The organism is Prosthecobacter sp. (genome assembly GCF_046154365.1).
Taxonomy (GTDB): domain Bacteria; phylum Verrucomicrobiota; class Verrucomicrobiia; order Verrucomicrobiales; family Verrucomicrobiaceae; genus Prosthecobacter.
In genome coordinates this window covers 1-57,671 of sequence record NZ_JBJXFV010000127.1, presented here as the reverse complement: position 1 = coordinate 57,671, position 57,671 = coordinate 1, and the positions used below count along the sequence as shown (strand labels likewise).

The following is a 57,671-nucleotide window of genomic DNA, read 5'->3' as shown; positions in this document are numbered from 1 at the left end:
GGCGTGAAGGCGTGCAGCAGCATGTTTGGGAGCTTGGTGGGCGATTGCAGGCGGGTTTGCGTGACGTTGCCACACGACACCCGACACTAGGGATCAAGATCGGTGGCATGCCATGCGCGCCGTCGATTGCTTTTGCCAATCCGGCGGCGAAACCGCTCATGATCCGTCACATGCTCCAACGCGGCTATTTGATGTCGAGCCAGCTCTATGTCACCTGGCCGCACACCGATGCGCTGGTGGCCGGGATGCTCGCCGCGCTTGATGAATCGCTTGCCATCGTCGCCCAGACGCCATTGGAGGCGGCAAAGGGACCGCAACAAGGCTTCGCACGACTCGTTTGATTTCCACCATGATCATTGATTGCCATAACCACGTCGGCTCCGACCTGCTGTTTTACCTGCACGGAGATTTTCCTTATGCCCAGCACCTCGTGGCGATGCACGATGAAGGTCGTGCGCTCGGCGTGGACCGCTGGATTGTATTTCCCTTCGTCAGCCATCTGGCGCTGGATGTCACGGCGTTCATGCAGAACGAGATCAAGGATGAAACGGGCCGACTGCATGACGTGCCGTATGCCTTTGAGAACCGGCGGCTGATGAAGGAAATCTATGAACTGTTCCCGGAGGAGGGGAAACGCATGCTGCCGTTTGTGATGGCTGATCCGATGCGCAACACGGCGGCGCAGGCGCAGGAGTTGCGCAAGCTGCGTGGCGAATACCGCTTCCACGGCATCAAGATGCAGACGACGATCCTCCAGGCGGACATCAAGCACCTGCGGGATCGCGGCAAGGTCTTCGTGGAACTCGCCGCTGAGTGGGATGTGCCGTTCTTGATTCATTCGAGCGTGGCAGAAAGCGATTTGTGGGCGCAGGCGAGTGACATCCTCGACATTGCGGAAGAAAATCCCAATGTTCGCTTCTGTCTCGCGCACTCGTGCCGCTACGACAAGGAATGCCTCGACCGCGTGCAGGCACTGCCGAACACCTGGTTTGATTGCTCCGCGCATTGTATCCACTGTGTCGGTGCGGTGAATGACATGCCTTACATCGCCCCAAAGGCGCGGCGGTTTGACTCCGATTATACGAATCCAGCCCGCGTGATCGCTGATCTGGCGGCGGCGTATCCGCAGAAGTTCATGTGGGGCAGCGATTCGCCGTTTTACAGTTATGCGGCGGAGATCAATCACGAAATCGTGCGCTTGATCAGCACTTACAAGGCTGAGGTCGATGCATTGAAGGCCAGTGGTGAGGCGGTGATGGAGCGCATCGCCGATGCGAACATTCGCGCCTACTTGGCTGGCAATCCCAGCAACTGCGGGGGGTAATAAAGAGGGTCTCAGGTTGCAAAATTCGGGCTTGGTGTGGAAATTTCCATCCGATCCTATGACGCCCTCCATCCCAACGAACACCCATGGATACTCGTGGCAGGCACCCACGCCGGAAGCGCTTGAGCCGGAGTTGCCAGGTTATGAAATCATCAGCCTGCTGGGCCGTGGCGGCATGGGGGCGGTGTACAAGGCGCGGCAAAAAAGCCTGGACCGTGAGGTGGCCATCAAGGTGCTGCCGCCGACGGTGGACGATGGCGGCATGAGCTTTGCCGCGCGGTTCGTCGCCGAAGCGCGTGCGATGGCGCGGCTGGAGCATCCCGGCATCATTCCGGTGTATGACGCGGGGCAGACCGCCAGCGGCATGCTGTATTTTGTGATGCAGTATGTACAGGGCACGGACGTGGCGCAGATGATCCGCAGCTCCGGCAGGCTGCCGCCAAAACACGCCTATGCCATCGCTGCGCATGTGTGTGAGGCGCTGGCATACGCGCATGAAAATGGGCTGATCCACCGCGACATCAAACCGGCGAACATCATGGTGGACACGCAAGGCCGGGTGAAGGTGGCGGACTTTGGGCTGGTGAAGGCCGTGACTGAAGAAGCGGGCTTTACGCAGAGCCATCTGGCCATGGGCACGCAGGACTTTGTGGCGCCGGAGGCGATGACTCCTGGCATGATGGTGGATGCCCGGGCCGATCTCTATGCCTTGGGGGTCATGCTCTATCAGATGCTCACCGGGCAGATTCCACGGGGAGTTTTCAAGCCCGCGTCGGTGGTGGTGCCGGGCATTGACACACGCTTTGACGAGATCATTTACAAGGCGATGCAGGTGGATCGCAACGAGCGCCACTGCAGCGCCATGGAAATGCGGCGGCATCTCGATGCGCTGTTGCAGCCGCAGGTGCCAGCACCGGATTTGCGTGCCGACTCGGATGCTCACCCGCCGAAGCAAGCCGCTGCGCTGGTGCCGATGCGTGCGGCACAAAGGGCGGCCAACCATGGCGCTGACCGGCGTCCGGCGGCGCACGGAGCGTTGCTCCCGGGCCTGGGCCTCGCTGCGGTGGTGGGGATGGGGGCATTCTTCCTGCTCAGTGGTCGGCAGACTGAGGAGCGAAGTGAGGCTGGTGATGTTGCAGAGCAAGCCGCCGCACCGCGTGTGGTGGCGTCGGTGAGGCGCAGCACGGAGGTCACGCCAGCAGCACCGCTGAAGGTGGCCACGGTGGTGCCGACACAGAATCAGCCGGTGATTCAGCACCCCTTGGTCGAAGCTGCCAATGTGAAGCCGCTGTTAATGATTCCGCGCACGCCGCCTGTAGAGATCAAGCCCGCCACCGCCAGCAGCATCGCTGCGCCGGTGTCTCCGCCAAGAGACGGTACCACCAGCAAGACAGCGCTGCCTGCTGAGCTTGCGGCGCTGGATGCGCAGTTCATCAAACTGAAGGTCGAGCGGGTGTCTGCGCCCTATGCGGCTGATTTGGCGATGCTGAACACGAGCTACCTCGGCGGCATCGCGAAAAAAATCACGGAGGAGAAGGCTGCTGGGCATTTGGATGGCATTCTGTCGCTGGAGGCGGAGCAACAACGCCTCGCTGCCAAGGAAGAGGTGCCGCAGGAGGATGATGGCAAGACGCCCGCAAGCCTCCAGACCCTGCGTGGCATCTACCGCACCGCCCAGGCAAAGCTGGCCGCCACACGCGAGGCGAATCTGCGGCAGCTCACGGAGTCACTCGACAAGCGTCTGGCACAAATGGAGTCTGATTTCACCAAGGGCGACCGTGTGGCCGACGCGAAGGTCGTGCGAGGCTACCGCGAAGAGCTGGCAGGCGAGGCGCTGGATAGCAAGGCCGTCAGCGCAAAGCTGGCCCCCCCTTCGGCCCCACCGCCCCAAAGCCAGCGCAAGTCTGGACCCTCGCTGCCTCCCGCGATGGTGCTGGCACTCAAGGACGGCGTCACGAACAGTCTGGGCATGAAGTTCACGCTGGTAAAGGGCATGGGCGTGCTCTTCTGCATCCATGAAGTGCGCTACCAAGACTACGCGGCTTATGCGGCGGCGGTGAAGAGCGTGGACGGTGCGTGGAAGGATCAAAGCGCCGACGGCTTCGCACCAGAGGAGAGTCAGGCAGAGCATCCCGTGACCAAAGTCGGTTGGGAGGATGCGCAGAAATTTTGTGCATGGTTGAGCAAGAAGGAGGGCAGGACCTACCGACTGCCCACGGATGAGGAGTGGAGCTTTGCCGTGGGCTTGGAGCAGGAAAAACGGCCGCCTGGAGCCACGCCAGCGATGCTCAGCCAGAAAGAGAACACCGAGTTCCCCTGGGGCGGAGATTTTCCGCCGAAGACGAAGGACCGGGCCGGGAACTACAGCGACGAAAGCCGCAAGATCAAAGCCCCGCGCACTGGCGCAGGCTATCTGGACGGCTATGAGGACGGCTTCGTCACCACGGCACCAGTGATGAGCTTCAAGCCGAACAAGGCCGGCCTGTATGACATGGGCGGCAACGTGTGGGAATGGTGCGAAGACGGCTACGATGCGGCCGGGAACGATCGTGTGCTGCGTGGTGCCTCATGGACCCCGTATGAGCGCGGCTCCCTGCTTTCCTCCTACCGCGCCCATGCCACGCCGGGCTATCGCGGCCACAATCATGGCTTCCGCTGTGTGCTGGTGCCGGATGCCGGTGCCAAGACCGCAGCCGCGCGACCCTTGTTAGACAAACCTGCCCTGGCATCACGACCTGGTCGCTAGCAAGGTGGCGGCCTCTTATGATGAAAACATTCTCTCTTGAAGGACGTGCCGCATTGGTGACGGGATCATCGCAAGGAATCGGCATGGCGATGGCGCATGGGCTGCATGAGGCTGGCGCACGCGTCGTGTGCCATGGGCTCACCGATAGGCCGCCGGCGCTTCCTGAATGGGCCTCATACGTCCCATGCGACCTGTGCGATCCATCTGCTCCCGCATCACTTGTGGAGAAGGCTTTCGAGTGTGAGCCTGCTCTCGACACGCTGATTTGCAATGCGGGCAGTTTTTTTGATCTGCCTTTGCTCGAAATGACCCGCGAGCGTTGGGACCAGACGATGCAGCTTAATCTGGCGTCCACGTTTTTCACGGCGCAGGCCTTTGCGAAGCATCTCGTGGCCGAAAAACGTGGCGGTAGCATTGTGATCACGTCTTCGACGAATGGATTTCAGGCAGAAATGGATTCATGTGCCTATGACGCGAGCAAAGGAGCGCTGGTGATGCTGACGAAGTCGCTCGCGGTGTCGTTGGCGGATCACGGCATCCGCGTGAACGGCATCGCACCCGGTTTGATCAAGACACCGCTGACGGCGACGTGGATGGAGTCGCGGGACCGCTCGGTGCTGGAGCACTACGAGAAGAAGATTCTGCTGCGCCGTGTCGGTGCGCCGGAAGATGTGGCTGGTGCAGCAGTGTTTCTTTGTTCTGACGCGGCGAGTTACATCACGGGCGAGATCATCGTCATTGATGGGGGACTGACGACGGGGCAGATCGGCCGGATGTGAGCAGGCCGACGGCCATGGTGATCAGGCAACCAAAGAGGCTGAACCAGATGAAGGAAACGACGGGCGCGGGCTTCACGGCGGTGAGGAAGCCACTTTGATACAAGTAAACACTGAGCAAGGCGATGAAGCCCGCGAGGCAACCGAGGAGCGCCCCGCGCGTGGTGGCGCGTTGCGTGAACATGCCGAGGAAGAACAAACCGAGCAGCGGCCCGCCGATCAGGCCGATGACGGTGTTCACTGACTCGACGAGATTGCCCGGCATGGCCGAGACAGCAAAGGCCAGCCCCATCACAAGCACGCCATAACCAACGGTGATCCAGCGCGCGTTGCCGACTTGCTGAGCCTGAGTGCCGACCGGAGTTTTTGAGAGGCGCTGTTTGAAATCGACGACGGTGGCCGAAGCCAGTGAGTTGAGGCCTGCGGAGATGGTGGACATGCTCGCGGCATAAATGGCCGCGATGAGCAGGCCGGGGAGTCCGGCGGGAAGCTGTGTGACGACGAAGTAAGGCAGGATTTGATCTTCTTTGGCGATCAAGCCAGCGGCGAGTGGATCACCATGAATCTTGTAGAAAGCGTAGAGCACGAGGCCGGTGCCGTAGAAGAGAACGAGCACGGGCAGCACGAACCAGAGTTTGATCCACAGCGAACGCTGAGCCTCCTTCAAACTGCCAGCGCTGAGGTAGCGCTGCACGGAGACTTGATCGGTGGCCATCTGCACGAGGTGGAGGAAGGCACCGGCAAGCAGCAGGGAGTAGATGTTTACGCGCTCGGCGATGCTGAAAGAAAAACTGATGTCCATGCGGCCATCTGTCAGTGCCGTGTCCCAGACGCCACCGAGCCCACCGGGAATTTTGCCGAGCGCCACGAGCACAATCATGAGTTGGCCGCCGAAGAGCACGATGAGTTGCATCACGTCCGTCCAGATGACGGCCCGCATGCCGCCGAGTGCCGTGTAGAGCGTGGTGAGCGTGCCGGAAGCGACGATCGTGATCCACAGCGGCAACCCTGTGACCGTTTCCAAGGCCAGTGCGGGTGCGTAGGTCGCCGCTGCCAGCCACAGGGCCACACGGAAGATGAAGAGACCGGAGGCAAGCAGCCTAACGGGGAGCGCGAAGCGTTCTTCGAGGAATTGATACGCGGTGTAGAATCGTGACTGGTAAAACTTCGGCAGCATCCAGATCGCGGTGAAGGGCGTGGCGATGAAGAAGGCCAGCACCACATAGGCAAAGCCGAAGCCGTTCTTGTACACATCTGCCGGTCCGGCGAGGTAGCTGATGCCGGAGAACAAAGCCGCCAGGATCGACATGGCGACCAGAACGCTGCTCATGCCACGACCGGCAAGGAAGTAATCACCAAGCGATTTGGAGCCGCGTGCGGAATAAAGGCCGACGCCGACCGACGCTGCCAGATAGACGCCGAAGATGGTGTAGTCGAGCCAGGAGAAGTGATGCGTCATGAGGGAGATGTTACTGGCGGCGGTGTTCCCGAAGCAATCGTTGTTTGCCGGCGTTTAGTATTGCGTGCGGTCGCGGCATCTTTCACAATCGCCCCAAGTTCTGAAATTCCGGCCCATGATCGACCCTCAACCCATGCCCCAAGCGCTGCCTTACACCGACACGAAGCCGGTTGGGCACGCGGATTTCTATTTTGCGGTCAATGCAACGTTTCGCTTCATCCTGAAACGCTTCGGCTATGAAAAGCTGCAGGCATACTGGCAGGACATCGGCACCGGCTATTACAAACCGGTCTCCGCGCAGTGGCGGGATCATGGATTCACCGGCGTGGCGACGTATTGGCGTGCCTTTTTTCAAGCAGAGCCTGGTGCGGAAGTGGCGGTGCATGAGTCGGTTGAAGAAGTTCGGCTCGAAGTGAAGCAATGTCCGGCGATCCATCATCTGCGTGAGAACCAGCGTGAGATCGTGTCGTGTTTCTGCCAGCACTGCTTTTTTGTGAGCGAAGCCATTGCCGAACCCGCCGGCATGACCGTGCGCGTCTGCGGTGGGAACGGAAGCTGCACACAGCGCTTCATGAAACGAACAGCGGGCATGTCCGCACAAAGCCTGGAGGACATCGCCACGGCATCATGATCGGCTGTTACGATTTCTGCGGGCATTACGAGTGGACTTTCGAGTGGCTGCGAAAGCAGGGCGGCCATGAACTGGTGAAGGCCTACTGGGACGAGGCGATCCATCTCGACTCACAGCTTCATGCCTCGAAGTTAATTGGCGAGCAAGGCATCGAAGGCATGGAGGAATACTGGGGACCAACGCTGGCCGATGAGGGCGCAGATTACGAGCGCACCGTGACGGCGGAGGTGTTCCGCATCGACATGCACGAGTGCCCGTCGAAGGGGTTTCTTATCAACAACGGGCTGGAGCAATACGGCGACTACTGTGACCACTGCATGGGCTGGATCGGCCCGCTGATGGAGAAGGCCGGATTCGTCGTGGATCACGAGCACAACCACTGCGGCCAATGCTGGTGGGAGATGCGGAAGAAAGATGATCCCACGCCTGCGAGCGTCCCTGGAGCACTCAGCGGCCAGCATGACGTGCGTTTGCGGGACGACTGGAAATCACCTCACACCGACCATTATGAACGAGCGACTGATCCTGATGACAAAACGGCTGTTTCGTGAACTTTTCTCGCGTCAGCGTCCTGGAGTGCGCCGGTCCTCCGGCGCTTTCGAGCGTTTCACGGCCTTCGGAAAGCTCCAGAGGGCTGGAGCACTCCAGGACGCTCTCGCGCTGATGCTCATCGCATGCGTGATGGCGGCGGTATTGCCAATGCAGGCACAGTGGGAAGCGCTGCCCGCGCTGCCAGAACCGAACGGGGGATTCATCTGCGGTGTGGCGGGTGGCAGGATCGTGGTTGCGGGTGGCACGAACTGGGAGGGCGGGAAGAAGAACTGGCTGAAAACGGTGCATCTGTTCGATGAGGAGAGGCGTCAATGGAGCACGCGAGCAGACTGGGAGGTGAAGCGCGCCTACGGTGTCTGTTTTCAGGATGATCGGGGCATGCTCATCGCAGGTGGCAGCGATGGCGCGAGTCCCGTCCGCTGTCTGGTCTCACTGGATGGAGTGAACCAGGGGATGACGAAGGACAACGATCTTCCTGCCAACTTCGTTTTGTCCGCCGGGGGCAGGGTGGGCAAAAAATTCTATGTGGTTGGCGGCACTGATGACGCCGCGAACATCGCCGGTATCACGGGGACGACGCATGTCATCTCGTCATCCGGCAAAGCTGAACGCCTCGCCGATTACCCTGGTAAACCCTTCGCCGTGGCCGCTTCGGCGGTGGTCGGCGAGGGGTTGTTCGTCTTCGGCGGCATGAACTATGATGAGGCCTCCAAGGCTCCGGTGAATGCAACTGAGGCGCATGCTTTTTCACCCGCGAAGAACTCCTGGCGCAAGCTGGAGCCACTGGCGGTCGCGAATCGGGGTTTGACCGCCGTCACGCTTGATGAGCGGCACATTTACCTGGCTGGCGGCTACACGGATGACTTCACGGCGGATGCGGTGATCTATGATGTGAAGGCGGACAGTTATCGAAAAGCCAAGCCACTGCCGTATGCGGCGATGGTGGCGCTGGTGAAGCATGAAGGCTTCATCTATTGCCTCGGCGGCGAGGACAAGAAGCAGTCGCGCACGGACAAGTTCTACCGCATTCCGGTGGCGGAGCTGTTGAAGTGACGTGGGATGGGTGTGGCGACAGCCCGCCCGTCTGTTTGTGGCATCGCTAAGGCCACAACACGCCCAAAGAGCCGGGCGGTTCGGCGAGGAGCCGCATGGAGGTGAAGTGATCGCAATGCGCCGAACACACCCAGCCTCAGACATCCTGACCCCGGCCCCATCTTTGACCGCATTCTTATCTAACGATGGGAAAACCAATGATCCCTCTGCGACCGTCCAGCCACAGCGGGTAAAACCAGGTAACCGCAGAGGCTGGACGGTCGCAGAGAAGAACTGGCTCACTGAGTTTCCTCTGAGGTAAGGATGTCTGCGCCTACGTTCACTTCGCCGTGTAGCCGCCATCGACGGGCAGATTGACGCCGGTGATGTAGCGGGAGGCGTCGCTGAGGAGGAAGATGACGGCTCCGCCGAGATCGGAGTCGTCGGCCATGCGGCCGAGCATGGTGTGTTCGCAGTAGCGTTGCAGAAATGGCTCGGGCTGGTGGTTGAAGAAGCCGCCCGGGGCGAGGTTGTTCACGCGGACGTTGTTCGGCCCGTAAAGCGCGGCGTAGAAGCGCGTGAGGTTCTCCATGCCGCCTTTGTGGAAGAAGTAATCGGGCGGCATGTCACCCATGTTGGTGCCGGTGTAGAGTTCGTAACTGGGGCCGATCATGCCCTGGATGCTGCCGATGTTTACGATGCTGCCGCGTCCAGCCTCGGCCATGGTTCTGCCGAAGTGACGGTGCATGAGCATGACGCCGGTGGCGTTCACACGCATGGATTCGGCGAACTGCTCCACCGCACCGTTCGCGCCTTTCATCGGGCGCAGGACCGCGTTGTTCACCAGGCCGTGCAGCGGGCCGAATTTCGCCGTGATGCGCTCGTGCAGAGCCACAACGGAAGCTTCATCGCCCTGATCGAGTGATTCAGCGAAGACACGGTGGCCTTTGGCGGTTTCTGCATCGGCCACGACCTGTAACTTCATCACGTCGCGGGCCGCGAGGATGAGTGTGGCACCGGTTTGGGCCAGCATCGCGGCCAAACCGCGACCGTAGAGGCCCGCACCGCCGGTGAGGAGGATGATTTTACCTTGGAGAGAGAACAGAGAGTCAGACATGGCGCTTATTTGGATTTGTAAACCGAGTCACTGCTCGTTGCTGCGGCACCACCGCCGAAGTCCTTCACCATCTTGTGGAAGGCATTGCCGAGTTCGATGACATCGGCGCCAAGGGTGAAGATGCGGGTGCCTTCTGCGATGAGTTGGTCTTTTTGGCCGAATAGCGAGGCGACGGCGACGTGCTTGCCGTGCTTGATGGCAGCGGCGTGGACGCGTTTGCGGGCGGCGACGACTTCGGGGCATGTGGCCTGGCCGAGCTTGCCGATGCGGTGACTGAAATCGCCTGCGCCGAACAGCAGCATGTCGAAACCGGGCACGGCGGCGATTTCTTCGACGACTTCGAGCGCCTCGGGGCTTTCTATCTGAAGGATGACGAACTTCTCCGTGTTGCAGTGGTGCGCGTAGTCGGCCAGCGGCACCTGGCAGAAGAGACCGTCCATGTTGCCGGCATCGAGCGCCTTGCTGCCGAGCGGGCGACAGCGGACCATATCGACGACGTTGCGTGCTTCATCGGCGCTGGTGATGTGTGGGACCATGATGCCGGTGGCGTCGCACTCGAAAGGCTTCACGTATTCGCTGTAACCGCCTTTGTTGACGCGGACGATGGTGTCCATGTCGTAGAGCTTGGCGGCGCGGATCTGATGCTCAAGATTGAGCCAGTCATTGGGCACGTGCTCGTTGCAAAGCCACACGGCGCTGGCACCAGCAAGGCCAGCCAGCTCAACGATGCGGGGATCGCCAAGGTTGAGCTTGATGACGGTGCTGTTTTGACCGGCGCGGAGTTCGCGGAGGATGCGGGAGGGGCGGAGTTTCATGGGTTGGTGGAGGTTGATCGCAACGATGGAGGATGTGACTGAGATTATGGCGCAGGGACTTCCCAAATGGCGACGCCCATGTGGTAGCGCTCGTGATTCAAGGATGATTTGGAATACCAGGCGGTGACGATCTTGCCGTCGGTGCGCTGCACGCTGCTGGGGTAGCCGCAGTCGGATTCGAGGGTGCTGGCGAGGCGCACTGGCTCGCTCCACGTCTTGCCTTCATCACTGCTGAGTTTGGCCAGCACGCCGGTCTTGCCTTTGATGCGGCTGCCATAAGCGAGCAGCAGGCGGTGGTCATGGAGGCGCAGTAGATGGCCGTTGATCTCGTTTTTCGCGGTGACGCGCTGCGGTTCACTCCAGGTCGCGCCGTCGTCTTCAGACATGAAGAGATCCATCGCGGTTTCGCGTGCGGCGGCCAGCCAGCGCTTGCCGCCGAGGTGCAGCAGCGTGGTTTCGTTGCTCTTGGGGCCGATGATGGCGGTGCGCTGCCAGGTTTTGCCATCGTCAGCGCTGCGGAAGTGCCAGGAGCGGTAGCCTTGGGTCTTGGTGCTCTTCGTCGGGTCGGTAAATTCGCCGCCGTAGCAGGAAACGTGCAGCGCGCCGTCCGCGCCCTGCTTGATGTCGCCAAACGGGATGTAGTTGGTCCAGCCTTCGTCAGGTGCGGGGAAGGACGTTGATTGTGACCACGTTTTGCCGCCATCGCTGCTGCGGCAGACCCATGATGAGAGAATGTCATCGCGGAAGACAGCTTGTTTGGGTCGCTGCGGTTGCTGCACATCGGTCCAGCCGGAGCAGAGCACCAGCAGGTCACCGTTCTTGGCGAGACCGGCGGCGACGTTCATGCGGTTGGTGTGCGGCGCGTTCGGCGCGGGGATGCCGCGTTTGGCCCATAACTCGCCATTGGGGCTGTTCCAGCACTCGGCGGCGCCCTCCATCTGCCCGTGGCTCGGTTTGCCGAAGATGGTGGTGTTGATGCTGCCATCGGGCAGCAGCGTGAGGTTTGGCCACGCGCAGACGTTGTCGATGGCGACGAAGCGCTGGATGCTCGGCGGGGTGAGTTCCTCGCCGTAAAGCGAAGTCAGGGCGAGGAGCAGCGCGAGGTGGATGGCCTTCATAAAGAGTTAATCAGCAAAGCGAATCGCATACATGTCGGCGTCCTTCGTCTTCACGCGAAAACGGATGGTCTGGCCGGAGAGTTTGGAGACATAGTGCTGCTGGCATATGAGGAATGGGATGGATGGCAAGAATGTGTCAGCCGAGATCGGTGAAAATTTCGGCGATGGCGACGGCACGGCCATTTTCCGCCCGACTGCGAATGCCTGCGATGATGACGGCCATGAGTTCGACGGTTTCGTCAAAGGGCAGGGGACGCTCGCCGGTGCGCAGCATGTCAATGAAGGCGACGAGCTGGCCGCGGAAGGCGTGGTAGGTGTCGGTGAGTTTCAGAGCAAGATCGCTCTTTGTGCCATAGAGATGCACTGCGCCGAAGCTGCCATAGGCATCGTGCAGCGCTCCGATCGTGATTTTGACGCCGCTGCGATGCGTGAGGTGCATCACGTCGCCACCAGCGTCGCTGTGCGCCTGCACGGTGAGAAATCCCGGCCCCAGGAGTGGTTCGACGGCTTCGAGGGCGTGAATGCCGTAACGTTCCCAGGTTTTGCAGGTGAAACTGGTGATCCAGCGCAGCTCGCCGAGTTGTGTGCGCTGGTCATCATTCAAGCGCAGCTCTGGCGCATAGCGCATGCCGCTGGTGGAGAGCATGACCTTGCCCTCGCGATGCCACTGCACGAACTGCCGCAGGTCGGCGATGTTCGTTGCCATCGGCTTGTCGATGAAGATGGGCAGACCTGCATCAATGAAAGGTCGCGCACGCCGGACGTGATCATTGCCATCGTCTGTCGCGATCACGACCGCATCGACGTGGCCGATCACATCTTCGGGCTGGCTGACGACGTGCTTGATCAAACTCGCCGCTGCCACTTTCGGCGCATCTGCGGGATCGTCCGTCCAGATGTGCGTCACGCGTGCGCCCGGGATGCGGATGGCTTCGAGCGGCTGTTTGCTCATGTAGGCGATGATGCCTGCATACGGGCACTTCGCCATCTCCTCCGGGTTGTAGCCATTGACGATGCCGCTCCACGAATACGGATGGCCGTTGCCCTCGATCATGCCGAGCATCGCGAGGCGCAGTTCATGGCTGCGCAGTTGAGAGTGGTGAGTTGATGGTTGCTGGCCTGACATGCGGAGGATCTGGTTTTTTTCAGGCTATCAACCATCAACTTCCGACCATCAACTCATGAAATGTCGATGGGCAGGCCGGTGGCGGCGGATTCGAGGGCGGCACAGTTGAAGCGCAGCGTTTGCACGGCCTCGTCAAAGGTGCAAAGCGCGGTGGCTTGGCCCTCCATGCCATCCAGGAAGGCGTTGGCCTGGGCGGTGAACAACTCGTCGCGTTCCAGCGGGGCGGTGGGATGCCAGGTCCAATCTTGGTCTCCCAGTTTCATGCTGCCCCAGCGCTGGGCGGGGGATTCGATGCGGATGCTGCCGTGTTCGCAGTGGATCTGCATCGTGGCCTCGTTGGGGGCCTGGAACTGCGTCATCGCATAGCTGGCGAGGACGCTGCCATGACGTGCGGTGATGTTCACGGTGTCCTCGACCGTCACGCCATCGAGCCGTTGATGCGCGGCGTCGCAAAACACCCGTGTCATCGGGCCGATGAGCCATTCCATGGCGTTCACCAGATGCGTGAGCGCGTCCTGAATCGCGCCGCCGCCGGTTGCGTGGCGGGTGTAATAGATTTCGCGATAGGCGGGCCGAAACGTGGGGAAATGCTGCCCGGCGTTGACGCTGGCATGCAGCGGCCTGCCGAACGTGCCTCGCTGTAAAAAATCGCGGGCGGCGGCGACCCACGGGAAACTGTGGAAGACGTACGCAACCGCAGTGAAGCGGGCGCTGCTGGCGATGGCACTGCGAGTTGCCGCAATCTCATCCAGGGTGACGGCGAGCGGTTTTTCGATCAGCAGTGCGGCACCGTGGGCGGCGCCCTCCCTCGCAATGGCGAGATGCGTGTGCGCGGGAGTGCAAATGACGAACGCGTCGAAGTGCCTGCCAGCAAGCGCCTCCTTGAGACTGGTGAAGCCAGGTGCGTTGTAGCGCTGGCTGACTTCGGCCAGCAGCTTCGCATTGGCATCACAGACACTGACTGCGCAGCGGCCAGTGGTTTGGAAGCAGCGCAGATGCCGCTCGCCGATGCTGCCGCAGCCGATGATGAGGATGGAATGCATGGATGGATGGAGTAAACGCGGTGCCGACACTTGGCCAAGACGATTCATTGGGTCTGGTCATAGAACCAGAGCATGAGATTACTCCGCCGCCTGCCGAGTCACGCGCATTTTTTGAAACGGCACGCTGTCGCAGACGGCGAGGATGAGGTCCTGGAAGCGGTTGCCGGCGGCATTGGCCTGGCGCAGGATTTCCTGCACGGCGGGTTTGTCAGAGTATTCGAGGCCGCGTCCGAGCGCATAGATGAGGAGGTTTTCAGCGAGGTTTTTGACGAACTGGCCGCTCATGTCGCGCACGAGGATGGCGCGCAGTTCGGCGAGGTTGGCGAAGGTCTGGCCGCGCACAAGGGTGCCGGCGGCGTCGATGGGCTGCTTCTTCTCCTGATCGCGCCAGCGACCGATGGCGTCGTAGTTTTCAAAGGCGAAGCCCATGGGGTCAAGGTAGGCATGGCAGCCAGCGCAGGAGGCGTTGCTGCGGTGCTCGGCGAACTGCTGGCGCAGCGTGAGATTGGATTTGCGGGCCTTTTGCTCATCCAGCGGCGGCACACCGCCGGGAGCGGGCGGCGGTGGGGTGCCGAGGATGTTTTCGAGCAGGTACTTGCCGCGCTTCACCGGCGAGGTGCGCGTGGGGTTGGAGGTGAGCGTGAGAATGCCGCCCTGGGTGAGGAGGCCGCCGCGTGGCGTGCCTTGCAGCGAGACTTTCTGATATTTGTCGCCCTTCACGCCAGTGATGCCGTAGTGGCGGGCCAGCTTTTCATTGAGGAAGGTGTAGTCGGCGTTGAGGAATTCGATGATGCTGCGGTTGTCGCGCAGGATGTGGTCAAAGAACATCTGCGACTCCTTTTTCATGGCGTAGCCCATGCCGCCTTTCCACTCGGGGAAGGCACGTTCGCTGGGAGAGACGAGGTCCATGTCGCGCAGTTGCAGCCACTGCCCGGCGAAGTCTTCGGTGAGGCTCCAGCCACGCCAGTCGCTGATCATGCGCTTCACCTCGGCGGCGAAGTTTTTGCGCAGCTCACCTTTGGCCGCGAGCTGCATGAGACGTTCGTCAGGTGGTGCGGACCAGAGGAAAAACGCGAGGCGTGAGGCGAGGCTGTATTCGTCAATGAGGGCGACGCCGTGGTTAACTTCACCCACCGGCTGCGGTGAGCCGCGATAGATGAAGGCGGGCGAGACCAGCATACCGCGCAGCACATAACCGAGGGCATCCAGCGGCGGCAGGCCTTCCTTGAGCGCCAGCGTGGCAAAGCCCTGCCATTTGGCCTGCTCCCCGGTGCTCATGGGACGGCGGAACAGGCGCATGCCGAGTTTTTCGACCAACGCGGGGATGTTCGTGGCAGCGCTGCCGCCAGGCTGATCGACCGGGCCTTCAATCGTGAGCTGATGCAGCCAGAAGTTGCGATCTTGTTGGTTTTTTTCGTCGTAGAAGTCATTCAGGAACCACACCTGGATTTCATGTTTGCCGGCGGGCAGATCGGCTTCGGCCTTGAACCACTGCGGGGCCTGGTCTTTGGCGGTGACGGCAAACGAGCCGACGTTTTTGCCGGCGAGACGCACATCGAACTTCGCCGGCTCGCTGCCAGCCTGCTGGGCACCGGCTTTGATAATGAAGCGATACTTGCCGGGCGTCTCGATCTCGACGGGGTGCTTCACATAACCACTGCTGGGGAGGAGGATGGCGCCGGTGTCGCGGCTGGCCTCGCCTTCACCGCGATCGAAATCCTCGCCGCTGAGTTTCATGGCCGGCGCACCGGCAGGTTTGCCATCGAGCAGCCATTGCACCAGGCGGGTGCCACGCGGCGGCAGCAGGCCGAAGGGGCCTTCGATGTCGATCTTGTCGAGGGCGAGGTTGCGGTCGCGCTTGTCGGGATCAGGGTTCTGCGAATCACTGAAATCATTGAGAAACCGCACCACGATTTTGTGATCACCGCCTTTGAGCGGGACTTCCTGGCGAATCGTCTGCCACGGGCCGTTGTCGCCGTGATAACGTGCGGTGACATCAAACGTGCCGAGTTCCTTGTCATCGACCCGCAGGGCCACTTTGGCCGCATCCGGGCCTGCCTGCGTGGCGGAGAGGCGAAACTTCAGCTCGTAGGTGCCGGTGGCGGGCGCGGTGAACTTGGTCGCGGCATCAGCGTTGCTGTGAAACCAGCGCACGCCCTCCCATTCCTTCGTTTCGCCTTTCTGATTCCAGAATTTTTTCGCGCCCAGCTCCAGATCGACACGTTCGACAGCGGAGGTGTCCAGGGCCTTGTCGGCAACGAGACTGGCCGCACGAAGGTACTTTTCCATCAGCAGGGGCGAGATGGTGAGCACATCGCCGATGTTGTCGTAGCCGTAGCCGGTGTCGTCGGGTGGAAAATCATTGGCCGGTTTCATGTCCACCAGCAGCGCGTCGCGGATGGTGTTGTTGTATTCGGTGCGGTTGAGGCGGCGGTAGGTGATGTGGCCGGGATCAATTTTCTGCGGGTCGAACCAGAACACGGTGCTGTCGATCCAGGCGACGATCTCGTCGCGCTCCGGGAGTGATGGCTTGTCCTTCTTCTCCGGCGGCATCACATGCGTGACGAGCTGCTGGCGTGCGTGATCCCACAGCGCCTTGTCCGCGATCAGCTTCGAATACTCGGGGTATTCGTCCAAGGCGAAGTCGCCCTTGTCCGTGCCGTCGCCGTGGCAGTCGTAGCAGTACTTTTGCAGCAGTGGCAGGATGCGTTTGGCGTAGGCGTCCTGGCCGCGCTCAGCGGCGGCAAGCAGGGATGGAATCGCGATGAAGGCGAGGATGAAGCGGCGGCGCATGAACGGCAGGAAATTTTGGGGTGTAGAAGTAACGCATCCAGCATGGCATGGATTGCGTGGAAAGCATGCCACCAGGATTGTGATTGCCATGGCGGCTGATGGGTTCCATGAAAGGCTCCATTCATCCGCATCATTCATGGCAGCATCAGCACTCGAACTCGGCAAAGCCTTCCTCACTGAAAACTCCGGCAAACCGGGCATCACCACGACCGCCAGCGGTCTGCAATACGAGGTCTTGCGCGATGGCACCGGCCCAAGCCCGAAGGCGAAGGACACCGTGGTGGTGAACTATCGCGGCACGCTGCTCAACGGCGTCGAATTTGACAGCTCCTACCTCGCCGGGCGCGAACCGGCGGAGTTCCCGCTGAAACGTGTGATCAAAGGCTGGACCGAGGGCCTGCAATTGATGAAGGAAGGGGCGAAATTCCGCTTCTTCATCCCGCCGGAGCTTGCGTATGGCAAACGTGGCGCGGGAATCGACATCGGCCCAAACGAGACGCTGATCTTTGAGGTGGAACTGCTGAAAGTCTGGGTGGACTAGGCGCGATTGCTCTGCCCGCATGAATCAAATCGACCTCAATGACAGAGTGGCCATCATCACCGGCGGTGCGCGTGGCATCGGCTTTGCCATCGCTGAACGGCTGCTTCAATCCGGTGCCCACGTCTGCCTGTGGGACATGGATGCTGCTGCACTGGCTGCTGCCAAAGGCGAACTCACCGCTCTCGGCAAAGTTCATACCGCCACCGTGGATGTGACGAGCCTGGCATCGGTCGAAGCCGGAGCAGCTTCCACGATTGGCGCTTTTGGCAAGATCGACATCCTCGTGAACAACGCGGGCATCGCCGGAACGAACGCGAAGACTTGGGAAACCGACCCTGTCGAATGGCAGCGTGTGATGGCGATCAATCTGAACGGTCCGTTCCATTGCTGCCATGCGGTGGTCCCGCACATGCTCAAGAACGGCTACGGACGCATCGTGAACATCGCCTCCATCGCGGGGAAGGAAGGCAATCCGAACGCCGCGCACTACAGCGCCTCGAAGGCCGGTGTGGTCGCTTTGACCAAGTCGCTGGGCAAAGAACTCGCTACCAGCAACATCATCGTCAATGCCGTGACGCCTGCGGTGATCGAGACCGACATCCTGAAGCAGCTCACGCAGCAGCACATCGACTACATGCTCTCGAAGATCCCGATGAACCGTTTTGGCAAGAAGGAGGAAGCGGCGGCGCTCGTTGCGTGGCTGAGTTCCGAGGATTGCTCGTTCACGACCGGTGCCGTGTTCGATTTGTCCGGCGGCAGAGCGACCTACTGATCGTTTTGGCCAAAACGCCGCGTAATCAGGCCATGTCCCTGATCACCGAAGAAAACGCGAAGCCCGGATCGAACGACTGGCAGCTCACGCGCATGCGCCTCGACAAGAACGAGGGCTTTCGTTCACCTTTGATCGAAGGTTACTGCTCGCGGCAGTCGGTGAGAGCAGGGGAATCGCTCGACATTTTCGTCAGCACGCAGCCTGCGGCTCGCTTCAAGATCGAGATCTTCCGCACGGGCTACTATGGCGGACGTGGCGCACGTCTGATGACGGAACTCGGGCCATTCGACGGCAAAGAACAGCCCGTGCCCGAAATTGGTGACAAGCGCTTGCGTGAATGCCGCTGGGAGAAGACGACCTCGCTCACGATTCCGGCGGATTGGGTGAGCGGAGTATATCTCGGCCGGCTGACGACCCTGCCCGCGTCGAAGGACGAGCCGTACTGGCAAAGTTACATCGTCTTCATCGTCACCGACGACCGCAAGGCGGACATCCTGTTTCAATGCAGCGACAACACCTGGCAGGCCTACAATCGCTGGCCGGACAATTACTCGCTCTATACCGACCCGAAGGGCAACCAGGGTGCTACAGCGGATGTCAGTTTCGACCGACCGTATGCGAAGTATGCGCAGATCTACGAGAATCCGCAGTCGGTGGGCAGCGGCGAGTGGCTGTGCTTCGAATTTCCCGCCGCCTACTGGCTGGAGAAGGAAGGCTACGACGTGACCTACTGCTCAAACGCCGATATGATCACGCCGGATCACGGTTTGAAGTGCAAAGTTTTCATCAGCATCGGCCACGACGAGTATTGGGACATCCGCCAGCACGACAGCGTGGCAAAGATGCGCGATGCAGGCGTGAACCTGCTCTTCCTCTCCGGCAACTCCGTCTGCTGGGTCACGCCCTTTGCACCCAACGCCGTCGGCGAGCCGAATCGACGTATCTTTCGCGGCGGTCCCTATGGCGGTGACTACAAGTATGCCGTGGATCGCGAGAAGGACTACGGCCCCTATCCGCATCGCGGCCCGGATGAAGGTTATCTCATGGGCGTGCGCAACATCGACCCTGTGAACGGCGGCGGCGACTGGATCTGCACGAAGCCCGAGCATTGGATCTTTGAAGGCACCGGTATGAAGCAAGGCGACTCCATCCCCGGTATGATCGGCTGGGAATACCACGGCGATCCTCCCAAAGACATCCCCAGCCTGGAGATCGTGGCGGGTGGCACTGCCTTCCAAGGCGGCCGCAATCCGCAGCAGTGGCAGGCGGTCATCTTCGACGGCCCCAAGAACAACTTCATCTTCAACGCCTCCACCATCTGGTGGGCGCAGGGTTTGAGCAAACCACCAGGCCACATGCCGGTGTGGAGCCATTACTCACGTCCGCATGGCACGGACCAGCGCGTGCAGCGCATCACGGCGAATCTGCTGAAGCGGGCGATTGGAGGATAGGCCTCCGGCCTGTCCACGGATCGAGGCTTCCAGCCTTCAATCAGATAACGGCTGGAAGCCTCGATCCGTGGACAGCCGAAACGGCTATCCTCCAATCACGCGAGGATGTCCTTCGCCACCACGCCATGCACGTCGGTGAGACGGAAATTCCTTCCTGCATACCGATACGTCAGCCGCTCGTGATTGATGCCAAGTAGATGCAGCACCGTGGCGTGCAGATCATGCGTCGTGATGATGCCCGTCTCAGCGGTGTCGCCCATGTCGTTCGTGCTGCCGTATTTGAAACCGCCTTTCACGCCGCCGCCGGCCATCCACATGGTGTAGCCGCCGCCGTTGTGGCCGCGGCCGTTGTAGGGCTCGTTGTCGTAGCCGCTGCCGCGTCCGAATTCGCCACCCCAGAGGATGAGGGTGTCTTTGAGCATGTCGCGCTGCTTGAGGTCGGCGATGAGGCCCGCGATGGGTTTGTCGATGGAGGTGGCCTGACGAGTGATGCCTTCGCGGAGCTGCTGATGGTGGTCCCAGCCGGTGCTGGTGAGCTGGATGAATCGCACGCCTTTCTCGGCCATGCGGCGGGCCATGAGGCACTGTGTGCCGAAGCGCTCGGTTTCGCCGTCATCAAGACCGTACATGTCGCGGATATGCTGCGGTTCCTTATCGAGATCGAGCACGTCGGGCACGCTGGTCTGCATCTTGTAGGCGAGTTCGTAGCTCTGAATGACACCTTCGAGTTCGGGATTGCCCGGATCGCCAGTCAGGAGGCGACGGTTGGCTTTTTGGATGAATTCGATCTGCTTGCGCTGCTGCGCGTCGCTGAGGCGGCCATTCGAGAGATCAGGAACGCCGCCACCACCGCTGCTGAGGCGTGTGCCTTGGAAACTGGCGGGCAGGAAGGCCGAGCCATAGTTCATCGCGCCGCCGGTGTCGGCCACGGGGTTGATCGTGACAAAGCCGGGCAGGTCTTCCGCTTCGGTGCCGAGTCCATAGACGATCCACGCGCCCATCGAAGGCCGCACAAACGTCTCGCTGCCGATGTGCAGCGCCACCGTGGCCATCTGATGCGCGTTGGTGCGTGTCTGCATGCCGTTGAGCAGGCACAGATCGTCCGCGTGCTTGGATAGCTCGGGGAAGGCATCGGAGATCATGAGTCCGCTCTTCCCACGCGGCTTGAACTCAAACGCGGAGCCCATGTACTTCTGAATCTTCTGCTCCTCGGCTTTCGCGAGCTCCGGCTTGTAATCAAACGTGTCCAGATGGCTCGGCCCGCCCTGCATGAACATGAAGATCACCCGCTTCGCCTTCGGTGCGAAGTGCGGTGGCTTCGGGGCGAGCGGATTGATCGTCTTCGGCGGCGCAGCAGCATTTGCCCACTGCTGATGCAGCGCATTGAAGGCCAGCCAGCCGAAACCAGCGCTGGTGGATTGGAGGATGTGGCGGCGTGTGGTCATGATGCTATTGGCGTGAACTTGAACGCGGCAGCGTCGTGGAGTGCGGTGACAGAGATGCGAGGGCGAAGCCTCGCATCGTCGGCACCGCTTTCGATGGTCGTACTGGCTTCCGAACACCTGTGAACGTTCGAAAGCGGCGTCGCCGATGCCGGATGGCTCCGGCATCTCTGCCGCACGCACTCCACGACGCTGCCGCGCATTCGAAAAGGCCAATTGCTGTCGATCTCGGTTTCATATCAAAACACATATCGGAACTCGGCTGTTCCCAGAAGTGCCTGCACGAGCGTTTGGAGGTCGAGTTCTGCTGCGTCGCCGCTTTCTTCGATGGATGGCTCGCGGCCCAAGACGAGACGATAGACGGCTTTCACGTCCTTTCCGGCTTTATCGGCGATCTCAGCCGCGAGTTCCTCGACGAGCGGGTTGTTCATGAAAAAGAGGGCCTGGGGGGCGACGGTGGTGACATCGCGCTGGCCTTTGATTTGGGTGGGGCCGGGGAAGTCGAAGGTGCTGAAAAGTTCGGGGATGTTGTCGCGGACGACGGGGAGGAAGATGGTGCGATACGGGTCTTCGACGCTGAGCAGACCGCGTGTGACGCCGTGACGGCCTTTGCCGCCGGTGCCAGCGACTTGGATGCCTTCGGGACGGTCGAAGGTAAGTTTTCCGGCGAGTTGCAGGAGCGTGTCGCGCAGGGGTTCGAGTTCGAGACGCTTGGGGTTTTGACGCCAGCGGAGTTTGTTGCCGGCGTCGGGATGCTCGGGGTTGCCGGTGGTGGCGAGGCGATAGGTGCGGCTGAGCATCATCACTCGGATCATTTTCTTCACGCTCCAGCCGCCTTCGACGAAGCGGATGGCGAGGTGGTCGAGCAGCTCGGGATGCGTGGGATCAGCGCCGGTGATGCCGAAGTCATCGGGCGTGCGCACGAGGCCCTCGCCGAAAAGATGCTGCCAGAGGCGGTTCACCATGACGCGTGAGGTGAGCGGATGCGTGGGCTGCGTCATCCATTGCGCGAGTTCCATGCGACCCGATGCTTTCGGCGGGATGTTCGGCAGCGGTGGCAACGCGGGCATGTTCATTTTGCCGCGATCTGGCGCGGCTTCGCGTTCAAAGGGATCGCCGCCGACGGCGAGTTCGCAGTCTTTGATCTCGCCTTCGATGACGCCCATGCAGAAGTGCGGGTCGTGGTCGTAGCGGATGGTTTCCTTCGGATTGCCGAGTTCGCGGAGGTCATCCATCGAATGCAGACCGGCGGGCAGTTTGGTGGGCGGGCCGACGGGTTCATCGAGCGCGGTGGGCAGATCCACGAGCGCCTCGGGGCTGACGTAACCGCCCGCGACACCTTCGTTGCGGTTCGGCGTGCCGCTGAGCGTGCGGCTGCTGTAAAAGATGCCCGCGAGCGCATAGTAGTCCTTTTGGCTGACAGGCTCGGTTTTGTGATCGTGACAGCGTGCGCAGGCGATGGTGATGCCGAGGAAGGCGCGGGAGACGACGTCAATCTGGTCATCGACCTGATCGAGGATGTACTGCTCGTAGCTGCCCTCCTGGACGTTCATGCTGCCGAGCGCCAACATGCCGGTGCCGACGATCTGATCGCGGCGCTGAAGCACGTTCTTCGCAGGCATCAAATCTCCGGCGATCTGTTCGGCGACGAAGCGGTTGTAGGGCTTGTCGGCGTTCAATGAATCGATGACCCAGTCGCGATAGCGCGCGGCATACAAAAACGGTGCATTCCACACGCGGCCCACGCTGTCGGCATAACGAACGACATCGAGCCAATGCCGCGCCCAGCGCTCGCCGAAGCGTTCCGATTGCAGAAACGCGTCCACGACTTTCGCAAAGGCGAGGTCATCGGGTGAAGGATCGCGCAGGAAGGTATCGATCTCCGTTTGAGAAGGCGGCAGGCCGCGTAGATCGAAGGACGCACGGCGGATGAGGATGGCGCGTGGCGCATCGCCGATGGGGCGGAGGTTTTCCTTTTCGAGACGAGCCAGGATGAAGCGATCAATGTCGTCCTTCGGCCACGCGGTGTCTTTGGTGGCGGGGATCGCCGGACGCTGGAGGCGCTGATAGGACCAGGGCGTGGGGTTTTCGTACTTCTCGGCGGCTTGGGATGAAAGGCAGGTCAGAAGAAGGAGCACCGCAGAGATTGGATAACCGCAGAGGTTTCGCAATGGCGAGCCGGAGGCTCCCGAGAGATTAGCCGGTGGTGAAGTGAGGCTTGGCGAGCGAGAACCACCGGATCGAGAACGAGAAACGATCACCGAATCAAAGTTGCGCCCTGGAAGGGCGCGAGAAGCCAACGCCAACCCAGCGCAACCGTCATGGTCGAATCGTTCCCTTCTCGCGCCCTTCCAGGGCGCGGTGAATGTGAAACCTGGGCGTGTTGGCGTGGTCCGGTAGTTCTCACTCGCTTCGCTCGTTTCACCACCGGCTAATTTCTTTCGAGCCTCCGGCTCGGCTGGTAGGCCGTAGGCCGGATGTGTTTGGCGGAGAGGGCGTGGCAACATCTCCGACATTCTTCGCCAAACTATCCGGCTTCGATGGATGTGGCTGGCTCCAACGCCCACGAACCAGTCGGATAGTTCGGCGAAGGTCACTTTGAGTGTCAGCGATGTCCAATGCGCCGAACACATCCGACCTACGATCATGCGGCTGCCACGATTCATTTCGCGCCTCCTTTCGCTTTCAGCCACGCGCTCAGCGCTTTCACATTCTGCGTGAAGTCGAGGCTGTAGATCACGCCACCGGCTGGCTTTTGCTTTTTGCCGTTCGCATCGCGCATGACGCCGCGTTCGTCGTCGGTGACGGGCCAGGAGCCGTTGGGGTTTTGTTCGGCGAGGATGGTCTGGATGTCTTTGTCGGTGGGCGGGGAGGACCAGCGCTCTTTTTCGGTGCGGGGGAAGGCGGCCTTTTCACCACGGGCGATCTGGCTGCCGGTGGCTTGCAGGGCGTCGAGTTCGCTGTCCCAGACCCAGCCGTAGTTGGAGGAGGCTTTTTTGTCGGAGTAGGTCAGCTCGAAACCTTTGCCGCCGGGGCCGCGCTCGAAATAGAGGGGCTTGTTGGTGTTGAGTTCGTAGAAGCGGGCGAGCTGGTTCCCAGGCAGGAGCACGGTGCGGAAGTAGGTGATGGCTTTGGCGACGGGCGGGAGGTATTTTTTGTCGCCCGTGGCGGCGGCGAGTTTCAACAGCGCCCACATGGCGGCCTGGCTTTCGCGACCGCTGATGGCGGTGGGCTCGAACTGGCGGCTCCACACGGGCTGCATCTCGGCGTTGTATTGCTGACCCCAGGCGGGCTGCGGATCGGGCATCTGCGCGGTGACGAGGAAATCGCCGCCGCGCTTCGCTGCATCAAGGTATTTTTGATCGCCACGAAGCTGCCAGGCGAGCAGCAGCGTGCTCATGAGCGTGGCGTGCGTGTTGTCATTGAGGACATAGCATCCAGTAAAATCCTTCGGCCACTTGCGCGGCCAGTCGGCGGGGTAGTTGCCAGGCTTGATCGGATACTTGTCCGCAGACGGTGGCGAGGTGGGCGCGTCGTCGAAATTCGCGCTCCAACCACCCGCCGGATACTGCGTCATGATGATGGTGTGCAGCGCGAAGTCGGCGGCTTCTTTGATCTCGGCGTCCTTGCCACCGAGCGCGTGATCCACGCGCACAAGCAGTCGCGTAGCGGCCTGGGAGACATCGTCGTCGTAGGTGGAGTAGTTGTTCTTCTCCTGACGCCGCCAGTTGTGCCAGCCCGCCTCGCGCGTGGCGGTTTGCGTTCGTGGAATGAGCTTTCCGTCCGCATCACGACGATAGAGCTTCGATTCGCGTCCTTTGGCATCGAAATGCCCCGAGTAGTCCCAACCGCCCGATGCGAGCTGCGTGCGCGAAACACACCGCGCGGCCTCCACGGCGGCTGCAAGGCACTTTTCATCCTTCGTGGCCTCATAAGCATCCAGCATCGCCATCCCGACCGCAGGCGTGCCCGGCGGCTGAATCCAGATCGTGTCCGGGCCGGGAATGCCTTCCGCTTCGCGCAGGGTGAAGTCGGCGCTGTAGCGGTAAACATATCCGCCGTGGGCCGCTGCTTTGGAGTGGTAGAAACTGACGGCCTTGATCGCCGCTGCGGAGACTTCGGCTGGTGTCGCGGCCGTCGCCAGCGACGGAATGACGAAGGCCGAGATCAGAATGACGATAGAATGACGAAAGCCGAATGAGGAAGATTGCATGATGAGTGTGGATCAATATCTGCTGAAGCTTCCATCTTGCTGGAAGTCGACGTGTTTGCGGCCTGGAAACGTAATGCAAATCTGCGGTCCGGGTTCTCCATTGAAACCGCGTGCTGTTGAGTTTGGTATTGTTTTCAATTCAACGCCGAGATCGAACTCCCACGTTGAGTCAGTAGCATTCTGGAAAGAAAGCCTGCTCAGGCTTCTGCCAATCAAAAGCTTTTTAGCTTTAGAGCATATATCATGCAGCTTCGAGCTGACATCATCCCAAGGCGTTGATTCAAGTGGCAGCCCGATTTCGTCACTCAGCACTAGTTGACCATGTTGATATATCTGCCAGCGGCAGGAGTGCAGCCAAACAAAGTGTTGTCGTCGCAAAACGCTGCCCCAAAAGCCTGACTTTATCAGCGTTAATTCGACCATCGTGGCTTTATCATCGCTAACGTCAGTTACTCGTAGGCCAACCAACCGATTTAGCGTGTTTGGCAGCACACTCATAAGACTTGGGACTTTATTAAACCAAGCTCACTCCGCCTTGATCCCGACGTTCTTGTTCCCGTTGTCGCGGACGGCATCGACGATTTCGTGGAGGGACTTGAGCGGGGTGTCGGGATCGCCGGAGACGATGACTTTGGCACCGGGGTGGTCGGGGAGGAAGGTGCTGAGGTGGCCGCGGAGGCCGCTGATGGGCTGCTTTTCGCCGTTGATCAGGACGGTGTCACCGTTGGCGGTGACGTGCATGGTGATGACCTCGCTGCTTTTCACGGAGGCGGTGTCGCCTTCGCCTTTGCGCGTCTTGGTGCTGCCTTCGCCGTCGCGTGAACTCGTTCGGGGCTTTTCGCCGTCACGCTCGCCGGTGCGTGGCTTCTCGCCATCACGCTCGCCGGTGCGAGGCTTCTCGCCATCGCGTTCGCCGGTCCTGGGTTTCTCGCCGTCTTTCATGCCAGTTTTTTTGGTGCCTTCGCCATCTCCGCTTCCGGTTTTTTTGGTACCGCCTTCGCCATCACCGGTGCCGGGCTTTTTGACTCCGCCTTCACCGTCTCGCATGCCGGGTTTCTTGGTTCCGCCGTCGCGTTCGGCGGAGGGTTTTCCGCCTTCACGTTCGCCGTCCTTCATGGCGGGCTTTTTGTCGGACTTTTCGGACGGGTCGGATGCGCCGGGCTTTTTGATGGTTTCGCCGCCACGGACTTTGGCGGGGACTTCTTTTTCCTGCGCACGGGCGGTGGTGAAGGAATAACAAACGAGGACGCTGAGCGTGAGGACGAGCAGCATTTGCAGCACGGGCTGGCGGGTGGTTGGGTGCGTGATCATGAGGATGCGTTGGCGCAGGGTGGGGTGGTTGCGCACACATGGAGCCAACCCTGCAATGGCCGGTGGTGCGAAAAAGGTCTCCTGAATGCGGAGGAGCGTGTGCCCGTAGTCCAGACGCTCGGCGGGCGAGAGCAGCGCGAGCGCCCCGGCATCGCAACGCAGCTCACGGTCGGCCTGGAAGCGCGACACGACGAACCATACGAGCGGATTGAACCAATGCAGCGCCTGCACGGCGATGGCGGCCCAGTTCCAGAGCAGATCACGCTGCTTCACATGCAGCAGCTCATGCAGGAGAACGTGGCGCAGGCTGCGATTGTCGAAACAGCACTCCCAATCTTCCGGCAGCAGCAGCTTTGGCCTGCGGACGCCGACCATGGCCGGCGTGGTGCCTGCGGGCATGAGGATGATCTCTGGCGAGGGGATGCGGAGAAGAGAGGTGAGAAGTGAGAGGTGAGAAGTGAGAAGCGGGTCGTTGGAGCGAGGACGACGGCGAAGGAAGGAATCGAAGCGATGCTGGCGGAAGAAGGCCATGGCGAGGACTGCGACGGCACCCGTGAGCCAGAGGGCGAGGAGGGCTTGTGCAAGGCTGAATGTTGAATGACGAACGTCTGCGGGGGCCGAAATGTCGGAGCGCGAGTGTGTTGGCAGACCACTCGCCACTTCTTCCGAGGCGGTGGGAGTGATGGCAGGCTTGGTGGACGGCGATGCGCTGGGGAGATCAGGCGAGTAGGCATTCGCCATACTCGCGCTCCGCGGGAACCAGCCGCCGAGGCCGAAGCCGGCGGGGATGAAGGCGGGCAACATGAGCTTCATGCCGACGAGCATCCAAAGGCCGATACGCCACGCGGGACTGAGGCGAGCGCCGAGCATCAGGCGCAGGCCGAGCACAGCGAGAATCAAGATGCTGGCCTCAAGGGAGGTGCGCAGGAGCCAGTGGAGAAGGGCGTCGGTGCTCATGGTGCGGTGAATGATTGAAAGTGGAACTGCGGATGGGGGCGGCTTCTAACTTCTCACGTCTGACTGCTGACGAGGGCGGATGGATCAAGGACGAGTTCGAGTAGGAGGACGAGGACGGGAGCGGTGACTACTTTTTGAGCTTCTTCTCGGCTTCGGCGAGCATCTGACGAAGGGCGGCGAGGTCATCTTTCGACACTTCTTCCCGCTCCATCATCCCGGCGACGAAGGGCGTGAGGCGGCCGTTGAAGACGCGGTCAAGGAAACTGACGCTCTCCTCATGCTGGCACTGATCCTGGGCCACGGCGGGCGAGTAACGGAACTCGCGACCGATGGCCTCCACGGCGAGCGCCCCCTTGTCCGTGAGGCGGCGGATCAAAGACTGCACGGTGCGTGGCTTCCAGTGCAGGCGACCTTCCAGATCCTTCACCACCTCCGCCAGGGTGCTGCTGCCGCGCTCCCAGAGCACCTTCATCACCGTCCATTCGGCGTCGGAGATTTTGGGAGCGGGTGGTGCTGGAGTGTGGCGTGGCATGGTGGCGGATTACAAATGTGATCCACGGATTACGCATGTAATCCATGTTGGCAAACATTTTTTTCAAACGGCCATTCTCCGTGAGGAAATCGAAGAAGCGCTTGCGAGTGCGCCATTCCGCAGCACAAAGCCTGCAACATGGAAAAACTCATCGTACACGGCGGCGCACCGCTCAAAGGTCGCATCAACATCAGCGGATCGAAAAACTCGTCGCTCCCCATCCTCGCGGCCACGCTGCTGACGAAGGAGACCTGCACCATCCGCCGCGTGCCTGACCTCAGCGACACGAATTACATGCTCCAGATTCTCGGCGAACTCGGTGCCGAGGTCGAGCGCGCATCAGGCGTGGTCGTGGTGAAGGCGGAGAAGATCAAATCCGTCGCGCCTTACGATCTCGTGCGCAAAATGCGTGCGTCCATTTGCGTGCTCGGGCCGCTCACGGGGCGTTTGAAGAAATGCACGGTCTCCTTGCCCGGCGGCTGCGTCATCGGCGATCGGCCCGTTGATTTGCATCTCAAAGGCCTCGAAGCACTCGGCGCTCAGGTCACCGTGGATGGCGGTGACATCAGCGTGAACGCCAAGAAGGGCTTCAAAGGCGGCCCGATGAACCTCCTGGGCAAAAGTGGCTCCACCGTGCTCGGCACCGACAACGTCATGATGGCCGCCGTGCTCGCCAAAGGCACCACGATCATCGAAGGCGCTGCCGCCGAGCCGGAAGTCGAAGACCTTGCCAATTTTCTCATCAAAATGGGTGCGAAGATCCAAGGCGCTGGCACCAACCGCATCGTCATCGAAGGTGTGAAAGAGCTGCATGGTGCCGAACACACCGTCATCCCCGATCGCATCGAAGCTGGCACCTTCCTTGTCGCCGGTGCGATGCTTGGTGACGGCGTCACGCTCAAGCGCGTCATGCCTGAGCACATGAAATCCGTCACCGATGCCATGATCAAATGCGGCTTCCCGCTCGAGATCACGAAGGACAGCATCACCGTGCGCCCGAATCCGAACGCGAAAGGCTTCGACCTCACCACGCTCTGCTATCCCGGCTTCCCCACCGACATGCAGGCCCAGTTCTGCGCCCTCGCCTGTGTCATCAACGACACCAGTACGATCACCGAAACCATCTTCCCGCAGCGCTTCATGCATGTGGCCGAAATGAACCGCATGGGCACCAAGATCGAGATTCAAGGAGCCACCGCACGCATTCGTGGCGGTGAGAAGATGAAGGGCGCTCCCGTCATGGCCTCCGATCTACGCGCCTCTGCGGCACTCGTGCTCGCCGGTCTCGTTGCCGAAGGCAAAACCGAGATCAATCGTCTCTACCACATTGACCGTGGCTACGAGCACCTGGATGACAAACTGGCCGCGCTCGGGGCGCAATTGGAGCGGGTGAGGGGATAAGGAAACTCAGATTTAACACCGCAGAGACAGGAACGCCGCAGAGAAAACCTTCTGGATCAATCCTCTGCGGCGTTCCGAACTCTGCGGTGCATTATAAATCAGTGGTTCCTCAAGGAATCAGTTTGAGCAGTGCTTCGGCGGCGGGCGAGAGCACGCTGCCCTTCTGCCACACGGCGGCGATCTGGCGCTGCATCTTCGGTTCACGAATCGTGATCGCTTGAATGGTCTTGGGCAGATTGCCGCCTGCCAGTTGCGGCACCACGGCCAACCCCAGCCCCGCAGCCACCAACGCCCGCACCGTTTCGAGTTCACCGCTCTCGCAGGCGATGCGCGGCTCGAATCCCGCTTTGCGGCACGCTTCCAGCGCCGTGTCACGCGCACGGCCTTTGTAGAAGATGAAGGATTCGGTGGCGAGCTGCTTCAACGCCACCTCTTTGTGCTTCGCCAGCGCATGAGATTTTGCGACGAGCAGCATAAACGGCTCGGTGATGATCGTCAGTGCTTCAAACGCCGCCTTGCTGGCCGGGAGTTGCAGAAAACCAACATCGGCCACGCCGGATTCGACGCTGGCAGCCACGCGCTCGGAGCTGTCCTCGATCAATTGCAGTTCCACCTTGCCATGCAGCCTGCTGAAACTGCGAATGACCTCCGGCAGCAAACATGCGCTCACACTTGGAATCGCTGCGATGACCAATTTGCCGCCGCGAAGTTGCGCCACATCGGAAACGATGGCTTTCGCCGCCTCGGCTTGGGTGAGGAGCGCCTCCGCACGCGGCAGGAAGGCCTTCCCAGCGGCGGTGAGCTGGATTTCTTTGCGGCCACGAATGAACAAGGCGGTGCCGAGTTCCGCTTCGAGATTTTTCATCTGCTGACTCAACGCCGGCTGCGCCATGTGCAAACGCTCCGCTGCCCGCGTAAAACTGCGCTGCCGGGCGATTTGGATGAAGTAACCGAGTTGGTAGAGTTCCATGATTGATGGGCGTCAGCTTGACCTCTCACGCTGGCTTTCCAAGCTCGAATAAACCACCACACGGGCGCGTCCGAAGGCATCTCCCGCCATGAATTCCCTCCTCATCACCTTGGTTGTGCCTGCGCTTCTGTTATCGGCTTGCGTCCCTTTGCGCGTCGAGTTTGTGCATCCTGCGTTGAAGCAGGAAGGACTGAAGGGGAAGACTGTCGCCGTGGGAGAGGTGGTGTCGGCGCATTGGGAAAGCGATCCTGCGCCTTACGACTCGGCCGTCATCATCAGGGCCTGTGAGCAACGGCTGCGCCAGAAGCGTCCGCAGACGACCATCATCAACTCCAGTGTTTTCGAGCGTGCCGTCGGGGAGCTGAGAAGCAGGCCGCCTGTGGCAGTTGATCTGCCGCGCCACGTCGTGAGTGGTGCGCAGGCCGCCAAGGCCAAGTCACAAAACATCGACTACATCCTGCTCATTGAAGTGCTGTACGACCGGCTGGAAAACAATGTGACCCAGCACGAAGAAACCGAGACTGACGAGGAACGTGACAAAGATGGTAAAGTGATCCGTGAGTGCAAACGGACGACTTACGTCACCACCGCGCATGCTACGCGTCGGGTCGGTTCACGGTTTTATCTACTCAACACGCAAAGCCGCGAGACAGTCTGGCAGGCGGTTTCAAACCATCTGCACTGCAACGAAAACTCGACGAGGTCAGGCTCCACGTTCTATGACGTGATGCCAGCCATGCCCGCGCCACCGCCGATGTCGGATGTGGTCGTGGCTTCCACGAACGCCGCCGTGCGCAAGCTGCCCAAATGACGAGCCATCGTCTTTTCCAATCGTCAGCATCGCAAAATCATCTTTTTCTTATGTCCGGGCGCTGCCATGATCGTTCGCATGAGCCGATTTTGCGTCCACACCATCACCACCAAGCCCCTGAGCATCGAGGAATGCCTGGTGCAGTTCCCCAAGCGCGGCGTGGCCGGCATCACGATCTGGCGGCAAGCGCTCGAAGGCCGTGATTTGAGCACGGTTAAGCGCCAGACGAGTGATGCGGGTCTCGAAGTCGTCAGCTTGTGCCGTGGCGGCTTTTTTCCGGCCACATCGGTTTCTGCACGCCAAACCGCCATCGACGACAATCTGAAAGCCATCGAGCAGGCGCATGCGATTGGCGCTCCGCTCATCGTCTTGGTCTGCGGGGCGGTACCAGGCCAGCCGTTGACTGAATCGCGCAAACAAATCACCGATGGCATCGCCGCCGTGCTGCCTGCGTCTGAAAAGGCGGGCGTGAAACTCGCCATCGAACCGCTGCATCCGATGTATGCCGACGATCGCAGCGCGGTGAACACGATGAGGCAGGCGCATGAGATTTGTGACGCGCTCGGGTCACCGAAGTCGGTGGGAATCGCCGTGGATGTGTATCACGTCTGGTGGGACCCGGAGTTGAAGGCGCAAATCGATCTCGCCGGTCAAACGGGCCGCCTGCACGCCTTCCACATCTGCGATTGGAAGACACCGACCACCGATCTCCTCAATGATCGCGGCCTCATGGGCGAAGGCTGCATCAACATCCGCGAAATCAGCGACTGGGTGGACGCCACCGGCTTCACCGGCCACCGCGAAGTCGAAATCTTCTCCAACCGCTGGTGGAGCGGCGATCAGGGCGAGTTCCTCGATAAGATCGCGGCCAGCTACTCCCAGCTCTACTCTTGACCCCAACTTGACCAATCTTTGACCTCTTAACACACCATGGAAACCAAACGAATCGGCATCATCATGAACGGCGTCACCGGACGCATGGGCACCAACCAGCACCTCATCCGCTCGATCAAAGCGATCCGCGATCAAGGCGGTCTCCGCGTGAACGATGATCTCACCTTGATGCCTGACCCCATCCTCACGGGCCGCAATCATGACAAACTCCAAGCGCTGGCCGCACGCACCGGCGTTACCCGCTTCACCACGGATGTCGATGCAGCGCTTGCCAACAAAGACGATACCATCTTCTTCGACGCCTCAGGCACCTTGCAGCGCGCTGGCTTCATCGAGAAGGCGGTGAAGGCCGGCAAAGCCATCTACTGCGAGAAGCCGACCGCTGTCGAGACCAGTGAGGCGCTGCGTCTTGCCAAGCTCTGCGAGGACGCGGGCGTGAAGAACGGCTGCGTGCAGGACAAACTCTGGCTGCCCGGCATTCGCAAGTTCCGCACGCTTCGTGATCAAGGATTCTTCGGCCGCATCCTCAGTGTGCGCGGCGAGTTCGGCTACTGGGTCTTCACCGGTGAAGATGGCGACCAGCCTGCGCAGCGTCCGTCGTGGAACTACCGCAAGGAAGACGGCGGCGGCATCATCGTCGATATGCTCTGCCACTGGCGATATGTGATCGACAATCTGTTTGGCAAAGTGAAGGCTGTGAGCTGCCTCGGTGCCACGCATCTGCCGAAACGTCTCGACGAACGCGGCAAAACTTATGCCTGCACCAGCGATGACGCCTGCTACGCCACCTTCGAGTGCGAGGGCGATGTCATCTGCCAGTTCAACAGCTCCTGGACTGTGCGCGTGCGTCGCGATGATCTGCTGACGATGCAAGTCGATGGCACGCACGGCAGCGCCATCGTCGGCCTGCGCAAATGCTGGGTGCAAAGCATCGGCACCACGCCGCGTCCCACCTGGAACCCCGACATCGACCAGCCCATCGACTTCTTCGGCGGCTGGCAGGAAGTGCCCGATGCCACGACCTATGACAACGCCTTCAAGATCCAGTGGGAGGAGTTCCTCAAGCACGTCGCCATCGACACGCCGTTCCCATGGACGCTGCGTGAAGGCGCGAAAGGCGTGCAACTCGCCGAACTCGGCCTGCAAAGCTGGGAACAGCGGAAATGGCTGCCGGTGGAGGCACTTGTGTGACAGAGTGCTTCCACTTCTTTTGCCATGATCCGATTCATCACTCTCACCGCCGCCCTGTTCGTTGCGCACATTGCTAGCGCCCAAACACTCCTGCCACCATCACCTGCCGAGCTGGCGGTGGATCATGTGAAGCTCATCCGGGCGCTGGATGACGCGGCGCTGAAGCGAGGCGAGACGCTTTACAACACGCTGTGCATCGCCTGCCATGGCACGCCCGAGAAAGCGGGATCACTGCCGCTGTCGCGAGCGTTTTGGAAGGAGCCGTTTAAGAACGGCGGTGATCTGCATGGCCTCTACCGCACGCTGACCACCGGTCTCGGCCTCATGCCACCGTGGCCGATGCTGACTCCGGCGCAGAAGTATGATGTGTCACACTTTGTCCGTGAGAAGTTCGTGAAGCCGACCAATGCCGCCGCTTACACGCTGGTGACAGACGCGTATCTCACCAAGCTGCCGAAGCCGCAGGGTGAGTTCGTCGAGACGGCGGCGATGAAGGAGTTTCAGCAAGGGCCGAAGTATCTGCGCATGGACTTCGGCCCGGCGCTGTTGTGGACACTCGAAGCCGCGCCGGGCAACATTGCGTACAAAGGCATCACCGTGCGGCTGGATGAAGGCGCGGGAGGCGTTAGCAAAGGTCGCGTGTGGATGCTCTACGATCACGACACACTGCGTGTGGCCGCTGCCTGGGCTGGCGACAAGTTCGTCGATTGGCGTGGCATCGCCTTCGATGGCTCGCATGGCACGCACACGAGCATCGTGGGCGAGAAGGCCTTCGTGAACGCGAACACGCCTGGCTGGGCAAATCCCGCCACGGGTCGCTATGACGAGGCCCGCCTGCTCGGTGACGACAAGTTACCCTACGGCCCGCTGCCGCGTGATTGGATGCGATTTGAAGGTCTCTCGCATCACGGTCAGCGTGTCGTGCTGCACTATCAGGTGGGTAAAGCGAAGGTGCTGGAGTCTCCCGGAGTCGAAGTGGTGGACGGGAAGCTCGTTTTCACCCGCACGCTCGAAGTCGGTGCCTGTGACACCGCTTTGGAGATGCGCATCGCCGACACAAAACAGCGTGTGAGCAGCGTTGGTGGCGAGCTGGCCGTCTCGGAGGCCTTTCAAGTGCTGCGAGTGCCTGCACGCGGCGAAATGCTGCGCGTGACGGTGCGCATCGCGTCTGATCTCAAAGCTCCTGCGGGCATGAAAGCCATCACGCCTGCCGCTGACCTCGCGGCACTCACGAAAGGCAACGCACCGCAGTGGGCGGTTAGCTTGCCTGCTGCAAAAGGCACCACGATTACGGGTGAAGGCATCGAGGCCGACACGCTCGCGTTTCCTGACGCCGCCACGAATCCCTGGCACACGCAATGGCGACCCGGTGGCCTCGACTTCTTCGCCGATGGCAAGCGCATGGCCGTCTGCACTTGGATGGGCGATGTGTGGGTCGTGGAAGGCCTCACTGGCCCACAGCAAGAATGGCGACGCATCGCCGCCGGGCTGAATCAGCCGCTCGGACTGAAAATCATCAACGACGTCATCCACATCACTTGTCGCGATCAGCTCGTGAAACTGCGCGACCTCAATGGCGACGGCGAAACCGACTTCTACGAATGCTTCAACAGCGATCACCAAGTCACTGAGCACTTCCACGAGTTCGCGATGGGCCTGCAAACCGATGCCGCAGGCGATTTCTACTACGCCAAGTCCGCCCGCCATGCGAAGCCGCCTCTCGTGCCACAGCACGGCACCTTGCTCCGAGTGAGCAAAGACGGCTCGCAGACCGACATCGTCGCCAATGGCTTCCGTGCGGCCAATGGCGTGTGTGTGAATGACGACGGCACCTTTTATGTCACCGATCAAGAAGGCCACTGGACGCCGAAGAACCGCATCAACCTCGTGCGGCCCGGCAGCTTCAATGGCAACCTCTGGTCCCACGGCGCACCGGCTGACAAAGCCGACTCCGCGATGGCGCAACCACTCGTCTGGCTCACGAACGAGATGGATCGCTCACCCGGCGAACTGGTGCGAGTGACCCCGCCGCAGTGGGCACCGTTGCAAAATCAGCTCATCGACCTCAGCTACGGCATGGGCCGCGCCTTCCTCATTTTGCAGGACGAAGGCGATGCTGCGCAGGGTGCCGCAGTCGCTCTGCCGCTCCAGGATTTCCCCACCGGCATCATGCGCGGCCGCTTTCATCCGCAAACCGGCGACCTCTACGCCTGCGGCATGGCCGTGTGGGCCAGCAACAAGATTCAAGACGGCGGCGTGTATCGCATCCGCCGCACCACCGCGCCGATGCATCTGCCCATCGCCTGGCGCACCGCTCCGCGCTCGATCACGATCACCTTCAGTGATGCGCTCGACAAAGCCACTGCCGAAGACCTCAGCCATCACACACTGAAGGTCTGGGACCTGCTGCGCAGCGCCAACTACGGCTCCAAGCATCTCCACGAACGCCCTTTGACCATCACCGCCGCCCAGCTCGCCGACGATGCCCGCACGCTCACCCTCACGATCCCCGACCTCGCGCCAACTCGCGGCCTGGAGTTGAACTGCACGCTCAAAGGCATGGGCGGGACGGCTTTCACGCGCAGCATCCATGCGACGATTCATCAACTGCCCTCGCCCTGACATGAAACTCATCATCAGCCTGCTTCTGCTACCAACTCTCATCTGCGCTGCCGAGATGCCATTCAATCACTCCATCACTCCAAAGGCCCGGGACTCCCAAATCTTGATGACGCGAGGTATAAGCTTGAGCGTGTGTGCCTCGCGTCCATCGTCCGCCAGAAAAGTGGCGAGCAGGCTCCGCCATGCTCGCGCTCCGTGATTGCTGTGCGATGGGTGGCCTCTCCATGTCCGACCACCCGCTGCTGCGCCGACTGCCGAAATCCACTGACTGCTCGAATGACGAGCTGCTGGCGGCGTTTCTCGATTATGTGGCGGAAAAGAAGCTGGAGCTGTATCCGGCGCAGGAGGAGGCGATCTTAGAGCTGTTGGATGATCGCAACGTGATCCTCAACACGCCGACGGGATCGGGGAAGTCGTTGGTTGCCACGGCGATGCATTTCCGCGCGTTGGCGAAGGGGCGGCGATCCGTGTACACCTGCCCGATCAAGGCGCTGGTGAATGAAAAATTCCTGGCGCTGTGCCGCGACTTCGGCCCGGACAACGTCGGCATGGCCACGGGTGACGCGACCGTGAACCGCAAGGCACCGATCCTGTGCTGCACGGCGGAGATTCTGGCGAACTACGCGCTGCGTGACGGCGCGCAGGCACCGTTCCGCGAGGTGATTATGGACGAGTTTCACTACTACTCGGACAAGGAGCGCGGCGTGGCCTGGCAGGTGCCGCTGCTGACGATGAGTAATGCGCGTTTCCTCCTGATGTCGGCGACGATGGGCGGGACGGAGTTTTTTAAAGACGGACTCACGCGGCTGACGAAAGCGGAGACGACGGTGATTTCGTCAGCGGTGCGGCCGGTGCCGTTGGAGTTTAGCTATGTGCAAACGTCGGTGGATGTGACGCTGCAGGAGCTGGTGGAGGCAAACAAAGCGCCGGTGTATCTCGTTCACTTCACGCAGAATGATGCTGCGCAGGCGGCGCAGGATTTGATGAGCCTGAATTTTTGCTCGGCGGCGGAAAAAGCGTCGATTAAGGAGCTGATGGCGGGCGCGAAGTTCACCAGCCCGTATGGCAAGGAGGTGAAAAAGTATCTCAGCCATGGCGTGGGCATCCATCATGCCGGTTTGCTGCCGAAGTATCGCGTGCTGGTGGAGAAGCTGGCGCAGCGCGGCCTGTTGAAGGTGATCTGTGGCACGGACACGCTGGGCGTGGGCGTGAACGTGCCGATCCGCACCGTGCTGCTCACGCGATTGAGCAAATACAGTGGCGAAAAGGTCGCCACGCTCACGGCGCGAGATTTTCACCAGATCACCGGCCGTGCAGGCCGTCGTGGCTTTGATGACGTGGGTTATGTCGTGTGTCAGGCACCGGAGCATGTCGTCGAAAACGCGAAGATGGAGGCGAAGGCGGCCGGGGACGTGAAGAAGATGCGCAAGATGGTGAAAAAGAAGCCGCCGGAGGGTTTCGTGGGCTGGAATGAGGACACCTTCAAGAAGCTGCAAGCCGCGTCGCCGGAACCGCTGGTGTCGCGCTTCCAAGCCTCGCATGGGATGCTGTTGCAGGTGCTCAGCCGCAGTGGCGATGGCTGTGCGTCGATGCGGCGGCTGATCGCGGATTCGCACGAGACGGCGAATGCGAAAACGCAGCACGAGAAGCGTGCGTGGCAGCTTTTCCGGGCGCTGGTGCAGCGGAAGATCGTTGAAATCATCCCCACGGCCCAGCGCGGAGCCGATGGGACGAAGCTGCGGCTCAATGTGGCCTTGCAGGACGATTTTTCGCTCAACTACACGCTCTCGCTCTATCTCATCGACACGCTGGCGCTGATTGACCCCGCGTCACCGACTTACGCGGCGGATGTGATGACCTTGTGCGAGTCCATTCTCGAAAACCCGGACATCATCCTGCGCCGGCAGCTCGATGCGTTAAAGACCGATGCGATGATGGTGATGAAGAGCGAAGGCGTGCCGTTTGAGGAGCGCATCGCGAAGCTGGAGGAGCTGGAATACCCGAAGCCCTGCCGCGACTTCATCTACAACACCTTCAACGCCTTCAGCGAGGCACATCCGTGGGTGGGCCAGGAAAACATCCGGCCCAAGAGCATCGCCCGCGAGATGTTCGAGAATTTCCGCAGCTTCGCCGACTACATCAACGACTACGAGCTGCATCGTGCGGAAGGTGTGCTGCTGCGGCATCTCTCCAGCGTTCACAAAGTGCTGGCGCAAACGGTGCCGGACAGCTTCAAGAACGAGGCGGTGCAGGAGATGGAGTCGTGGATTGCTGGAGTGTTGCGCGGGACTGATTCGAGCTTGCTCGATGAATGGGAGAAGCTGCGTGATCCGAACTACAAACCGGATGAAGTCGAAGAAAAGCCCGTCGAAGCCCCCGACATCACGCGGAACAAGCGCGAGTTCACCGCGCTCATTCGCACGGAGATTTTTCGCTTCATGCAGCAACTCGTCAGCGGCAAGATCAACCAACCCGAGCTGGAAGACTACTACACCGAGCATGAGCGCATTCGCCTCGACAATGAAGCCCGCAATGGTCGTCACACTTATGTGGAGCCGAGCGAGGATGGTCAGTCGTGGCGCATCTGCCAGGTGCTGATCGACCCCGAGGAACTCAACGACTGGCAGCTCGAATTCCGCGTGGATCTGGCCCAAGCACGCGAGGATGGGAAACCGACGCTGGTGTTGGTCGGATTGAACAAGATCGGGTAGCTGGCGGGTCGTCAAGGATGGGAAAATACTCGTCGACTGACATCGTGAATGAATGAATCATGGTTCTTGATGAACGACACGACCGATCATGAGCCAAAGGCAGAGGTGCTGCTCGAAATTCCGCTTCGTCGAGAAATCGTCCTGGATGCTGAGACGGATCAAAAGTTTGATAGATTGGTCTATGGTAATCAGGCGGAACGTGAAATGGCAGCATTTTGGCTGAGGAATATTCACTGCTACGCGGGATTGGCTCTTGGCATTTATGGATCGCTCATGGGTGGCTTGGCCTTTGTGGCGTGCTTGATCCTGACACTGGGTCTATCGTTGTATTCTCAGCATCGGATTCTTGCGAAGACACTTTTACAAAGCGTTGTCAAGACGAGGATTCCGACGCGGGTCAGCATCGAAGTCACTGAGGATGGCTTGGTAGAGATGGATCGTGGCGTTGAGTCACGCTTTGGTTGGAAGGCGATGAATCAGTGGTTTCTCGTGGATGGCGTCCTGTTCATTCAACTCAACAACGCCAAGTGGGCTGTGGTGCCGGAAAAAGGCATAGAACCTGCCCCCATTCGTCTACATGACCTCGGTAGCTTTTTAACATTGAAAGGCGTGCCGGGTCGCCAAATCGACTCATAGGCGTTCGCTTGTGGTGCAGGGCTTGTGCATGCAATGACGCTCTTAACTCAAACCGTGTGCAACATCCGGCTTGGTAGTCGCAGAGCGACGAGCGTGGCATTGCCCGGCCTTTCAAGGCCGGGAATCCTGGTGCCTTTTGCGCCAAGCTATTTGCTGTGTCGCAGAGCGACACGCGAACCGGTCGCTGGCAAGTGGCGGGTAGGAGCGGGTCGCGGGTTCGAGCGTCGCTCTGCGACGCGGCCTCATGGTGAATGGTTCGCTGGGGATCGTTCCCGGCCTTGAATAGGCCGGGCAACGCCACGCACGTCGCTCTGCGACTGCCAGATCAGTCTTCAAAAGCGGGCTATAATGATCCACTTCTTTGATCCGAGGCGTAAGACTTGATGCGGGACGGATTGCATGGCTTGCATCGTTGGATTTAGCGGCAAAGCTGCTGTCATGAAACCAACCGCTTCCCAACTCATTGACCGCCGCAGTTTTTTAAAGGCCACAGGCGCTGGCGCCAGTTCATTCCTCATTCTGCCAAGCGGCCTGCTGCGCGGGCAGGCTGCGGCGAAGCTGAATGTGGCCTTTATCGGCATGGGCGGACAGATTCAGGGACATGTGAGCAAGCTCATGCAACTGGGGCACAATGTGGCGGCGCTGTGTGATGTGGATGCGGGGCAAATCGCGAATTCACAGAAGCGACACGGTGCTGGCGTGGCCAAAGCGGCGGTCTATGCGGATTACCGCATGCTTTTGGAAAAGGAGAAGGCGCTGGATGCCGTCGTGATCGCCACGCCTGACCACTGGCATGCGCCGATCTGCCGCGCGGCGATGCAGGCGGGCAAGCATGTCTATTGCGAGAAGCCGCTGACGCATACCATCGCTGAAGCGCGTCAACTGCGTGAGCTTTCCAAGGCGTCGAAAGTCATCACCCAGACGGGGAACCAGGGCAGTGCGTCGCCAAACCTGCGCCGCAGCATGGAACTCATCGCGGCGAACTTTTTTGGAGCCATCACTGAGATTCACGTCTGGCACCCGGCGCATAGCTGGCCGAGCGGTGTGGAGCGGCCGGCGGGCAGTGATACGGTGCCTGCGGGCCTCGATTGGGACTTCTGGCTCGGCACCGCACCGGTGCGGCCATTCAAAGCGGGCAATTATCATCCAGCGTTGTGGCGTGGCTGGTATGATTTCGGCAACGGATCGCTCGGTGATTTCTGCTGTCATGCTTTCAACATGCCGGTGCGGGCGCTCAACCTCGACTATCCGACGCGGATCGAAGTCAGCGGCACGGATCTTGGCAAGGAAAGCTACGCGAAGGCCTGCACCGTGCGCTATCACTTCCCTGCACGCGGTGAGCGGGGTCCGGTGAAGTTGAACTTCTACACGGGCGGCGACCTACCACCCGAAGGCGTCACCGCAGCCTTGATCAAATCTTTTGGCAGCCTGCCACGCACAGGATGCCTGCTGGTCGGAGCGAATGGCCAGCTCCAGAGCGGGCTATGGAACTCCGACTGCTACATCAAGCTCAACGAGGATCCAAGATTCCTCGGCGCAGACAATCATCCGACCGCCAAACAAGTCTCGCACTCGATCCCACGCGTCAAAGGCCACATGGATGAATGGGTGGACGCCTGCCTCGGCGGCCCGAAGGTGTTTTCCGACTTCGACTTCGGCGGTCACCTCACCGAGATCGGCCTAGCGGGCAATGTGGCGCTGCGTTTGCAAAAGAACATCGACTGGGACGGTCCCAACATGAAAGTCCCCGGCATGCCGGAGGCCGATGCATTCATTCGTAAAGAGGATCGCGCGAAGTATCGCATGTAGCGTGGATTGCTCATGCTGCGTTTGTGGCGACGCGGGGCTCAGACATCCTGACCCCGGCCCCATCATTGACCGCATTCTTATCTAACGATGGGAACACCAATGATCCCTCTGCGACCGTCCATCCTCTGCGGTTAAAACCAGGTACCCGCAGAGGATGGACGGTCGCAGAGAAGAACTGGCCCACTGAGTTTCCTCTGAGGTAAGGATGTTTGGGGCTGTCGCGCGGAATTCCGATTCCGCGACGGCACCGATTTGGCATCGGAATACCGAGCTACGAAAAATGGCCGCCACTTTGCTACACTTTCTTCCGGGGGCTTTCGCATGCGCTCGGAGCCGGATAGTTTGGCGGCGATCACGTTGGGAGTTGCGTCGTGGCAGGCGCCAAACACATCCGGCCTGCGTGCTTGCGGTCAGCGCCAGCCTTCGCCAAGACGAAGCTGGCGCTTATCCACGTGCCATTCATGCCAAGCCTACACTTTCAGCAGCTCACGTGCCTGCGCGATGCCGTCGGCGGGGCGGCCGTATTCGCTGGCGGTGACGCGGGTGAGGGCGACGAGATGCCGCCAGCGGAAGGCGGCGCGGGTGCTGTTGAAGTCATCCGCCGCGGTGTGGTAGAACTTCTCCGCGTGCAGGGCACCATCTTCACTGATGGCATACTTGCGCATCAGGGCGAAGGCGGCGAGCGGATCATGCTTGAGGTCGCCGTAGCGCTGCATGTGGTTCGCGGCGCGGACTTGGAGGTTGCTGCGGATCGCGGCTTCGGCGTCACGCAGCAGGCTGGCGGCATCGGTGGCCTTGATGCCGCTGGTCTGTGAGGTCACGGGCTGCCAGTGCAGGAAATCGCCGCCGCGCTCGATGCGGTCCTTGGCGACCTGATGCGCGCCGACGATGAAGCAGGCGAAGCTGTTCCGCGTGTTGGCACTGCGGGACATGTTGCGCCACGCATTGGCCGAGTCGCAGGCATGCACGCCGATGGAAGTGAACGTCTTCAGAAAAAAGAAGCGGGGCGGCTTTGGGTGCCTTGCGGTCCTGCCGCCCCGCTGGAATCGGGATAATCGTTGTGTCGCATCAAAGGTCCGCCTGGGAGCTTGCTCTTGAGAGACGGCCAGGAAGCCGGTGGGTGTGACAAGGCGCATTGCAGCAGGTTCGTGATTGGAGAACAAGACTATTTTTTGCCAAAAATACGGCGGGCTTGGTCCCGGCCTGGTGGGCTGACTGAAATGAGATGCAAAAAAAACGCGGAGCCAGTTTCCTGGCTCCGCGTGTTGTGATCAGTGAAATGGAATTGCGTGCTTACTTCTTCTGCAAGGGCGCAACTTCTGCACCCACAGGCACTTTGTCAGCCGCGACGATCTTCCACACCGCACCGCGTGCCTCTTGATACGGATCAGTCTTGCCACCATAGCCAGCCGTGCCGTGGCAGATGTAAAGCGCGCCGTCTTCGCCTTCGCCGCCGCCGGTGGGGCGTAACGGGGTGTCGAGATCGAGCAGTTCCTGCATCTGCCAGGCACCCGCGCCATCGCGTTGCAGGCCCCAGATTTTGCCGGAACCCCAGTCGGCCACGAAGCACACGCCATCCATGCTCGGGTAGTCTTTGCCGCGATAGACACCGACGCCGATGACGCAGGTGCCCTGATCGACGTGGCTGTATTCCGCGACGGGCAGTTTGCCGATCTGCGTCCAGTTGTCGGGATTGACGCTCGTTTCGGTGCCGTCGGGATTCTTCTTCAAGATCTGCGGGAACGGATGGCTGCCGCACATGGCCTTCCAGCCGTAGTTGATGCCGCCTTTGCAGCCCGCAGGCTCGACGTTGATCTCTTCCCAGTGATTCTGGCCGATGTCATAGACGTAGAACTCGCCGGTCTTGCTGTCGAAGCTCATCGTCCATGGATTGCGGATGCCGTAGCTCCAGATTTCAGGCTTCGCCTTCGGCTGAATCTTCGAGAACGCTTCTTCGCTAATGCCAAACAACGTCATCTGCTGCAACGGTGTGATGAAGGGGTTGTCCTTCGGGATGCCGTAGCCTTTTTCGGTGGTGCGGGTGTTCACGTCGATGCGCAGCACTTTGCCGAGCGTGGTGCTGAGATCCTGGCCGGCATTGAGCACGTCGCCTTCCCAGCCGCCGTCACCGCTGCCGATGTAAAGATAACCATCGGGGCCAAAGCAGATCTCGCCGCCGTTGTGATTGCAATACGGACGCTCGAGCTGCATCACCACGCGGGCGCTGTCAGGGTCCGCTTGATCAGGATTGCTGGCCTTCACCTTGTATTCGACGATGAAGCCGTCGCCGTTGAACCACATGTCGGAGTAGTGGATGTAGAACAGGCCGTTCTCCTTGAACTTCGGATGGAATTCGAGGTCGTAGAGGCCCTGTTCGAGGAAGGAGCTGACGGTCTTGTCCTTGATGTCGAGGAAGGGCTTCCGCAGCACCTTGCCATCCTTGACGATCTTCACCACGCCGGGCCGCTCGCAGATGAACACGCGGCCCGTGCCGTCTTTCGGACAGGCCACATGCACCGGTTCGACGAGGTCATCGGCGACCTTCACGAGTTGGATGGCGACCGGCTTCGGCAGCTTGCCGCCGGGCTGGACGGGTTTCGGATCTTCCGCACGGGAGAGTGCAGGCAAGGCCAGCAGGCCGAGCGCGAGTGAGAGAGTGTGGTTCAATTTCATGTGGGTTGGGTAAATCAAGAATTGCGAGGTTATGCAACCGCCGAAACTCAGGCAAGCATGAAATCGTCGATCGCGGTGGAGTTTTTCAGCCGATGTATGGCAAAATGACTCCAGGCGGGAAATCGGTGCGTAAAGCCACTCTTCACAGGAGCGCCAACGGCGCTCAGGAATCCAGCCCAGGGCAAGCGAGGCTCGGCGAGCGCCGCCCTGGGTGCGCATAAAACGACACCTCACCCAAGGCCGCGCCCTGACGGAGCGCAGGAAAACTCGCTTCAACTCACGCGGCCATCTTGCATCACAACGACGCATTCCCGCGCTCCGTTGGAGCGCCTCCTTGAACCAATCGAATGCCAAACGTCGCAACCCCAGGGCTTGCTCGTTCCTCGCCGCCCTGGGCTGATTCCTTCGGCCCTTTGGGCCGGAATGCGGCTCAAAATCACACTAGCGGCCCGATTCCGCTTCTGCCAGCATGCCCACATGCGCTCCGCTTTCGTCCTCCTCCTCGTTCTCGTGCTCGTCCTCGATCAATCAGCGTCCTTTGCCGCCGAACCTGAGTTCCCGCTCACGGCCGACTCCCAACCGCAGCCCAACGTGCCGAAAGGCACAATGCTCAAGGACACCTACACCGCGAAGGAAGGCGGCGTCTTCCCCGGCACCGAGCGCGAATACCAGATCTACCTGCCCGCCGGTTTCGACAAAACGCAGCCCGCCGCCTTCATGGCCTTCCAGGACGGCGTCATCTATCAGGCTCCCGTCGTCTTCGACAATCTCATCGCGAAGAAAGACATCCCACCGCTCGTCGGCATCTTCATCAAGCCCGGCGTCGTCCCCGCCGCCAATGACAACGCCCTGCCGCGTTTCAACCGCAGCTACGAGTACGACAGCATCACGCCCACCTACTCGCAGTTCCTCATCGACGAGTTCCTGCCCGCCATCGAGACGAAGCACGGCCTCAAACTCAGCACCGATCCCAATCACGCCGCCATCTCCGGCAACAGCAGCGGCGGCATCTGCGCCTTCATGGCCGCGTGGCATCGCCCCGACCGCTTCCGCCGCATCTTCACTGGCGTGGGCACCTACGTCGGGATTCACGGGGCCGATCAACTGCCCGTCCTCGTCCGCAAATTCGAGCCCAAGCCCCTCCGCGTCTTCCTCCAAAGCGGCACCGGCGACAACAACCTCTACTGCGGCGACTGGTGGATGGCCAACCAGATGATGGAGCGCAGCCTCACCTGGGCCGGCTACGACGTGAACCACGCCTGGGGCGAAGGCGGCCACAATCAAAAGCACGCCTCTCAAATCTTCCCCGAAGTCCTCCGCTGGCTCTGGCGCGACTGGCAGACGAACATCGAGATCAAAGCGAACCCGAAGAGCGAGTCGAAGTGGAAGGGGTATGAAGTAGTGGGAGATGGAGAGTGGAAAAGAGTCTTGCACGAACCCACGAACTCCGATCTTGGCTCCACTCCGCTCACCGATGAGATGGCGTCCGTTGCAGATGGCTCGGTGTATATCCACAAGACCTCGCCAGAGGAGGATGTGGTTCTATTTGTTCGGCTGGACATTTCAGGAGGAAAACAGGAGATCAAAGTCCACACCAAAGGTGGGATCGCCGGCTTTAAAGCAGGTCCAAATGGCTGTTTGCGTCTCTTTTTCAATACAGCGCATCCGAGCAAGTTTGCGAGGATCGTGGATGTCACCCAAAGCGGAAGTGTGGAACGAGAAATGACCTTTGGAGACAAGGGCAACAAATACGATTCGCCCTACTCTCGCCATGGGAGCATGTGCTGCGACAGTTTAGGCCGATTCTATTTCGCTGGAGGTAATGATGCTCTGATCGGCAGGGTCGATCTCGATGGGAGTTACCACTACCTTCATGGTGAGAAGCTTCAGTCCGAAGTGCTGGGTTCATCGGGTGGGTTGATCTGCCTCTCGCCCGATCAAAGCTTGCTCTATGTCACAGGTTACAACAATCGGATCGATTGCGTTCAGCTTCGTTCCGAGCCGCCGTTGTTCCACCATGCGCAGCACTTTTACCTCACCGAAAATCCTTACGGGCTGACTTTCCCTGTGGAGACCCATGCAATGTGCGTGGACACCAACGGCTGGCTCTACGTCGCCACCTCGGTCGGCATCCAGGTCTGCGACCAAGCCGGGCGCGTGAATTTCATCATCCAGACACCGAAGCCTGCACTCGACATCTGTTTCGGCGGCAAAGACCTTAGCGAGCTATTCATCGCCTGCGGCGACACTATCTACAAACGCCCCACGAAGGCCAAAGGCGTCGTCAGCGGCCAGCAGCCCCCCATCAAGCCTGCGCCGCCGAAGCTGTAGGAGCGCGAGTTTTTAACTCGCCACTGGTGCAGTTGGAGTCGCATAGATTCCGCCAAAATCTGGGTCGATCTCCTGCGCGGCAGCGTTCTGGAGTGCTCCAGCCCTCTGGAGCTTTTCGCAGGCCGATGGACGCTCGAAAGCGCCGGAGGACCGGCGCACTCCAGGACGCTGCCGCGACTTTTTGCAGCAGCCCGGCGTCTTCATAGTGTCTCCAGACGTGCGACGCGGCACCCGCCTGCATCGCTGAGCGAAGCACTGCGGGCAGGGGAATGTCAGGCGAGTAGAATACTCGCGCTCCCGCCTTGCCACTCGACAGGAAAGCCAGGCGAGTAGAATACTCGCGCTCCCATGAACCATCTCCGCACCCTCCTGCAACGTCGTATCGATCTCATCGCCGATCATGCGTTCCGGGATCGCGATGCGGCGGCGCATCTGGAGGCGCTCAAAAACATCTCGGAGGAGATCATGGCCGAGCATCAGCGGCTGCGTGCGCAACTGCCGCCACGGCTGAATCATTTCCTCACTCAGGCCAGTTTCTCGAAGGCGCTGGAATATCTCGATAGCTCGGAAGACTCAACGCGTTGAAGTCGGACCATGAACCGACTCCTGGCCCTGCTTTGCCTCTCATTCGTCACCGTCGCCGCCACCGCAGCCGACAAACCGAACATCATCTTCATCCTGTGCGATGACCTCGGCACCGGTGATGTGAAATGCCTCAATCCCGAGGGCAAGATCGCCACGCCGCACATGGATCGCCTCGCCAAGGAAGGCATGACCTTCACCGACGCGCATTCGGGTTCCAGCGTCTGCACGCCGACGCGTTACGGCGTGATGACCGGCCGCTACGCCTGGCGCACGAAGCTGCAAAGCGGTGTGCTTGGTGGCCTGAGTCCGCGTTTGATCGAGCAGGGCCGCCTGACCGTGGCGAACATGCTCAAGGCGCAGGGTTACTCGACGCATTGCATCGGCAAATGGCACCTGGGCATGGACTGGCAACGCACCGGCGAAGTCAGCGCACTGAACATCGAAACACCGGAGCAGGTGAAGAACGTCGATTATGCGAAACCGATCACCAACGGACCCACCAGTGTCGGCTTTGACACCTACTTCGGCATCAGCGCCTCGCTGGACATGGTGCCGTATTGCTTCATCGAGAACGATCATGTGCAGGCGAATCCCACTGAGACGATGAAACTGGAGATGAATGCGGCAGGAGACCGCAAATCCTTCACCCGCGAAGGCCCCGGTTCTCCCGGTTTTCGTGGCGAGGACGTGCTGCCCACACTCACGCAGCGTGCGACGAAGCTCATTCAAGGGAAGGCCGCTGCCGCGAAGAAAGGCGAGCCGTTCTTCCTCTACCTGCCGCTCAATTCACCGCACACGCCGATCCTGCCGAGCGAGAAATGGGTGGGGAAGAGCGGCATCAGCCTCTACGCCGATTTCGTCATGCAAACCGACGACACCATCGGCCAGATCATGCGTGCCACGGAAGAAAATGGCATCGCCAAGGACACGCTCATCATCGTCACCAGCGACAACGGCTGCTCGCCGAGCGCCGACTATCCCAAGCTCGCCACCTTCGGTCACAACCCGAGCGCGATCTACCGTGGCCACAAGGCCGACATCTTTGATGGCGGTCATCGCGTGCCATTCATTGCGCGCTGGCCGGCGAAGGTCAAAGCCGATCAAAAATCCGCCCAACTCGTCTGCCTCACCGATTTCACCGCCACCGCTGCTGAGATCACCGGCACCAAGCTTCCTGACAATGCCGCTGAAGACAGTTTCAGCTTTCTTCCAGCGCTGCTCGGTGAGTCCAGCGAGGCCACCCGTCAGAGCGTGATCCATCATTCGATCAATGGCAGCTTCGCGTTGCGTGAAGGCGCGTGGAAACTCGAACTCTGCGCCGGTTCCGGCGGCTGGAGCGACCCACGGCCCGGCAGCCCCGGCGAGAAAGGCTTGCCCAACACGCAGCTCTACAACTTGGAGAGCGACATCGCCGAGAAGACGAACGTACAGGACAAAAACCCTGAGATTGTCGCCAAGATGACCGTCCAGCTCGAAAAAATCGTGGCCGATGGTCGCAGCAGGCCCGGTGCCGTGCAGCAGAACGCTGTCGAGGTTGTCCTGCGCAAACCGACGCCTGCGGCAAAGCCGAAGAAGAAGGCGAAATGAGCAGCGCATGCTGGCGGTAATTCGCTATCTGCCCCTCACCCAGCCTCTCCCCGAAGTGAATGGTTGAGTCAAAGTTGCCTGGGACGGGGAGAGGGGAATGGTTTTGAGCGCCTCGACAGCGTCTCCCTCTCCCCGCCTTCTGTTGCGGATGCTTGCTGACCATCTTCGGGGAGAGGGCTGGGGTGAGGGGCTGCCAAAGATTCGCGTTGCCTGAATTCATCGGCCCTCCTCCGTCTGTTGCCCCGCGAAATCACAAACTTTCTTCGTGCGTTCCAAAACACGCCCGCTAACCTCGCCGCCTCGCTTCCCAAACCAAGCAAACACCATGAGCAACTCCGCACCCAAACTTCACAATGCAATGTGGCCCGGCCTCGTCGGCAAAGGCGATGGCGAAGGCCAGGAACCCCCGATCAGCCTTGAGCGCATGCTCGACCTCTCCGCCGCTGCCAGCGTGAACGGCCAGAAGTTCGATGGCATCGACTACTTCCTGTTTCATCCGCACACCAATCCCGAAGCGAGCGACGACGATTTGAAAAAAATCGCCGATCTCATCGCCAGCAAAGGCTTCAGCGTCGGCTCCCTCGTGGCACCGGTGTGGCCCGGCACCGTCGGTGATTCCGCCATGGGCGACGATGCGCAGCAGGAGAAATTCCTCAGCGCCGTGAAAATGGCCTGCCGCATTGCCAAAATCTTCAACGCGCACGGCGTCCGCAAATATGGCGTCATCCGTATCGACTCCGCCGAGTTCGGCGTGGCCAAATGGCGTGAGAATTCGAAGGCTGGCACCGCTCGCATCGTGGACACCTTCAAGAAGGCCGCCCAAATCGCCGCCGATAGCGGTGAGCGTCTCGCCGCCGAAGGCGAAATCTGCTGGGCTGGCATGCATTCCTGGAAAGACATGCTCGATGTCCTCGAGGGCGTCGGCATGCCCAACGCGCTCGGCTTCCAGGCCGACCTCGCCCACACCTACCTCTACACCCTTGGTTACAACGCTCCTGAGCATGCCCTCCTCAAAGAAGGCTACAGCGACGCCGAGTTCTGGGCCGCCTATGAGAAGATGACCGACGCGCTGCGCCCCTGGACCATCGACTTCCACGTCGCGCAGAACGACGGCACCGTTCACGGCGCAGGTTCGCACGACAAGACCGGCAAGCATTGCCGCGCTGACGATCCGAACGGCAAGCTCGACATCACCAAAGCCTCCGGCTACTGGCTCAAAGACGCCGCCGCTCGTGGCATGAAGCACATCTGCTGGGATGGCTGCATGTTCCCGAACGCCGTGCTCGAAACACCCGGCACCTGGAACAACATCCTCGCCGCGATGATCAAGGTGCGCGACGCGCACGGCTGGTAAAGTAGCCATCACCGCTCCGCGTGATGAGCACCACGCATTCGCAACGCCGCAGAGATTTCAACCTCTGCGGCGTTTTTTGCGGCCAAGTTTGCAGAGGCTTCTATTGAAGCGATCAGCGATGCTCAATCACATCGCTGCTCTTGAAGCGGACTTTTGGCAGTGAAGCATAGCGATCATCGGTGCTACGGTAGCCGGCAGGGCAGAGGACGGCGGTGGTGAGGCCCTGGGCTTCGAGGCCGAGGATCTCATCGTATTTTTCGGCAACGAAGCCTTCCATGGGGCAGGTGTCGATGCCGAACAGTGCGCAGGAGGCCATGAACTGGCCGAGAGCAATGTAGGCCTGCATCTTGGCCCAAGTGGTGATGTATTGGCTGCGCTCACCGGTGATGACATCGCCAATGAGCATCTTGCGGAAGCCGACGAGTGCATCCGGCGTGCCGCCGCGCACTTCAGCAATGCGCATGAGATTGGCGTCGATGTCGGCCTCGGTCATGGTGCGTTTGGTGGTCATGACGACGAGATGCGAGCAGTCGGCGACCTGGCGCTGACGCCAGGAATGCGGGACGAGCTGCTCTCGCAACTCCTTGTCCTGAATGATGAGGAACTTCCACGGCTGCAGACCGTAGCTGGACGGCGTGAGCACGAGGGACTCTTCGAGCGCGGCCCAGGTGTCAGCAGGGATTTTCTGCGTGGAGTCGAAGACTTTGGTGGCGTAGCGCCAGTTGAGTGCGGTGAGGAGTTCGGAGGGAGTCATGATGGCCGGAAGGAACGAAGCAGTGGTGAGCGAATGCTGGCACAGCAAGGCTGGATTCAGCCTATTTTTCCCCTCAATCGCATTACCGCCAGGAGGGAATGGGGATGCGGGGCGGGCCGTGAGTGAGGAAAAACTTACAATTCTTCTTGGTGCGGATATTGCATCATGGCCCATGACTGGCTTATTATTAAGCCGTTCGACTCTCACGCATCGTGCATGCTCTCTATTACATCGCCAGAGGTCAGAAAACATTGGGGCCCTGCTCCAAGGATGATTTGCGCAATTTTCTCGCGTATGGCTCGATCAAGGAAAGCGATCTGGTGAAGCGCGAGCACGAGGAGCAGTGGCGGCCGGTGTCCACGCTGCTGGAACTGCATGCGGAAGGGCAGATTTCCGCCGACGGCCTTACTGCGCGCCCTTCACGTCGGCGCGTGGCACGCTATCGCGACTACAACCGAGTGCCCTACAGCCAGCGTGGCGGTGCGGTGCTGCGGCGCATGATTTTAGGCTTCCTGTTTGTGCCGCCGCTGTTGTGGTGGGCGGCGGTGTCGCTGTATTCGGATCACATCTTTCGTCAGAAGAAGGATGAAAATGGTTACCTCATGGTCTGGGGCCGCTGGGTGGAGGTGCTGGTGACGCTGCTGATCATCGTCAACGCCTTCGCGTGGTGGATGGCGGTCACCTATGCCGCATGGATTCTCGGACCCGGCCTGCATGAACTGATGAAGGGCATGGGCGAGGCCGTGGATGTGATCAAAGGCATGTTCAATGACATGAGCACGAAGTAACGCTGACGTTTGAGCAGGCAGCGCAAAAAAATCGCCCGACAGCGGAAACTGCCGGGCGATGTGGTGAAGCGGATGAATCGCAGCCGCTTTGATTTAGAGCTTGTCGGCGCTGTAGTCCCAGCTTTCGCGATAAGCGGCACGCTTGATGAGCTTGTTGGCGTCAGCGTTGTCGGATTCCTGCTTGGCGCTGTCCCAGTTGATGACTTTGCCGGGCGTGGCGATGGCGAGATTGCCGAGGAGACAGAATTTCGTCAGCGGCACGGAGTAGTCGAAGTTGCTGCCGCAAATTTTGTTTTGTTCGATGGCGCGGACGAGTTCGAGCTGCGGTTCGCCTTCGGCGATGGAGGGTTCGAGCTTCAAAACGGGAGACTTGCCGCCGAGGAACTCGGTCATCTTCGCACCAGGGATGAGGCGTGGGCTGCTGCAGTAATCGTCGGTGTTGAGGATCACACCGGCATCGCCGCGCAGGAGGAAGCCGCCTTTGATCTTGTCCCAGTCACGATCGGCTTCGAGTTCGGCCGGACGCTCGGGTTTGCGGCTGCCTTCATACCAGTGGAGTTTGATCTCGCCGTACTTCTCGGTTTTGAAGTAACAGACGACGTGGGAGGACTTCGGCCAGCTTGCGTCGGTGAGTTCGTCGCACTCGGCTTCCATCTTGTAGGGTTCGCCAAGACCGCAGGCCCAGAAGGGACCGTCGAGCAGATGGCAGCCCATGTCACCCATGGCACCTGCACCGTATTCGCGATGACCACGCCAGGCGAAGGGATGCAGGCCGTTGGTGAACGGAACTTGAGGGCAGGCGGCGAGCCAGGCTTCCCAGTTCAACAAGTCCTCGTTGGTATCAACCGAGGTTTCTTTGCCGTCCGGGCCTTTGGATTTCGCTTTGAGCTTTGGCACTGAGCCAGGCGTGTATTTGGCCACGGCTTCGTTGCCTTGGGGCCAGATAGGGCGGTTGGTCCAGACGTGGATTTCTTTGACGTTGCCGACGATGCCTTCGCTGACCCACTGCTTGAGGAAGCGGATGCCTTTGCCGGTGTGGCCCTGGTTGCCCATGTTGGTCTTCACACCTTTTTTCTTGGCGGCTTCGTGAAGTTGATTGGCTTCCCAGATGCGGTTTACCAGCGGCTTCTGCACGCAGACGTGCTTGCCGCGTTTGATCGCCTCCATCGCCGCAGGGTAATGCGCGTGGTCGGGCGTGGAAACCGTACACATATCGATCTTGTCACCCATGGTCTCGAACATCTCGCGGAAGCTCTCGAACATTTTCGCATCGGGATACTTCACCTGCGCCTGCTTGAGGCGTTCGCGATCCACGTCGCAGATGGCGACGACATTAGCACCCTTGGCGGCGATGCCGATGTCCGAGGCGCCCTTGCCGCCCGCACCGCCGATGCCGGCGACGTTCAGCTTTTTGACGCCACCTTCTTGGCCGATGAGCAAGTTGGGAAGAAAAATGCCGCCAGCGGTGGCAGCGGTGTTACGGAGGAACGTACGGCGGTTGGGGAAGATCGAGGGCTTCATGATGTTTGGATTGGGTCGCAAGGATAGCGGAGAGGAGTGGAAATACGCAATGGGAATGTCGCCTTCAGGCAAAAACGCATGGCTGGCATGAATGCCCTGTGTGACGTGGCACCACATCCGGCTGCATGGCGGTCATCGAATCAGCAACGACTGAAAAAATCCACCCTCACGCTTGCAACCATGGCGGGCACCTCTATTCTTCGCGCCCGCCACCCACTGCCTCATGGTGTAATGGTAACACAGCAGATTCTGAATCTGTTATTCAAGGTTCGAATCCTTGTGAGGCAACCACTCTCGCGACGATCAAGAGTGTAAACGGTCCTCGCCATCTGCTTTAAGGCGGTGATGCCGTTACAGGCAGCCACCGCCGACAACCACCGAGACTTTTTACACCTTGGATGATTGAGCCGCGAGGATCGCGGAATCCAGACGTGCCAGACGGTGAACGCTGGAGGCTGTTTCGATGCCTTCGAGCGCGCGATACGTCTTGCCGATCTTCTGCACGAGTCCGCAGTTGGTCAGCTTGAGAATTTTTTCATACGAGCGCAGGCGGAGCATTTCCTCGCCACCGCTGACGGCGTTTTTGAGCTTCAGTCTTTCAAACACCTTCGTGAAGAGGGCTTTGAACTCGTAGGTCTCGCCGCCGGCAAGGACGTTCACCAACTCATCGGTGACGTGGTCAACTACCCGGCGGGAGAAAGGCGCTTTTTTCGTGACTGTTTTTGTGATGACCATCGTCCCCTCTACCACACGGAATGCAGGTTGTCTCAGAAACCATCATCAAATGTGACGATTCATGCGCAAACTGACCACTTTTGAGGCGAGCAGGACGTCTTTGGCCCGCCGGGTGAGTCGCTTAAAAGCGAATTCAGCTTTAAGCGCGGCGGACTGGCTCTGCTGCGGCCAGGACCGCAGCAGTTTCACCGGACCACGACCACGCGTGTAGCGCGCACCTTTACCCGCATTGTGCTGGGCGATGCGTCGCTCCAGATCATTCGTAATGCCACAGTAGAGCGTGCCGTCTTTGCAGCGCAGCACATAGAGGCACCATTTTTTGGCGGGTTTGGCTTTGGCGGCGGGCTTTTTCTTCTTCGGCACCGTTTAGATTAGACCGTGATGCTGAAAATCAAAACAACTCGCTGATGGTCGAGCCTTCCGTCAACGCGACCGGCCTTCCATCCGCCGATTGATAGCTGATCTCGCGGTGATCATAGCCGAGCGCCGAGTAGATGCTGGCGTGGATGTCGGCGGGCGTGATGGGGCGATCTTTGGGATAAGCGCCGGTGGCATCGGAACTGCCGATGACTTGCCCGCCGCGCACACCACCACCAGCCAACAGAACGCTGTAGCAGCCGGGCCAGTGATCGCGACCAGTGTCGGTGTTGATCTTCGGGGAGCGGCCAAATTCGCCCATCCAAACGACGAGCGTGCTTTCCAGCAGTCCGCGTTCTTCGAGATCGTCGAGCAGCGCCGCATACGCCTGCTCCATCGGCGGTACGAGACGATTCTTGAGGCTGTTGAAGTTGTCCTTGTGCGTATCCCAAGTGATGCTCGGTCCATTGACGGTGGTGACAAAACGCGTGCCGGCTTCGATCAAGCGCCGTGCCAGGAGATGCGACTGCCCCCAACTATGCCGGCCGTAGCGTTCGCGTACTTTGTCAGGCTCTTGGGACAGATCGAAGGCCTCGGCGGCCTTGCCGGATTGCAGCAACGTGGTGGCTTGTTGGTTAAAGATGTCGAGTTCGGCGACTTGTGGCGATGCGACGGGCTTGGAAGCCGCACCGAGTTGATTCAGCAAGGCAAGCCGTTGCTGGAAGCGGTCGGGCGTGAGGCTGGTGTCGAGCGCCATGTTGCGTACGCGGAAGGCGGCGGCGTTCGGATCGTCATCGAGGACGAAGGGATCGAAACGCTTGCCCAGACAGCCGCCGAACTGGCCGGGTGTGAGATAGACCTTGCTGTCGCAATGCGGAAACGGCGTGATGACATACGGCGGCACGCCTTTGCTAAAACCATCCCGCTGCGCCAGCCAGCCGCAGAGTGTGCCCACACCGGGCAGATCCGTCGGACTCGGCGTAATGAGCGTGCTGTCCACGCGATACGGGCGTCCCGTCGTGGCCCAGCACATACCGCCATTGTGGCTGCTGTGGCCGTGATGCACCGAGCGGATCAGCGCGAGCTTGTCCATGCGCTTCGCCATCTGCGGCAGTAGTTCGGAGATGTGGATGCCGGTGACATTCGTTTTGATCGTGCCAAACTGCCCGCGGATGTCCTGCGGTGCGTCCGGTTTGGGATCCCACAGGTCGATGTGGCTCGGCGCACCGCCATTGAAGATGAGGATCACCGACTTCGCCTTGCCGAGGCCGATGCCGTTCGGTCGTGATGGCGATGCAAGCGCTCCGAGCTGATTCAACCCGAAACCCAGCATGCCCATGCCTCCTGCATGGAGAATGTTGCGCCGTGAAATGCGCATCTGTGGTATTGAAGTGCTCACGCTGTGCAAACACTACGAGTGTGGGCCGGTGATCTTGCGAGCACAGCAAAGTAGGTCAGTTGCGCTGCAACTGATTCCCTGAAACTCCAGTTGCGGCGCAATCGGACTACTTTCACGCCCGCCACTTCAAGCTCACCGTCACGCCATTCCACGCATGATCCGCCTGATGCGTGTGCGTGGTAAAACTGCCGCCACTCTCACCGAGTTTCGCCATCGTCCAGCCGGTGGTGGAGGTCTTTTTATCGGCAACGTAGCCGACGGCAGGTGTGTTCAGGATGTGGATGCCCTCGTGCGCGAAGAAGTCGCGATGATGGATGTGGCCGTGGATGTAGGCTTTCACCTGCGGACGTTCCGCCAGCATCTGCCACAGCGCTTCGGAGTCCTCCAGACCACCGGGGAAGTGCTTCGGATCGCCGCCGAGACGTGGATTATGATGCGCGATGATGAGCGCGGGCTTGTCGGCGTTTGCATCGAGGGCCTTGGCCAGCCAGTCGCGTTGTGCCGCGCCCAAATCGCCGGGCGCGCTCATGGTCTGCTTCAAGGAGTCGAGCAGGTAGAGATTCACGACCTTCAACTTCACGATGCCCACATGGCGGGACTCTGCGGCTGTCTGCTGCGCCTTATCGCTTGCCAGCACTTCATAGAACACCTCGCGCGCATCATGATTGCCCATCGTGAGATGCAGCGTCACGCCCGCCTCACGCAGCGGAGCGATCAATTTGGCAAAATGCTCATAGTCACCACGCTGGCCGTCTCTCAAGGCCAGATCGCCGTTGATGATGACCGCCGTTGGCCGTTGCGGCAGCGCCAGCAGCCACGCCACTGTGTTGCGCAAATTTGTCGGGATCGAAGCACTGGGCGGATGCTGCGCGCCGACGTGCGTGTCATTCAGGATCGCGATCAAACTCTCATCCACCTCCGTCGCAGAGGCTTCCGCGCTCGACCAAGCCGCCGCAGCTCCGAGCTGCGTGAGGAACTGACGGCGTGAGGTGAGATGAAGCGGCATGGCTTGCTATACGCGCTGTTTCACACTCGTATTGCTCTCATGGACCGCCGCGATTTCATCAAGACCACCAGTGCTGCCGCCGCTTTGACGGGAGCGCGGACACTTTTGTCCGCATCTTCAGCCCAGCGGCAGCCCGATCTCATCAAAGTCGAGAACGCCAGGCCCGGTGCCAGCTTCCAGCTCACGCGCATGATGCCGGACAATGCGAAGTCTTGCCGCACCTCGATGATCGAGGGCTACTGCTCGCGCCAGTCCGTCAAGGCCGGCGAAAAGCTCGACATCTTCGTCAGCACACGGCCTGCATCGAAATTCATCATCGACCTCTTCCGCATGGGCTATTACGACGGCGCAGGCTCGCGTTTGATGACCACACTCGGCCCATTCACCGGGAAAGATCAGCCCGTGCCTGAGATGGGCGACAATCGATTGCGCGAATGCCAGTGGGAAGTCTCGACGACGCTCACCATCCCCGCCGGCTGGCCCAGTGGCGTGTATTTGGGGCGATTGACCACGGTTCCGCCTGAAGGCGGGACTCCGAAGCCTTACTGGCAGAGCTACATCATCTTCATCGTCAAAGACGATCGCCCTGCTGACATCCTGTTCCAGTGCAGCGACAACACCTGGCAGGCCTACAACCAGTGGCCGGTGAAGGAATCGCTCTACACCGATCCCCGCGCCGCGCATGCGCCGGGTGTCAGCGTGAGCTTCGACCGGCCTTACGGCAAGTATGTGCAGATCTTCGACAACCCGCTCAGCATGGGCAGCGGCGAGTTCCTGCTGTGGGAGTTTCCGCTGTGCTACTGGCTGGAGAAGGAAGGCTATGACGTGACCTACTGCTCCAACGTCGATAACCTCGATTCAGCCAATCTCGCCCGTGTCAAAACGATGATCAGCATCGGCCACGACGAGTATTGGGATCTGCGCCAGTATCAAAACGTGAAACAGGCCATCGCCGATGGTCTCAGTGTCCTCTGGCTCTCCGCCAACGACGTTTACATGGTCACCCCCTTCACGCCAAACGCCAAAGGCGATGCCAACCGCCGCCTCACACGCGAAACCTGCTATGGCGAGTTCCGCGAAGAAGAAAAAGCGGCCTATTCCAAGGTTCTCGGCCCCTTTGAAAATCCTGGGCCCGACGAGCGCGACATCATCGGCGCCCGCACCATCGTCCCCTTCAACGGCGGCGGCGACTGGACCTGCGCGAAGCCCGATCACTGGCTCTTTGAAGGCACCGGCATGAAACAAGGCGACAGCATCCCCGGCCTCGTTGGCTGGGAATTCCACGGTGATCCCGATACCGCCCGCGAAGGCCTCGAAGTCATCGCCGCAGGCAATGTCTGGTCCGGCGGCAGCCGCCTCGGGAAATACGCCGCCACCGTGTTCGAAGGCCCGAAGCAGAACATCGTCTTCAACGCCACCACCATCTTCTGGAGCCAAGGTCTGAGCGATCCCCCCGGCCACATGATCCCTTGGAGCCACTACTCACGCCCCCACGGGCCGGATGAACGCGTGCAGCGGATCACGAGGAATGCGCTGAAGCGGGCGATTGGCTGAGCTGATACGTTTATGGGCTTGTCACGTTCAACCGGATGCGTTCAACCGGATGAATCCGCGCTCGTTCCCAGGGTTTGCGCATGGAAAATATCAAAGCGCAAAAAGATGGTTCTTCGGGGTTTCCCGTGTGATTAAAGGGTCGGTTTGAGGTCGAGTTTGCCGCAGAAGAAGAGGATGCGGGCGCGATAGCTTGCAAAGCTGCGGAAGCCTCGCGCTGCGGCCTTGAGTTGT

At 60.4% G+C, this 57,671-nt stretch carries 47 protein-coding genes and 1 tRNA gene (1 of these 48 running past the window's edge); 24 read left to right on the top strand and 24 right to left on the bottom strand.

The features are described from left to right. The 4 genes in view from ACKVY0_RS16690 to ACKVY0_RS16675 are tightly spaced (at most 58 nt apart) and all read left to right on the top strand, a layout consistent with a single transcriptional unit that may run on beyond the window. A protein-coding gene (locus tag ACKVY0_RS16690; protein WP_409215960.1) for an aminotransferase class III-fold pyridoxal phosphate-dependent enzyme crosses the window boundary here: on the top strand, positions 1 to 341 show its final stretch. The gene continues 1,942 nt to the left of window position 1, outside the view; 341 of the gene's 2,283 nt are visible here — the last part of the coding sequence; its start codon lies beyond the left edge, outside the window; it ends in the stop codon at positions 339 to 341. An 8-nt stretch (positions 342 to 349) separates the two neighbouring features. Beyond that, positions 350 to 1,324 carry an amidohydrolase family protein gene (locus ACKVY0_RS16685; RefSeq protein ID WP_409215959.1) on the top strand — a complete coding sequence of 325 codons (975 nt, stop codon included), beginning with the start codon at positions 350 to 352 and terminating at the stop codon, positions 1,322 to 1,324. A gap of 58 nt (positions 1,325 to 1,382) precedes the next feature. Beyond that, positions 1,383 to 4,070: a protein kinase domain-containing protein gene (locus ACKVY0_RS16680; protein ID WP_409215958.1), complete on the top strand. Its 2,688-nt coding sequence runs from the start codon at positions 1,383 to 1,385 to the stop codon at positions 4,068 to 4,070. A gap of 20 nt (positions 4,071 to 4,090) precedes the next feature. Then, positions 4,091 to 4,849 (top strand): SDR family NAD(P)-dependent oxidoreductase, encoded by a 759-nt coding sequence (locus ACKVY0_RS16675; protein WP_409215957.1) that lies wholly within the window; start codon positions 4,091 to 4,093, stop codon positions 4,847 to 4,849. On the opposite strand, the gene ACKVY0_RS16670 is transcribed toward ACKVY0_RS16675, so the two are convergent. Further along, positions 4,806 to 6,305, bottom strand: coding sequence for a sodium:solute symporter family transporter (locus tag ACKVY0_RS16670; RefSeq protein ID WP_409215956.1), 1,500 nt, complete (start codon positions 6,303 to 6,305; stop codon positions 4,806 to 4,808). The two genes, ACKVY0_RS16675 and ACKVY0_RS16670, sit on opposite strands and share 44 nt — an antisense overlap. 133 nt (positions 6,306 to 6,438) lie before the next feature. On the opposite strand from ACKVY0_RS16670, the gene ACKVY0_RS16665 reads away from it, so the two are divergent. The 3 genes from ACKVY0_RS16665 to ACKVY0_RS16655 are packed head-to-tail and all read left to right on the top strand — an operon-like array spanning position 6,439 to position 8,541. Next, positions 6,439 to 6,936, top strand: coding sequence for a hypothetical protein (locus ACKVY0_RS16665; protein ID WP_409215955.1), 498 nt, complete (start codon positions 6,439 to 6,441; stop codon positions 6,934 to 6,936). Continuing rightward, the gene (locus ACKVY0_RS16660; protein ID WP_409215954.1) at positions 6,933 to 7,487 is read left to right on the top strand and encodes a hypothetical protein; all 555 of its coding nucleotides are present in this window, start codon (positions 6,933 to 6,935) and stop codon (positions 7,485 to 7,487) included. Before ACKVY0_RS16665 ends, ACKVY0_RS16660 begins: the two co-directional genes overlap by 4 nt. After that, positions 7,444 to 8,541: a Kelch repeat-containing protein gene (locus ACKVY0_RS16655; RefSeq protein WP_409215953.1), complete on the top strand. Its 1,098-nt coding sequence runs from the start codon at positions 7,444 to 7,446 to the stop codon at positions 8,539 to 8,541. The genes ACKVY0_RS16660 and ACKVY0_RS16655 overlap by 44 nt, the downstream gene beginning before the upstream one ends. Positions 8,542 to 8,860: 319 nt before the next feature. Here the strand turns inward: ACKVY0_RS16655 and ACKVY0_RS16650 are convergent, their stop codons facing one another. The 7 genes from ACKVY0_RS16650 to ACKVY0_RS16620 all read right to left on the bottom strand — a co-directional run bounded on the left by ACKVY0_RS16650 (position 8,861) and on the right by ACKVY0_RS16620 (position 16,532). After that, on the bottom strand, positions 8,861 to 9,637 hold the full coding sequence (locus ACKVY0_RS16650; RefSeq protein ID WP_409215952.1) for an SDR family oxidoreductase: 777 nt from the start codon (positions 9,635 to 9,637) through the stop codon (positions 8,861 to 8,863). A 5-nt stretch (positions 9,638 to 9,642) separates the two neighbouring features. Further along, complete coding sequence (locus ACKVY0_RS16645) at positions 9,643 to 10,452, bottom strand: HpcH/HpaI aldolase family protein (RefSeq protein ID WP_409215951.1); 810 nt, start codon at positions 10,450 to 10,452, stop codon at positions 9,643 to 9,645. 44 nt (positions 10,453 to 10,496) lie between these two features. Next, the gene (locus tag ACKVY0_RS16640) at positions 10,497 to 11,570 is read right to left on the bottom strand and encodes an exo-alpha-sialidase (protein ID WP_409215950.1); all 1,074 of its coding nucleotides are present in this window, start codon (positions 11,568 to 11,570) and stop codon (positions 10,497 to 10,499) included. Positions 11,571 to 11,576: 6 nt separating this feature from the next. Then, complete coding sequence (locus ACKVY0_RS16635) at positions 11,577 to 11,699, bottom strand: hypothetical protein (protein WP_409215949.1); 123 nt, start codon at positions 11,697 to 11,699, stop codon at positions 11,577 to 11,579. A 7-nt stretch (positions 11,700 to 11,706) separates the two neighbouring features. Continuing rightward, complete coding sequence (locus ACKVY0_RS16630; protein WP_409215948.1) at positions 11,707 to 12,696, bottom strand: Gfo/Idh/MocA family protein; 990 nt, start codon at positions 12,694 to 12,696, stop codon at positions 11,707 to 11,709. 53 nt (positions 12,697 to 12,749) lie between these two features. After that, a complete protein-coding gene (locus ACKVY0_RS16625; protein WP_409215947.1) occupies positions 12,750 to 13,739 on the bottom strand; it encodes a Gfo/Idh/MocA family protein in 990 nt (329 codons plus the stop codon). A 78-nt stretch (positions 13,740 to 13,817) separates the two neighbouring features. Continuing rightward, positions 13,818 to 16,532: a DUF1592 domain-containing protein gene (locus tag ACKVY0_RS16620; RefSeq protein WP_409215946.1), complete on the bottom strand. Its 2,715-nt coding sequence runs from the start codon at positions 16,530 to 16,532 to the stop codon at positions 13,818 to 13,820. 88 nt (positions 16,533 to 16,620) lie between these two features. Between ACKVY0_RS16620 and ACKVY0_RS16615 the strand changes: the two genes are divergently transcribed. The 3 genes from ACKVY0_RS16615 to ACKVY0_RS16605 are packed head-to-tail and all read left to right on the top strand — an operon-like array spanning position 16,621 to position 19,296. Next, on the top strand, positions 16,621 to 17,073 hold the full coding sequence (locus ACKVY0_RS16615; RefSeq protein WP_409215945.1) for an FKBP-type peptidyl-prolyl cis-trans isomerase: 453 nt from the start codon (positions 16,621 to 16,623) through the stop codon (positions 17,071 to 17,073). A gap of 19 nt (positions 17,074 to 17,092) precedes the next feature. Continuing rightward, positions 17,093 to 17,845, top strand: coding sequence for an SDR family NAD(P)-dependent oxidoreductase (locus tag ACKVY0_RS16610; RefSeq protein ID WP_409215944.1), 753 nt, complete (start codon positions 17,093 to 17,095; stop codon positions 17,843 to 17,845). A gap of 32 nt (positions 17,846 to 17,877) precedes the next feature. After that, positions 17,878 to 19,296 (top strand): N,N-dimethylformamidase beta subunit family domain-containing protein, encoded by a 1,419-nt coding sequence (locus ACKVY0_RS16605; RefSeq protein WP_409215943.1) that lies wholly within the window; start codon positions 17,878 to 17,880, stop codon positions 19,294 to 19,296. A 95-nt stretch (positions 19,297 to 19,391) separates the two neighbouring features. On the opposite strand, the gene ACKVY0_RS16600 is transcribed toward ACKVY0_RS16605, so the two are convergent. From ACKVY0_RS16600 to ACKVY0_RS16575, 6 genes are all read right to left on the bottom strand, one after another. Then, positions 19,392 to 20,741 (bottom strand): DUF1501 domain-containing protein, encoded by a 1,350-nt coding sequence (locus ACKVY0_RS16600; protein WP_409215942.1) that lies wholly within the window; start codon positions 20,739 to 20,741, stop codon positions 19,392 to 19,394. Between the two features lie 236 nt (positions 20,742 to 20,977). Then, positions 20,978 to 22,876 carry a DUF1549 and DUF1553 domain-containing protein gene (locus ACKVY0_RS16595; RefSeq protein WP_409215941.1) on the bottom strand — a complete coding sequence of 633 codons (1,899 nt, stop codon included), beginning with the start codon at positions 22,874 to 22,876 and terminating at the stop codon, positions 20,978 to 20,980. A 524-nt stretch (positions 22,877 to 23,400) separates the two neighbouring features. After that, the gene (locus ACKVY0_RS16590; RefSeq protein ID WP_409215940.1) at positions 23,401 to 24,951 is read right to left on the bottom strand and encodes a hypothetical protein; all 1,551 of its coding nucleotides are present in this window, start codon (positions 24,949 to 24,951) and stop codon (positions 23,401 to 23,403) included. Between the two features lie 12 nt (positions 24,952 to 24,963). Then, entirely contained in the window at positions 24,964 to 25,449 is a 486-nt protein-coding gene (locus ACKVY0_RS16585; protein WP_409215939.1) for a hypothetical protein, read from the bottom strand. Between the two features lie 27 nt (positions 25,450 to 25,476). Continuing rightward, entirely contained in the window at positions 25,477 to 27,219 is a 1,743-nt protein-coding gene (locus ACKVY0_RS16580; RefSeq protein ID WP_409215938.1) for a M56 family metallopeptidase, read from the bottom strand. Positions 27,220 to 27,346: 127 nt separating this feature from the next. Next, on the bottom strand, positions 27,347 to 27,751 hold the full coding sequence (locus tag ACKVY0_RS16575; RefSeq protein ID WP_409215937.1) for a BlaI/MecI/CopY family transcriptional regulator: 405 nt from the start codon (positions 27,749 to 27,751) through the stop codon (positions 27,347 to 27,349). A 138-nt stretch (positions 27,752 to 27,889) separates the two neighbouring features. On the opposite strand from ACKVY0_RS16575, the gene murA reads away from it, so the two are divergent. Further along, on the top strand, positions 27,890 to 29,152 hold the full coding sequence (gene murA, locus ACKVY0_RS16570; protein WP_409215936.1) for a UDP-N-acetylglucosamine 1-carboxyvinyltransferase: 1,263 nt from the start codon (positions 27,890 to 27,892) through the stop codon (positions 29,150 to 29,152). Positions 29,153 to 29,261: 109 nt separating this feature from the next. Here the strand turns inward: murA and ACKVY0_RS16565 are convergent, their stop codons facing one another. Continuing rightward, complete coding sequence (locus ACKVY0_RS16565; RefSeq protein WP_409215935.1) at positions 29,262 to 30,122, bottom strand: LysR family transcriptional regulator; 861 nt, start codon at positions 30,120 to 30,122, stop codon at positions 29,262 to 29,264. Positions 30,123 to 30,558: 436 nt separating this feature from the next. Then, positions 30,559 to 30,717 carry a hypothetical protein gene (locus ACKVY0_RS16560; RefSeq protein WP_409215934.1) on the bottom strand — a complete coding sequence of 53 codons (159 nt, stop codon included), beginning with the start codon at positions 30,715 to 30,717 and terminating at the stop codon, positions 30,559 to 30,561. Between the two features lie 294 nt (positions 30,718 to 31,011). Here ACKVY0_RS16560 and ACKVY0_RS16555 point away from each other — a divergent pair, with 294 nt between their 5' ends. The 6 genes from ACKVY0_RS16555 (at position 31,012) to ACKVY0_RS16530 (ending at position 40,796) form a co-directional block, all read left to right on the top strand. Beyond that, positions 31,012 to 31,827: a sugar phosphate isomerase/epimerase family protein gene (locus tag ACKVY0_RS16555; protein WP_409215933.1), complete on the top strand. Its 816-nt coding sequence runs from the start codon at positions 31,012 to 31,014 to the stop codon at positions 31,825 to 31,827. A 36-nt stretch (positions 31,828 to 31,863) separates the two neighbouring features. Next, positions 31,864 to 33,018: a Gfo/Idh/MocA family protein gene (locus tag ACKVY0_RS16550; RefSeq protein ID WP_409215932.1), complete on the top strand. Its 1,155-nt coding sequence runs from the start codon at positions 31,864 to 31,866 to the stop codon at positions 33,016 to 33,018. A 24-nt stretch (positions 33,019 to 33,042) separates the two neighbouring features. Beyond that, positions 33,043 to 35,640, top strand: coding sequence for a DUF6797 domain-containing protein (locus ACKVY0_RS16545; RefSeq protein WP_409215931.1), 2,598 nt, complete (start codon positions 33,043 to 33,045; stop codon positions 35,638 to 35,640). 224 nt (positions 35,641 to 35,864) lie between these two features. Further along, positions 35,865 to 38,351 carry a DEAD/DEAH box helicase gene (locus ACKVY0_RS16540; protein WP_409215962.1) on the top strand — a complete coding sequence of 829 codons (2,487 nt, stop codon included), beginning with the start codon at positions 35,865 to 35,867 and terminating at the stop codon, positions 38,349 to 38,351. 69 nt (positions 38,352 to 38,420) lie between these two features. Then, positions 38,421 to 38,987, top strand: coding sequence for a hypothetical protein (locus ACKVY0_RS16535; RefSeq protein ID WP_409215930.1), 567 nt, complete (start codon positions 38,421 to 38,423; stop codon positions 38,985 to 38,987). 438 nt (positions 38,988 to 39,425) lie between these two features. Next, the gene (locus ACKVY0_RS16530) at positions 39,426 to 40,796 is read left to right on the top strand and encodes a Gfo/Idh/MocA family protein (RefSeq protein WP_409215929.1); all 1,371 of its coding nucleotides are present in this window, start codon (positions 39,426 to 39,428) and stop codon (positions 40,794 to 40,796) included. A gap of 470 nt (positions 40,797 to 41,266) precedes the next feature. Here ACKVY0_RS16530 and ACKVY0_RS16525 read toward each other — a convergent pair whose 3' ends face one another. Further along, the gene (locus tag ACKVY0_RS16525) at positions 41,267 to 41,728 is read right to left on the bottom strand and encodes a hypothetical protein (RefSeq protein WP_409215928.1); all 462 of its coding nucleotides are present in this window, start codon (positions 41,726 to 41,728) and stop codon (positions 41,267 to 41,269) included. Between the two features lie 361 nt (positions 41,729 to 42,089). After that, positions 42,090 to 43,469 carry a PQQ-dependent sugar dehydrogenase gene (locus ACKVY0_RS16520; protein ID WP_409215927.1) on the bottom strand — a complete coding sequence of 460 codons (1,380 nt, stop codon included), beginning with the start codon at positions 43,467 to 43,469 and terminating at the stop codon, positions 42,090 to 42,092. A 477-nt stretch (positions 43,470 to 43,946) separates the two neighbouring features. Between ACKVY0_RS16520 and ACKVY0_RS16515 the strand changes: the two genes are divergently transcribed. From ACKVY0_RS16515 to ACKVY0_RS16500, 4 genes are all read left to right on the top strand, one after another. Next, a complete protein-coding gene (locus ACKVY0_RS16515) occupies positions 43,947 to 45,800 on the top strand; it encodes an alpha/beta hydrolase-fold protein (protein ID WP_409215926.1) in 1,854 nt (617 codons plus the stop codon). Positions 45,801 to 46,148: 348 nt separating this feature from the next. Further along, on the top strand, positions 46,149 to 46,385 hold the full coding sequence (locus ACKVY0_RS16510; RefSeq protein ID WP_409215925.1) for a hypothetical protein: 237 nt from the start codon (positions 46,149 to 46,151) through the stop codon (positions 46,383 to 46,385). A 9-nt stretch (positions 46,386 to 46,394) separates the two neighbouring features. After that, on the top strand, positions 46,395 to 47,972 hold the full coding sequence (locus ACKVY0_RS16505) for a sulfatase family protein (RefSeq protein WP_409215924.1): 1,578 nt from the start codon (positions 46,395 to 46,397) through the stop codon (positions 47,970 to 47,972). Between the two features lie 325 nt (positions 47,973 to 48,297). Then, positions 48,298 to 49,326 (top strand): sugar phosphate isomerase/epimerase family protein, encoded by a 1,029-nt coding sequence (locus ACKVY0_RS16500; protein ID WP_409215923.1) that lies wholly within the window; start codon positions 48,298 to 48,300, stop codon positions 49,324 to 49,326. Positions 49,327 to 49,438: 112 nt separating this feature from the next. Here ACKVY0_RS16500 and ACKVY0_RS16495 read toward each other — a convergent pair whose 3' ends face one another. Beyond that, positions 49,439 to 50,080, bottom strand: a complete 642-nt coding sequence (locus ACKVY0_RS16495) for an NAD(P)H-dependent oxidoreductase (protein ID WP_409215922.1) — start codon at positions 50,078 to 50,080, stop codon at positions 49,439 to 49,441. A gap of 212 nt (positions 50,081 to 50,292) precedes the next feature. Here ACKVY0_RS16495 and ACKVY0_RS16490 point away from each other — a divergent pair, with 212 nt between their 5' ends. Then, positions 50,293 to 50,868 (top strand): DUF4339 domain-containing protein, encoded by a 576-nt coding sequence (locus ACKVY0_RS16490; protein ID WP_409215921.1) that lies wholly within the window; start codon positions 50,293 to 50,295, stop codon positions 50,866 to 50,868. A gap of 93 nt (positions 50,869 to 50,961) precedes the next feature. Here the strand turns inward: ACKVY0_RS16490 and ACKVY0_RS16485 are convergent, their stop codons facing one another. Then, on the bottom strand, positions 50,962 to 52,389 hold the full coding sequence (locus tag ACKVY0_RS16485; RefSeq protein ID WP_409215920.1) for a Gfo/Idh/MocA family protein: 1,428 nt from the start codon (positions 52,387 to 52,389) through the stop codon (positions 50,962 to 50,964). A gap of 217 nt (positions 52,390 to 52,606) precedes the next feature. Between ACKVY0_RS16485 and ACKVY0_RS16480 the strand changes: the two genes are divergently transcribed. Next, positions 52,607 to 52,680 (top strand) — tRNA-Gln (locus tag ACKVY0_RS16480). 96 nt (positions 52,681 to 52,776) lie between these two features. Here the strand turns inward: ACKVY0_RS16480 and ACKVY0_RS16475 are convergent. The 4 genes from ACKVY0_RS16475 to ACKVY0_RS16460 form a co-directional block, all read right to left on the bottom strand. Next, positions 52,777 to 53,049, bottom strand: a complete 273-nt coding sequence (locus ACKVY0_RS16475) for a hypothetical protein (protein ID WP_409215919.1) — start codon at positions 53,047 to 53,049, stop codon at positions 52,777 to 52,779. Between the two features lie 120 nt (positions 53,050 to 53,169). Beyond that, positions 53,170 to 53,487 carry a GIY-YIG nuclease family protein gene (locus ACKVY0_RS16470; protein WP_409215918.1) on the bottom strand — a complete coding sequence of 106 codons (318 nt, stop codon included), beginning with the start codon at positions 53,485 to 53,487 and terminating at the stop codon, positions 53,170 to 53,172. Between the two features lie 28 nt (positions 53,488 to 53,515). Next, positions 53,516 to 54,859, bottom strand: coding sequence for a DUF1501 domain-containing protein (locus ACKVY0_RS16465; protein WP_409215917.1), 1,344 nt, complete (start codon positions 54,857 to 54,859; stop codon positions 53,516 to 53,518). A gap of 133 nt (positions 54,860 to 54,992) precedes the next feature. Beyond that, positions 54,993 to 55,886 carry a metallophosphoesterase family protein gene (locus tag ACKVY0_RS16460; RefSeq protein WP_409215916.1) on the bottom strand — a complete coding sequence of 298 codons (894 nt, stop codon included), beginning with the start codon at positions 55,884 to 55,886 and terminating at the stop codon, positions 54,993 to 54,995. 39 nt (positions 55,887 to 55,925) lie between these two features. Here ACKVY0_RS16460 and ACKVY0_RS16455 point away from each other — a divergent pair, with 39 nt between their 5' ends. Continuing rightward, entirely contained in the window at positions 55,926 to 57,440 is a 1,515-nt protein-coding gene (locus tag ACKVY0_RS16455; protein WP_409215915.1) for a N,N-dimethylformamidase beta subunit family domain-containing protein, read from the top strand. The last annotated feature ends 231 nt before the right edge of the window (positions 57,441 to 57,671 follow it).

Coding starts and splice junctions, on each gene's coding strand:
- ACKVY0_RS16685 (WP_409215959.1), top strand. CDS start 350: ATGATCATTGATTGCCATAACCACGTCGGCTCCGACCTGCTGTTTTAC.
- ACKVY0_RS16680 (WP_409215958.1), top strand. CDS start 1,383: ATGACGCCCTCCATCCCAACGAACACCCATGGATACTCGTGGCAGGCA.
- ACKVY0_RS16675 (WP_409215957.1), top strand. CDS start 4,091: ATGAAAACATTCTCTCTTGAAGGACGTGCCGCATTGGTGACGGGATCA.
- ACKVY0_RS16670 (WP_409215956.1), bottom strand. CDS start 6,305: ATGACGCATCACTTCTCCTGGCTCGACTACACCATCTTCGGCGTCTAT.
- ACKVY0_RS16665 (WP_409215955.1), top strand. CDS start 6,439: ATGCCCCAAGCGCTGCCTTACACCGACACGAAGCCGGTTGGGCACGCG.
- ACKVY0_RS16660 (WP_409215954.1), top strand. CDS start 6,933: ATGATCGGCTGTTACGATTTCTGCGGGCATTACGAGTGGACTTTCGAG.
- ACKVY0_RS16655 (WP_409215953.1), top strand. CDS start 7,444: ATGAACGAGCGACTGATCCTGATGACAAAACGGCTGTTTCGTGAACTT.
- ACKVY0_RS16650 (WP_409215952.1), bottom strand. CDS start 9,637: ATGTCTGACTCTCTGTTCTCTCTCCAAGGTAAAATCATCCTCCTCACC.
- ACKVY0_RS16645 (WP_409215951.1), bottom strand. CDS start 10,452: ATGAAACTCCGCCCCTCCCGCATCCTCCGCGAACTCCGCGCCGGTCAA.
- ACKVY0_RS16640 (WP_409215950.1), bottom strand. CDS start 11,570: ATGAAGGCCATCCACCTCGCGCTGCTCCTCGCCCTGACTTCGCTTTAC.
- ACKVY0_RS16630 (WP_409215948.1), bottom strand. CDS start 12,696: ATGTCAGGCCAGCAACCATCAACTCACCACTCTCAACTGCGCAGCCAT.
- ACKVY0_RS16625 (WP_409215947.1), bottom strand. CDS start 13,739: ATGCATTCCATCCTCATCATCGGCTGCGGCAGCATCGGCGAGCGGCAT.
- ACKVY0_RS16620 (WP_409215946.1), bottom strand. CDS start 16,532: ATGCGCCGCCGCTTCATCCTCGCCTTCATCGCGATTCCATCCCTGCTT.
- ACKVY0_RS16615 (WP_409215945.1), top strand. CDS start 16,621: ATGGCGGCTGATGGGTTCCATGAAAGGCTCCATTCATCCGCATCATTC.
- ACKVY0_RS16610 (WP_409215944.1), top strand. CDS start 17,093: ATGAATCAAATCGACCTCAATGACAGAGTGGCCATCATCACCGGCGGT.
- ACKVY0_RS16605 (WP_409215943.1), top strand. CDS start 17,878: ATGTCCCTGATCACCGAAGAAAACGCGAAGCCCGGATCGAACGACTGG.
- ACKVY0_RS16600 (WP_409215942.1), bottom strand. CDS start 20,741: ATGACCACACGCCGCCACATCCTCCAATCCACCAGCGCTGGTTTCGGC.
- ACKVY0_RS16590 (WP_409215940.1), bottom strand. CDS start 24,951: ATGCAATCTTCCTCATTCGGCTTTCGTCATTCTATCGTCATTCTGATC.
- ACKVY0_RS16585 (WP_409215939.1), bottom strand. CDS start 25,449: ATGAGTGTGCTGCCAAACACGCTAAATCGGTTGGTTGGCCTACGAGTA.
- ACKVY0_RS16580 (WP_409215938.1), bottom strand. CDS start 27,219: ATGAGCACCGACGCCCTTCTCCACTGGCTCCTGCGCACCTCCCTTGAG.
- ACKVY0_RS16575 (WP_409215937.1), bottom strand. CDS start 27,751: ATGCCACGCCACACTCCAGCACCACCCGCTCCCAAAATCTCCGACGCC.
- murA (WP_409215936.1), top strand. CDS start 27,890: ATGGAAAAACTCATCGTACACGGCGGCGCACCGCTCAAAGGTCGCATC.
- ACKVY0_RS16565 (WP_409215935.1), bottom strand. CDS start 30,122: ATGGAACTCTACCAACTCGGTTACTTCATCCAAATCGCCCGGCAGCGC.
- ACKVY0_RS16560 (WP_409215934.1), bottom strand. CDS start 30,717: ATGCGCGGTGGTGACGTAAGTCGTCCGTTTGCACTCACGGATCACTTT.
- ACKVY0_RS16555 (WP_409215933.1), top strand. CDS start 31,012: ATGAGCCGATTTTGCGTCCACACCATCACCACCAAGCCCCTGAGCATC.
- ACKVY0_RS16550 (WP_409215932.1), top strand. CDS start 31,864: ATGGAAACCAAACGAATCGGCATCATCATGAACGGCGTCACCGGACGC.
- ACKVY0_RS16545 (WP_409215931.1), top strand. CDS start 33,043: ATGATCCGATTCATCACTCTCACCGCCGCCCTGTTCGTTGCGCACATT.
- ACKVY0_RS16540 (WP_409215962.1), top strand. CDS start 35,865: ATGTCCGACCACCCGCTGCTGCGCCGACTGCCGAAATCCACTGACTGC.
- ACKVY0_RS16535 (WP_409215930.1), top strand. CDS start 38,421: ATGAACGACACGACCGATCATGAGCCAAAGGCAGAGGTGCTGCTCGAA.
- ACKVY0_RS16530 (WP_409215929.1), top strand. CDS start 39,426: ATGAAACCAACCGCTTCCCAACTCATTGACCGCCGCAGTTTTTTAAAG.
- ACKVY0_RS16525 (WP_409215928.1), bottom strand. CDS start 41,728: ATGTCCCGCAGTGCCAACACGCGGAACAGCTTCGCCTGCTTCATCGTC.
- ACKVY0_RS16520 (WP_409215927.1), bottom strand. CDS start 43,469: ATGAAATTGAACCACACTCTCTCACTCGCGCTCGGCCTGCTGGCCTTG.
- ACKVY0_RS16515 (WP_409215926.1), top strand. CDS start 43,947: ATGCGCTCCGCTTTCGTCCTCCTCCTCGTTCTCGTGCTCGTCCTCGAT.
- ACKVY0_RS16510 (WP_409215925.1), top strand. CDS start 46,149: ATGAACCATCTCCGCACCCTCCTGCAACGTCGTATCGATCTCATCGCC.
- ACKVY0_RS16505 (WP_409215924.1), top strand. CDS start 46,395: ATGAACCGACTCCTGGCCCTGCTTTGCCTCTCATTCGTCACCGTCGCC.
- ACKVY0_RS16500 (WP_409215923.1), top strand. CDS start 48,298: ATGAGCAACTCCGCACCCAAACTTCACAATGCAATGTGGCCCGGCCTC.
- ACKVY0_RS16495 (WP_409215922.1), bottom strand. CDS start 50,080: ATGACTCCCTCCGAACTCCTCACCGCACTCAACTGGCGCTACGCCACC.
- ACKVY0_RS16485 (WP_409215920.1), bottom strand. CDS start 52,389: ATGAAGCCCTCGATCTTCCCCAACCGCCGTACGTTCCTCCGTAACACC.
- ACKVY0_RS16465 (WP_409215917.1), bottom strand. CDS start 54,859: ATGCGCATTTCACGGCGCAACATTCTCCATGCAGGAGGCATGGGCATG.
- ACKVY0_RS16460 (WP_409215916.1), bottom strand. CDS start 55,886: ATGCCGCTTCATCTCACCTCACGCCGTCAGTTCCTCACGCAGCTCGGA.
- ACKVY0_RS16455 (WP_409215915.1), top strand. CDS start 55,926: ATGGACCGCCGCGATTTCATCAAGACCACCAGTGCTGCCGCCGCTTTG.